The sequence below is a fragment of the Ectothiorhodospira sp. PHS-1 genome (genome assembly GCF_000225005.1).
GTDB lineage: Bacteria > Pseudomonadota > Gammaproteobacteria > Ectothiorhodospirales > Ectothiorhodospiraceae > Ectothiorhodospira.
Map to the genome: position 1 here is coordinate 1 of NZ_AGBG01000015.1, position 57,671 is coordinate 57,671.

The 57,671-nt window shown below is 63.3% G+C and carries 47 protein-coding genes, 1 tRNA gene and 2 pseudogenes (1 of these 50 running past the window's edge); 19 read left to right on the top strand and 31 right to left on the bottom strand.

Annotated elements, in window-relative coordinates; all coding sequences use genetic code 11:
• Positions 1-2: 2 nt before the first annotated feature.
• The 6 genes from ECTPHS_RS07845 to ECTPHS_RS07870 form a co-directional block, all read right to left on the bottom strand.
• Positions 3-878 carry a carbon-nitrogen hydrolase gene (locus ECTPHS_RS07845; protein WP_008932187.1) on the bottom strand — a complete coding sequence of 292 codons (876 nt, stop codon included), beginning with the start codon at positions 876-878 and terminating at the stop codon, positions 3-5.
• A 56-nt stretch (positions 879-934) separates the two neighbouring features.
• Entirely contained in the window at positions 935-1,345 is a 411-nt protein-coding gene (locus ECTPHS_RS07850) for a hypothetical protein (protein ID WP_008932188.1), read from the bottom strand.
• A gap of 298 nt (positions 1,346-1,643) precedes the next feature.
• Positions 1,644-2,711, bottom strand: coding sequence for a molybdenum ABC transporter ATP-binding protein (gene modC / locus ECTPHS_RS07855; RefSeq protein ID WP_008932190.1), 1,068 nt, complete (start codon positions 2,709-2,711; stop codon positions 1,644-1,646).
• Positions 2,708-3,400: a molybdate ABC transporter permease subunit gene (gene modB / locus ECTPHS_RS07860; RefSeq protein WP_008932191.1), complete on the bottom strand. Its 693-nt coding sequence runs from the start codon at positions 3,398-3,400 to the stop codon at positions 2,708-2,710. Before modB ends, modC begins: the two co-directional genes overlap by 4 nt.
• Positions 3,401-3,428: 28 nt before the next feature.
• Complete coding sequence (modA, locus tag ECTPHS_RS07865; protein WP_008932192.1) at positions 3,429-4,196, bottom strand: molybdate ABC transporter substrate-binding protein; 768 nt, start codon at positions 4,194-4,196, stop codon at positions 3,429-3,431.
• A 75-nt stretch (positions 4,197-4,271) separates the two neighbouring features.
• Positions 4,272-4,982, bottom strand: a complete 711-nt coding sequence (locus tag ECTPHS_RS07870) for a TOBE domain-containing protein (RefSeq protein WP_256364680.1) — start codon at positions 4,980-4,982, stop codon at positions 4,272-4,274.
• 504 nt (positions 4,983-5,486) lie between these two features.
• Here ECTPHS_RS07870 and ECTPHS_RS07875 point away from each other — a divergent pair.
• Together ECTPHS_RS07875 and ECTPHS_RS07880 are read left to right on the top strand one after the other, a co-directional pair.
• A complete protein-coding gene (locus ECTPHS_RS07875; RefSeq protein ID WP_371200086.1) occupies positions 5,487-6,623 on the top strand; it encodes an MFS transporter in 1,137 nt (378 codons plus the stop codon).
• A pseudogene (locus ECTPHS_RS07880) lies at positions 6,608-6,757 on the top strand (PIN domain-containing protein); the annotation flags it as partial. The gene ECTPHS_RS07875 and the pseudogene ECTPHS_RS07880, both read left to right, overlap by 16 nt.
• A 64-nt stretch (positions 6,758-6,821) precedes the next feature.
• Here ECTPHS_RS07880 and ECTPHS_RS07885 read toward each other — a convergent pair.
• The 10 genes from ECTPHS_RS07885 to glgB all read right to left on the bottom strand — a co-directional run bounded on the left by ECTPHS_RS07885 (position 6,822) and on the right by glgB (position 18,909).
• Positions 6,822-8,441 (bottom strand): Na/Pi cotransporter family protein, encoded by a 1,620-nt coding sequence (locus ECTPHS_RS07885; protein WP_008932196.1) that lies wholly within the window; start codon positions 8,439-8,441, stop codon positions 6,822-6,824.
• A gap of 79 nt (positions 8,442-8,520) precedes the next feature.
• Positions 8,521-9,186 (bottom strand): TorF family putative porin, encoded by a 666-nt coding sequence (locus ECTPHS_RS07890; protein ID WP_246828340.1) that lies wholly within the window; start codon positions 9,184-9,186, stop codon positions 8,521-8,523.
• 51 nt (positions 9,187-9,237) lie between these two features.
• A complete protein-coding gene (gene mgtE / locus ECTPHS_RS07895; RefSeq protein WP_008932198.1) occupies positions 9,238-10,629 on the bottom strand; it encodes a magnesium transporter in 1,392 nt (463 codons plus the stop codon).
• A gap of 684 nt (positions 10,630-11,313) precedes the next feature.
• On the bottom strand, positions 11,314-11,664 hold the full coding sequence (locus ECTPHS_RS07900) for a TraR/DksA family transcriptional regulator (RefSeq protein ID WP_008932199.1): 351 nt from the start codon (positions 11,662-11,664) through the stop codon (positions 11,314-11,316).
• Between the two features lie 69 nt (positions 11,665-11,733).
• Positions 11,734-12,585, bottom strand: coding sequence for a universal stress protein (locus tag ECTPHS_RS07905; RefSeq protein ID WP_008932200.1), 852 nt, complete (start codon positions 12,583-12,585; stop codon positions 11,734-11,736).
• A gap of 22 nt (positions 12,586-12,607) precedes the next feature.
• A complete protein-coding gene (locus ECTPHS_RS07910; protein WP_008932201.1) occupies positions 12,608-14,104 on the bottom strand; it encodes a SulP family inorganic anion transporter in 1,497 nt (498 codons plus the stop codon).
• Between the two features lie 445 nt (positions 14,105-14,549).
• Positions 14,550-15,497, bottom strand: coding sequence for a hypothetical protein (locus ECTPHS_RS14780; RefSeq protein ID WP_008932202.1), 948 nt, complete (start codon positions 15,495-15,497; stop codon positions 14,550-14,552).
• 117 nt (positions 15,498-15,614) lie between these two features.
• Positions 15,615-16,406: a hypothetical protein gene (locus tag ECTPHS_RS07920; RefSeq protein ID WP_008932203.1), complete on the bottom strand. Its 792-nt coding sequence runs from the start codon at positions 16,404-16,406 to the stop codon at positions 15,615-15,617.
• A gap of 192 nt (positions 16,407-16,598) precedes the next feature.
• Positions 16,599-16,674: transfer RNA gene (locus tag ECTPHS_RS07925), tRNA-Ala, on the bottom strand.
• Positions 16,675-16,731: 57 nt separating this feature from the next.
• Positions 16,732-18,909, bottom strand: coding sequence for a 1,4-alpha-glucan branching protein GlgB (gene glgB / locus ECTPHS_RS07930; RefSeq protein ID WP_008932204.1), 2,178 nt, complete (start codon positions 18,907-18,909; stop codon positions 16,732-16,734).
• 192 nt (positions 18,910-19,101) lie between these two features.
• On the opposite strand from glgB, the gene glgC reads away from it, so the two are divergent.
• The 3 genes from glgC (at position 19,102) to malQ (ending at position 23,689) form a co-directional block, all read left to right on the top strand.
• Positions 19,102-20,367 (top strand): glucose-1-phosphate adenylyltransferase, encoded by a 1,266-nt coding sequence (gene glgC / locus ECTPHS_RS07935; protein ID WP_008932205.1) that lies wholly within the window; start codon positions 19,102-19,104, stop codon positions 20,365-20,367.
• 13 nt (positions 20,368-20,380) lie between these two features.
• Complete coding sequence (locus tag ECTPHS_RS07940) at positions 20,381-22,105, top strand: glycoside hydrolase family 57 protein (RefSeq protein WP_008932206.1); 1,725 nt, start codon at positions 20,381-20,383, stop codon at positions 22,103-22,105.
• A gap of 87 nt (positions 22,106-22,192) precedes the next feature.
• Complete coding sequence (gene malQ / locus ECTPHS_RS07945) at positions 22,193-23,689, top strand: 4-alpha-glucanotransferase (RefSeq protein WP_040405540.1); 1,497 nt, start codon at positions 22,193-22,195, stop codon at positions 23,687-23,689.
• On the opposite strand, the gene ECTPHS_RS07950 is transcribed toward malQ, so the two are convergent.
• The 11 genes and pseudogenes from ECTPHS_RS07950 to bchF form a co-directional block, all read right to left on the bottom strand.
• Positions 23,674-27,285 (bottom strand): EAL domain-containing protein, encoded by a 3,612-nt coding sequence (locus ECTPHS_RS07950; protein WP_008932208.1) that lies wholly within the window; start codon positions 27,283-27,285, stop codon positions 23,674-23,676. The two genes, malQ and ECTPHS_RS07950, sit on opposite strands and share 16 nt — an antisense overlap.
• Before the next feature lie 20 nt (positions 27,286-27,305).
• The gene (gene bchJ, locus ECTPHS_RS07955; RefSeq protein WP_008932209.1) at positions 27,306-27,911 is read right to left on the bottom strand and encodes a bacteriochlorophyll 4-vinyl reductase; all 606 of its coding nucleotides are present in this window, start codon (positions 27,909-27,911) and stop codon (positions 27,306-27,308) included.
• A gap of 15 nt (positions 27,912-27,926) precedes the next feature.
• A complete protein-coding gene (gene puhE / locus ECTPHS_RS07960; RefSeq protein WP_008932210.1) occupies positions 27,927-28,796 on the bottom strand; it encodes a putative photosynthetic complex assembly protein PuhE in 870 nt (289 codons plus the stop codon).
• 49 nt (positions 28,797-28,845) lie between these two features.
• Positions 28,846-29,343 carry a photosynthetic complex assembly protein PuhC gene (puhC, locus tag ECTPHS_RS14000; protein WP_050814233.1) on the bottom strand — a complete coding sequence of 166 codons (498 nt, stop codon included), beginning with the start codon at positions 29,341-29,343 and terminating at the stop codon, positions 28,846-28,848.
• On the bottom strand, positions 29,340-30,023 hold the full coding sequence (gene puhB / locus ECTPHS_RS07970) for a photosynthetic complex putative assembly protein PuhB (RefSeq protein WP_008932212.1): 684 nt from the start codon (positions 30,021-30,023) through the stop codon (positions 29,340-29,342). The genes puhC and puhB overlap by 4 nt, the downstream gene beginning before the upstream one ends.
• Positions 30,020-30,850, bottom strand: a complete 831-nt coding sequence (gene puhA / locus ECTPHS_RS07975; protein ID WP_008932213.1) for a photosynthetic reaction center subunit H — start codon at positions 30,848-30,850, stop codon at positions 30,020-30,022. The genes puhB and puhA overlap by 4 nt, the downstream gene beginning before the upstream one ends.
• A gap of 26 nt (positions 30,851-30,876) precedes the next feature.
• A complete protein-coding gene (locus ECTPHS_RS07980) occupies positions 30,877-32,313 on the bottom strand; it encodes a BCD family MFS transporter (protein WP_008932214.1) in 1,437 nt (478 codons plus the stop codon).
• Positions 32,310-33,029 carry a magnesium protoporphyrin IX methyltransferase gene (bchM, locus tag ECTPHS_RS07985; RefSeq protein ID WP_008932215.1) on the bottom strand — a complete coding sequence of 240 codons (720 nt, stop codon included), beginning with the start codon at positions 33,027-33,029 and terminating at the stop codon, positions 32,310-32,312. The genes ECTPHS_RS07980 and bchM overlap by 4 nt, the downstream gene beginning before the upstream one ends.
• A gap of 132 nt (positions 33,030-33,161) precedes the next feature.
• Positions 33,162-34,768 (bottom strand): annotated as a pseudogene (gene bchB, locus ECTPHS_RS07990) (ferredoxin:protochlorophyllide reductase (ATP-dependent) subunit B).
• Positions 34,769-34,772: 4 nt separating this feature from the next.
• Positions 34,773-36,035 carry a ferredoxin:protochlorophyllide reductase (ATP-dependent) subunit N gene (locus ECTPHS_RS07995; protein WP_008932217.1) on the bottom strand — a complete coding sequence of 421 codons (1,263 nt, stop codon included), beginning with the start codon at positions 36,033-36,035 and terminating at the stop codon, positions 34,773-34,775.
• Positions 36,032-36,535, bottom strand: coding sequence for a 2-vinyl bacteriochlorophyllide hydratase (bchF, locus tag ECTPHS_RS08000; protein WP_008932218.1), 504 nt, complete (start codon positions 36,533-36,535; stop codon positions 36,032-36,034). The genes ECTPHS_RS07995 and bchF overlap by 4 nt, the downstream gene beginning before the upstream one ends.
• A 376-nt stretch (positions 36,536-36,911) precedes the next feature.
• On the opposite strand from bchF, the gene ECTPHS_RS08005 reads away from it, so the two are divergent.
• The 6 genes from ECTPHS_RS08005 to fni all read left to right on the top strand — a co-directional run bounded on the left by ECTPHS_RS08005 (position 36,912) and on the right by fni (position 42,958).
• Entirely contained in the window at positions 36,912-37,793 is an 882-nt protein-coding gene (locus tag ECTPHS_RS08005; RefSeq protein ID WP_168044654.1) for a B12-binding domain-containing protein, read from the top strand.
• Positions 37,794-37,827: 34 nt separating this feature from the next.
• Positions 37,828-39,261: a transcriptional regulator PpsR gene (gene ppsR / locus ECTPHS_RS08010; protein WP_246828343.1), complete on the top strand. Its 1,434-nt coding sequence runs from the start codon at positions 37,828-37,830 to the stop codon at positions 39,259-39,261.
• A gap of 149 nt (positions 39,262-39,410) precedes the next feature.
• The gene (chlG, locus tag ECTPHS_RS08015) at positions 39,411-40,310 is read left to right on the top strand and encodes a chlorophyll synthase ChlG (RefSeq protein ID WP_040405525.1); all 900 of its coding nucleotides are present in this window, start codon (positions 39,411-39,413) and stop codon (positions 40,308-40,310) included.
• Positions 40,311-40,434: 124 nt separating this feature from the next.
• Positions 40,435-41,622 (top strand): geranylgeranyl diphosphate reductase, encoded by a 1,188-nt coding sequence (locus ECTPHS_RS08020; RefSeq protein ID WP_008932222.1) that lies wholly within the window; start codon positions 40,435-40,437, stop codon positions 41,620-41,622.
• Between the two features lie 10 nt (positions 41,623-41,632).
• The gene (locus tag ECTPHS_RS08025) at positions 41,633-41,896 is read left to right on the top strand and encodes a hypothetical protein (protein WP_008932223.1); all 264 of its coding nucleotides are present in this window, start codon (positions 41,633-41,635) and stop codon (positions 41,894-41,896) included.
• 12 nt (positions 41,897-41,908) lie between these two features.
• The gene (gene fni, locus ECTPHS_RS08030) at positions 41,909-42,958 is read left to right on the top strand and encodes a type 2 isopentenyl-diphosphate Delta-isomerase (protein ID WP_008932224.1); all 1,050 of its coding nucleotides are present in this window, start codon (positions 41,909-41,911) and stop codon (positions 42,956-42,958) included.
• Between the two features lie 19 nt (positions 42,959-42,977).
• Here fni and ECTPHS_RS08035 read toward each other — a convergent pair whose 3' ends face one another.
• From ECTPHS_RS08035 to ECTPHS_RS08050, 4 genes are all read right to left on the bottom strand, one after another.
• The gene (locus ECTPHS_RS08035) at positions 42,978-44,465 is read right to left on the bottom strand and encodes a dienelactone hydrolase family protein (protein ID WP_008932225.1); all 1,488 of its coding nucleotides are present in this window, start codon (positions 44,463-44,465) and stop codon (positions 42,978-42,980) included.
• Complete coding sequence (locus ECTPHS_RS08040; protein WP_008932226.1) at positions 44,462-45,157, bottom strand: HAD-IA family hydrolase; 696 nt, start codon at positions 45,155-45,157, stop codon at positions 44,462-44,464. Before ECTPHS_RS08040 ends, ECTPHS_RS08035 begins: the two co-directional genes overlap by 4 nt.
• A 40-nt stretch (positions 45,158-45,197) precedes the next feature.
• Entirely contained in the window at positions 45,198-45,911 is a 714-nt protein-coding gene (gene ubiG, locus ECTPHS_RS08045) for a bifunctional 2-polyprenyl-6-hydroxyphenol methylase/3-demethylubiquinol 3-O-methyltransferase UbiG (protein WP_008932227.1), read from the bottom strand.
• Positions 45,912-46,032: 121 nt separating this feature from the next.
• Complete coding sequence (locus tag ECTPHS_RS08050; RefSeq protein ID WP_040405527.1) at positions 46,033-47,370, bottom strand: TRZ/ATZ family hydrolase; 1,338 nt, start codon at positions 47,368-47,370, stop codon at positions 46,033-46,035.
• 102 nt (positions 47,371-47,472) lie between these two features.
• Between ECTPHS_RS08050 and mtnA the strand changes: the two genes are divergently transcribed.
• The 8 genes from mtnA to aroA form a co-directional block, all read left to right on the top strand.
• Complete coding sequence (gene mtnA, locus ECTPHS_RS08055; RefSeq protein ID WP_008932229.1) at positions 47,473-48,528, top strand: S-methyl-5-thioribose-1-phosphate isomerase; 1,056 nt, start codon at positions 47,473-47,475, stop codon at positions 48,526-48,528.
• A gap of 152 nt (positions 48,529-48,680) precedes the next feature.
• Positions 48,681-51,257, top strand: a complete 2,577-nt coding sequence (gene gyrA / locus ECTPHS_RS08060) for a DNA gyrase subunit A (RefSeq protein WP_008932230.1) — start codon at positions 48,681-48,683, stop codon at positions 51,255-51,257.
• Between the two features lie 120 nt (positions 51,258-51,377).
• A complete protein-coding gene (gene serC, locus ECTPHS_RS08065; protein ID WP_008932231.1) occupies positions 51,378-52,460 on the top strand; it encodes a 3-phosphoserine/phosphohydroxythreonine transaminase in 1,083 nt (360 codons plus the stop codon).
• Between the two features lies 1 nt (position 52,461).
• A complete protein-coding gene (locus ECTPHS_RS08070; RefSeq protein WP_008932232.1) occupies positions 52,462-53,625 on the top strand; it encodes a phosphoglycerate dehydrogenase in 1,164 nt (387 codons plus the stop codon).
• Between the two features lie 29 nt (positions 53,626-53,654).
• Positions 53,655-54,746, top strand: a complete 1,092-nt coding sequence (gene pheA / locus ECTPHS_RS08075) for a prephenate dehydratase (RefSeq protein WP_008932233.1) — start codon at positions 53,655-53,657, stop codon at positions 54,744-54,746.
• Positions 54,747-54,821: 75 nt separating this feature from the next.
• Positions 54,822-55,946 carry a histidinol-phosphate transaminase gene (hisC, locus tag ECTPHS_RS08080; RefSeq protein WP_008932234.1) on the top strand — a complete coding sequence of 375 codons (1,125 nt, stop codon included), beginning with the start codon at positions 54,822-54,824 and terminating at the stop codon, positions 55,944-55,946.
• Positions 55,943-56,800, top strand: a complete 858-nt coding sequence (locus tag ECTPHS_RS08085) for a prephenate dehydrogenase/arogenate dehydrogenase family protein (protein WP_008932235.1) — start codon at positions 55,943-55,945, stop codon at positions 56,798-56,800. Before hisC ends, ECTPHS_RS08085 begins: the two co-directional genes overlap by 4 nt.
• 29 nt (positions 56,801-56,829) lie before the next feature.
• Positions 56,830-57,671, top strand: the 5' portion of a protein-coding gene (aroA, locus tag ECTPHS_RS08090; protein ID WP_040405550.1) for a 3-phosphoshikimate 1-carboxyvinyltransferase. 487 nt of this gene lie beyond the right edge of the window; only the first 842 of its 1,329 coding nucleotides appear in the window; its start codon is at positions 56,830-56,832; its stop codon lies beyond the right edge, outside the window.

Genomic DNA, 57,671 nt, shown 5'->3' on the forward strand with positions numbered 1-57,671 from the left:
GATTAGTCCCTGTAACGCTTCAGAAGATCCCCATAGGCATCGATCCGTCGGTCCCGCAGGTACGGCCAGATTCGCCGCACCGCCTCGCTGCGGGCCTTGTCGATATCCACCACCAGTACCTGTTCCTGGCTGTCCGAGGCCTGGGCCAGGAATTCTCCCTGGGGGCCGCAGACGAAGCTGGATCCCCAGAATTGACTGCCGGCGGTGACCCCGGACGGGTCCGCCTCAAACCCTACCCGGTTGCAGGCCGCCACCGGGATGCCGTTGGCCACCGCATGGGCGCGCTGCACGGTGATCCAGGCCTCCCGCTGACGGGCCTGTTCATCGGCCGTGTCGTTGGGGTCCCAGCCGATGGCAGTGGGGTAGATCAGCAGTTCCGCCCCGGCCAGAGCCATCAGCCGTGCCGCTTCCGGGAACCACTGATCCCAGCACACCAGCACGCCCAGGCGTCCCACTCGGGTGTCCACCGGCTCGAAACCCAGATCCCCCGGCGTGAAGTAGAACTTCTCGTAATAGCCGGGATCGTCCGGGATATGCATCTTGCGGTAGACCCCGGCCAGGCGCCCGTCGCTATCCAGTACTACCGCAGTGTTGTGGTACAGGCCGGGGGCACGCCGCTCGAACAGAGAGCCGACGATCACCACCCCCAGTTCCGCCGCCACCTCGGACAGGGCCTGGGTGCTGGGACCGGGAATCGGCTCGGCCAGGTTGAACAGCTCGGTATCCTCCGTCTGGCAGAAATACAGGCCGGTGTGCAGTTCCTGCAGGATGATGAGTTCGGCCCCTTGGGCGGCGGCCTCGCGGATGCCCCGCAGGCTTTTGTCCAGGTTGGACCGGGTATCTTCCGTGTTGGAATGCTGGATCAGTGCGATGCGCATGATGAGGTTCTGGGTCGGTTCAATGGTCGTGGAATGAAGGAAAGGTAAAACCCGTTTCAACTGGAACGCAGGGAGTGCCGGTCCGGTGCGGGCGGCCCCCTGCGGGTCGCCAGGTAAAAGTGGAAGCAGGCCAGGCAGAGCATGAGCAGACTCATCAGCATGGCGCCCCGGTAGGGACCGAAGAAGATCCATGCCCCCAGTACCAGAAAGGCGATGCCCGTACTGCCCTGGATGATGAGTTTCTTTACCCGTCCCGCATTCCAGGTGGACATGGTGATGAACCACCAGCCCATGGGCAGGCCGGGGGCGGAGAACAGCACCACCAGCTGTCGGAAGATCCCCTCCAGATGGCCCAGGGCCAGGTGAATGCCCAGGCTGCCGGCCATCAGCAGCAGCACACCGACGGCGGCGATCCGGTAGCTGGGCTGACGTGAGCGGTACCAGGGGCGTTTGACCGGGGTGTTCATCGGAGTGAAATACCTCAAGGATGTTCTGAGCAAACTATTTCGGCATGAAAATCGTCACTCCCGCCTCAAAACCGTCATTTCCGCGCAAGCGGGAATCCAGTCACGGGCCGATCCATACAGTGCCATACACACACATTGGATCAATCGGAGCAAAAAGCGTTCAGAGGCCGGATCTGGACACTTGATCAGAGATCAAATCTTTGCAAAACAGGCCTGCACCATAACCGAATCATGCCGGATTGCCCAGATGAAGACCTGATGACGCTCCAGGGTTTGGCGGTTCACGTGACGCCCCTCTTCAAGTCACTGCCACGCCCTTGACCATGGCCCATACGGTCTGCCCCTTCCCCAGTGCCAGTTGTCGGCAGGAGCGCAGACTGATGCGGGCCAGCAGGGTCTGGCCACCGGCATCCAGAGTCAGGATCACATGTCCGGGCTGGGGATCATCACTGATGTCACTGATCCGGACCTGAAGGGCGTTGAGTACGCTGCTGGCATCGGGCCGGGTCAGGGCCACGGATACATCCCGGGCGAGAATGCGTGCCCTCAGGGGAGTGCCGACGGCCCGCTCCTGGTGGGAGATCAGCAGACTGCCGCCGGCAAAGGCCAACTCCGTCAGGTGATCGGGTGCGTGGTGAACGGCCACGGTGCCTTCGATGACCGCCGAGGCCTGTTCGCTGTGGGCCAGGGGCAGGTCGGTGCGGGTGAGCAGATCCTGTATGGAACCCTGGGCCAGAGCCCGGCCCCGTTCCAGCAGGATCATGTGATCCGCCAGACGGGCCACTTCCTCGATGGAGTGGCTGACATAGACCACCGGGATGGACAGTTCATCATGCAGTCGCTCCAGATAGGGCAGGATCTCTCCCTTGCTGGTCACGTCCAGGGAGGCCATGGGCTCGTCCATCAGCAACAGTTGCGGGCTGGTGAGCAGGGCGCGGCCGATGGCCACCCGCTGGCGCTGGCCACCGGAAAGGGCGTCCGGATAGCGGTCCAGCAGGTCGGCCAGTCCCAGCAGGGCCGACACGTCGTCCAGGACCAGGCGGCGCCTGTCAGGGATCAGGCGCCTAAATCCGTAGAGCAGATTGTCACGCACCTTGAGATGAGGAAACAGGCTGGCCTCCTGAAAGACATAGCCCAGGGGGCGCTTGTGTACCGGCAGCCACCGGCGACCCTCCTGCCAGGTTGCGCCGTTGAACCTGAGTCGTCCTTCCCGAATGCGCTCCAGGCCCGCCAGGCAGCGCAGGATCGTGGTCTTGCCGGAGCCGGAGCGACCGAACAGGGCGGTGACCCCCTGGCCGGGGATGTCCAGATCCACATCCAGGGTGAAGTCGCCCCGGTCCAGAAAAAAACGTGCCTCGATGCTCATGACACCACCCCCACCACCTTGAAGCGGCGATTGAGGGCATACACGCTCATCAGCAGGATGAAGGCCAGGCAGACCAGCAGCAGGGACAGGGCATGGGCCGAGGCATAGTCCATGGCCTCCACGTGGTCGTAGATGGCGATGGAGGCCACCTGGGTCTGGCCGGGGATGTTGCCGCCGATCATCAGGATCACACCGAATTCTCCCAGGGTGTGGGCAAAGGACAGGACCGCCGCCGTCAGGATGCCCCGGCGAGCCAGGGGCAGTACCACGGTGAAAAAGCGGTCCAGGGGGCTTGCCCGCAAGGTGGCCGCTGCTTCAAGCACTCGACCACCGGTGGCGGCAAAGGCGTTTTGCAGGGGCTGTACCACGAAGGGCAGGGAATAGATCATGGAGCCGATCACCAGCCCGGTGAAGGTGAAGGCCAGATGACCCACGCCGATGTCTTCCAGAAAGCCTCCCACGGCGCCCCGGGGTCCCAGCAGGATCAGCAGGTAAAAACCCATCACCGTGGGCGGGAGTACCAGCGGCATGGCCACCAGCGCCTCGATCATGACCTTGCCCCGCCACCGGGTATGGGCCAGCCACCAAGCCAGGGGGGCGCAGAGCACCATGAGGATGCTGGTGCTGATGAAGGCCAGTTTGAGGGTGATCCACAACGCGGTGAGATCGTTGTCGCTGATGCCGAACATGCGGCCGGGCTCCCGTGAGTGAAGTGAGTTATTCCCCGGGCAGCACGAACCCGTAGGCCCGCATGATGGCCCGGGTCATGGGGGCGTTCATGTACTCGGCAAAGTGGTGTGCGTTGGCGTTGTCCGCAGCCCGCCGAGTGATGATGAAACCTTGCTCAAGAGGCTCGTGCAGGCCGTCATCCACCAGGTGATAGGGTCCCTGGTCCCGCACGTGGGGGTTCAGGGTCAGAGACAGGGCCACGATGCCCACCTGGGCCGCGCTGCTTTCCACCAACTGCAGGGTGTGGGCGATGTTTTCACCGAAGACAAAGCGGGGCATCAGTTCGTCCCACAGACCGACGGCTCGCAGGGCTTCCTCCGCCCGCTTCCCGTAGGGCGCGTGGCGGGGATTAGCGATGGCAATGCGCCGGAATTCAGGCCGGGACAGGTCGCTCAGGGTCAGGGTTGAGGCGTCCACCGTGTTGCTCCACAGCACGATGCGGCCGATGGCGTAAGGGATGACCTCGGAAGCCGCAAATCCCTTTTCCTGCAACATCCTTGGAAATTCAATGTCGGCGGAAAAGTAGAGGTCAAATGGGGCGCCGTTCTCGATCTGGGCGCGGAAGCGACCGGATGACCCGTAGATGACCTCGATGGGGCGGTCTGGGTGGTCTTCCCGGTAGGCCTCCAGGATTTCATCCATGGCAAAGCGCAGGTCCGCTGCCGCGGCGATGCGGGTGGGTTCCTGCGCCTGGAGTGTCCCGGTCAGGGCCAGCAGGATCAGACCTGCCAGTGCTTTGAACAAAAAGTGTTGCATGATCGTGTTCCTTTTCCGGTGAGGTTTGCATTGAATGATGGATATGGATGCCTGAAGACCGGATAAGCCCGGAGATCAGTCGTTGACGGCCAGCAGTACGTGGGGGGCCTTGATCAGGGCGCAGGCCCGAGCCCCCTGGGTGATCCAGCCTTCGTCCAGGGCCTCCCGGGTGACGACGGCGGTGAGGACCCGGCCATGGCCCAGGTCCAGCTTGACCTCTGCATTCACGGGACCTGCCTCGATGTGGCTGACGACGCCCTGGAGGCGGTTACGGGCAGAAAAGCGCAGTTCGTCGGCCACTTCGGAGAGAATCACGAAGGAGGACTTGATCAGCACATGGACTTCCCGCCCCACCTGCAGCCCCAGTTCCATACCGGCCTCATGGGTGACCACGGCGTGGACCTCCAGCCCATGGCCGATATCCACGGTGATCTCGTCGCTGACCGCGCCCTGAGTGACATGGGAGATCTTGCCCTGGTAGTGATTTCTTGCCGTTGTCCGCATGGATAGTTTCCTCATCAGTGTCCAGACGTCGCCCAGTTCGCCCGTGGACCGGGACATCTGCTGCAAGAACTGCTGGTACGCCTGCTCGGCGGCGCGATACTGCGCAATCACCTGTTCGCCGTGGGCGGTCAGTCGGGTGCCGCCGCCGTGCTTTCCCCCCGCCTGCCGCAGCAGCAGGGGTTTGTCCGCCAGATTGTTCATGGCGTCGATGGCGTCCCAGGCCGCCTTGTAGCTCATGCCGATGGCCCGGGCCGCGGCGGAGATGGAGCCGGTGGCGGCGATCTACTCCAGCAACTGGATGCGGGCGCCGCCAAGGAAGGTCTGGCCGTGCAGCTTGAACCAGAACTGGCCGTCGATTTCCGGTTGCATGGCGTTTTCCTGGTCGGAGGTTCGTTATGTGTTTCTGTATATAGCGGATGTCGAAACAAAAAATCACGGAGTCGCTGTGCTGTATCTAAGCATTTTTTAGGCCAGTCAGATTTATTCTTTTAAAAATATGTTTTTAAAGGGTTTATTATTAAATCTCCATGGTCTGAGGGTGGGGTTTGCGACAGGAAGAAGGGGATGGTGAGCCCGTTGTCTGAAATCCTACGTTTCCCGCGATCGGCCCGGCGGGCAGGGTGTCCGGGATGATGGCGTCATGAATGTGGATTGATTTATTTATATTCCTTGTCAGTATATGGGGTCCCGCCAATGGATGTGAGCACGTTATGGAGCCCGGAAAAGACCCATGATCCCCGCCTTCCTGCGCCGTCATCCCCTGACCGTCATCCCCTGACCGTCATCGTGCTGGCCCAGCTTTGCGGCACATCCTTATGGTTCAGCATCAATGGTGTGTGGTGGTCAATGGCCCCGGACCTGGGTCTGTCGAATGCGGACCTGGGGTATCTGACCCTGACCGTGCAGCTCGGATTCATCGTTGGCACGTTGACCATGGCGGCCACCGGCCTGGCGGATCGCTTTCACGCCAGTGTCATCTTCGCCGTGGCCTGTCTGTGCGGTGCGCTGGTCAATGGTGCCTTCCTGCTGGTGGCCGCCCAGCCGCCCTTTGATCTGTTGCTGCGGTTTCTGACCGGTCTTTGCCTGGCCGGGATTTATCCTCTGGGAATGAAACTGATCATCTCCTGGGTGCCCCTGCATGCGGGGGCGGCGCTGTCCTGGCTGGTGGGCATGCTGACTTTGGGCACGGCGCTGCCACACCTGATGCAGGGGATGACCCTGGACATGCCCTGGCAATGGCCCCTGCTGGGGGCCTCGGTGCTGGCACTGCTGGGAGGGGGGCTGGTGCTGCTGCTGGGCGATGGCCCCCACTTGCCCAAGGCCGGAGGTAAGATCCCGCTGCGCCAGGGACTTTCAGGGCTGAAGATCCCGCGTTTTCGTGCAGTGGCCGGGGGGTATTTCGGTCATTGCTGGGAGCTCTATGCCTTCTGGATGCTGGTGCCGTTGCTGGTGGGGCAGGAGATCGGCCGTCTGGGTGTTGCGGATGCCTGGATACCCTGGTTGGCGTTCGCCGTCATTGCCCTGGGATTTGCGGGGTGTGTGGGGGGCGGTGTGATCAGTCGTTACCGGGGGAGTGAGTGGGTGGCCCGTCGCGCCCTGGCGATGTCCGGTGCCCTGTGCCTGGCCTATCCGTTCCTGACCTGGGCACCGGCCGGTTTACTGCTGATCCTGCTGGCCCTGTGGGGGATGGCCGTGATTGCCGATTCGCCCCAGTTCTCCGCCCTCGCGGCAGCCAATGCCCCGCGGGAACTGGTGGGTTCATCGCTGGCGGTGATGAACGCCATCGGCTTTGCCCTGACGGTGCCCGCCATCTGGCTGACCAGTGTGTTGTGGGAATTGCAGGGTGCCTGGGTCATTCTGTGGCTGCTGCCGGGACCCTTGCTGGGCCTGTGGGCGATGCGGGGTTTGAAAGCTATGCGCTGAGCCACAACATGCAGATGGCTGATGCAATGATTGCCGCCACCGCCATGGAGTTGGGGCTACCGCTGCTCACGGCCAATGACCGTCACTACCGGCATATCGACGGCTTGCAGATCGAATTATTTCGCCCTCAATGATGACGAAAGGCCGGCAATGAAACGATTGCCAACTGCGCCATCCATGTGCCCTGACCCGCCGCCATCACCTCACCGCATCCGCCTCCGTCAGGGCCGGGTCTTCAGGGTCTTCCGGTTCTTCCTGGCAGTAGACATAGGTCACGCCGCTCAGGCGACGATTGAGCTGCTGAAAACCGTCCAGAATCTCCCAGGCTGGATAGGGCAGGCCGGGATGGGCGCGCTTGGCCTGGATCAGCCAGCGGCTGTTGTCCTGCTTGCGCTCCAGGATCTTGCGTCCCAGCTCCGGGCGTTCACGCATCAGCATCCGCGCCACGGTGTTCATCTGCTGGGTAAAGCGGGCCGCGGCATCCAGCACCAGCGGCCGTGCGGCCTCCAGGGCCCCGGGGGAGGCCTGTAGCAGGCGCCGGGCTTCGTCATGCAGTTCCGGCCCCAGGGTGCGAACGATCATGGGCAACTCCCGCATGAAGTCGTCCATGGTGTCCTTCAGGGCCTGATCCTCCCGATTGAGGGAATCATCGGGAATGGCATCCAGAAAGGCGGTCAGTTCGTGGCAGACCGTCTGCACCTCACGACTGCGGCGGGCGATGTCCACCGCCAGACCATCGTCCAGCGCGCCTTGCTTGAGTCCCTGCATCACGCCGTCACCCATCAGGTGGAGAGTATCGAAGATACGCAGGGTTTCCCGCAGGGCCGCGTTGATGGCCAGAGCGGGATTTTGCAGCAGCAGCGGATCCAGCCTTGGGGTACCGGCCTTGCCCGGGGCGGGGCTGTCCGGAATCAGTATTTTGACCCAGCGTTCCAGGGCCGGGGCAAGGAACAGGGCGGCGCAGGCCAGCAGGTTGAACAGGGTATGGGTCCAGGCCGCCTGCTGGGGCAGTTCGCCCGGCAGGACCTGAAGCGGCAGTTGCGGAATGCCCAGCAGAAGGCCAGCCGCGCCCAGGGCCAGGGGCAATTTGATCATGAGGATGGCCAGTCCCAGACGGCGTCCCTGGGTATCTCCCCAGCCGGCCAGCAACACGGTCAGGCACAGGCCGATATTGGCGCCCAGTACCCACAGCAGCAGCATGGGGAGGGTGATCTGGCCGCCGGCTACCAGGGCCAGGGCCACGGCGATAGACGCGGTGGCGCTTTGCACCATCAGGGTCAGCAGGACCGCGCCCACCAGAAACAGCAGGGGTAACTGGCCCAGGGCGGCGAACAGGGCCTCCACCGCCGGATCGGAACCCAGGCTGGTGGCGGCGTCGCTCAGTAGGCCCATGCCCATGAGCATGAAGGCGAAGGCCAGTAATGCCTGACCCACACCGCGAGGACGGCTGGATTCCACAAACAGAAATAGCCCGGCCCCCAAAGCAAGAAACAGACCGATATAGTGCTGCAGGTCAAAGGAGACCATCTGCACCAGCACCGTGGTGCCCAGTTGCGCCCCCAGCAGGACGGCCAGAACGTTCTTCCAGGGCACCTTGCCCCGGCGGGTCATCTGTACCGAGAGCATGGCCGTGGCCGTGGAGGAGGGCATCACCGCGCCGCTGGCCACGCCGCCGACAAAGGCGCGGGCGCGGGTGCGGGTGAAGCCCTGCAGCCAGTCCAGCAGGTCACCGCCCATGATGCGGGCAAAGCCCTTGCGCAGAAACCGCAGGCCGAACAGGATCAGCAGGATGCCGGCGATAAGATTGATCGGTTCCATGGCATTTTTCCTCCCGAGGGCCATTGTGAACAGGCCCGTGACCACCGGGGTGGATGGTCACGGGGAAATGGGCGATGGATCAGAAGCTGATGGTGTAGCCCGCCACGAACAAGGACTGGGCGCCGGCCTCATCCCTGGCGGCATAGGTCAGGGAGATTTCTCCCGGACCGCTTTCCCTGGCCAGTCCCAGCATCCAGAAGGTGACACCGGATTCCTTGTTGGGATCATCGTACCCCAGCCCGGCCAGTACACGGGTGTCCGGCATGAAGGCATAGTCTCCTTCGATCACATACACCGTACTGCCTTTGGCATCGGAATCATCGGCATGCACCACATGACTGATGCTTGCCGTCACGGGGCCCAGGCCGATGCCGAGAAAAAGTTCTCCTTCATCGGCATCGTCCTGCTCCGAGTAATGGAAATATTCATAACCGATTTCCAGCTCCAAAGGCCCCATGGGGAACGCCAGCCCAAAGAAGGGGGCCACCTCCTGCCCCATGCCGTCCCCCCCCAGGGTGGAGACCTGGGCGCCCAGGAACCAGCCGCCGGGATGGGCGTATTCCACTCCGCCCTGGACCACGGCGTGATTGTTGGATACGGATTCCCCATTGTCGATGTAGTCGGTGAATGCGCCGACGTTGAAGGTCAGTTCGGCCTGGGTATTGCCCGCGTACACGAGGCTGGTCATCAGGGCGCCGATGACGCCGGCACGGAGCTTGTCATTGTCATGCATGAGCTTTTTCATTTTGATGAACTCTTGTTGTGGAAGATGGTTGATGTGCATGGGCAGACAAGTTCAGGCACCGCCGGGAATATGGGCGCCCAGGAGCCAGGCGGCCATCAGGAAGTACACCGCCAGACCGGTGAAGTCCTTGATGGTGGTGATGAACGGGTCGGCGCCGGGGGCATGGTCCACACCAATCTTGACCATCACCCAGGGCAGCAGGAAACCCAGGATGGATGCGGTGAACACGGCGGTGAACAGGGCCACGCCCACCACCACGCCCAGCAGGGGAATCCCGTTGGGCGCACCCTGCCAGAAGTAGGCGATGGTGCCCGCCAGGACCGCGATCACCGACGCCATGGCCAGACCTACCATGGCTTCCCGCACCAGATGGGAGCGGAAGAAACGTTCCATGCTGATATGGCCCAGAGCCAGGCCACGGGCGAAAATGGTGGTGGACTGGGTACCCACATTGCCACCCATGTCCATGACCAGGGGGATGAAGATGGCCAGGGCCACCAGGGCGGCCAGGGTGTCCTCGAAGAAGTCGATGACGCCCCCCACCATCAGGCCCCCCGCCAGGGTGACCATCAGGAAGGCCAGCCGTATCCTGACCGAATATCCGATGGGGCCGGAGGTGAGCTTTTCCGACCGCACCACATCCTTGGCGTGCACCATACTCCCGATGCCGGCCTTCTTGTACACGTCTTCAGAGACGTCTTCTTCCAGCACGTCCATGGCATCGCTGAAGCACAGCACACCGGCCAGACGGCGTTGGTCATCCAGTATCGGCAGCACCGGCAGGTCGCTGCGTTGCAGCAGGCGGGCCGCATCCACCTTGTTGTCATGGGTACCGGCAGTGACACCCTCACCATTGACCAAGCTACGGATGGGGGTGTCGGATTCAGCCCGCAGCAGACGGGTCAGGGAGACATGCCCCAGATACTCCCCCTCGGCATTGGTCACAAAAACCACCGCGCCCATGTCTTCCGGGCTGTTCTCGATGCCGCGCAGACGTGCCATGGCCTCGGCGACGGTGGTGTCCGCGGTCACCGCCACATGATCCGAGCGCATGACGCGCACCACGTTGTCCGCATCGTGGCGGAGGATGGTCTGTACCGATTCCCGTTTTTTGGCAGGCAGCAGGGCCAGCAGTTCATCACCGTAGCGGCGAGAGAGCAGGGCAACCGCTCGGGCGATGGTGTAGCTGGGCAGGCGGGCGGCAAAGCGGGCGGCCTCCGCCTTGCCCATGTGCTCCAGCAGACCCGCCTGTTCCTCGTCGTCCATGTGCAGGAAGGTGGCCACGGCTTCCTTGGGCGGCAGTTCGGCAAAGAGGGCCAGCCGGTAGGAGGGTTCGATGGCGGCCAGACAGCGGGCCTTTTCGGTGGGGTCGGCGTCCAGGATGAGGGTTTTGGCCTCATGGAACTGGCCATTGCGAAGATGGTTGAGAACAATGTGGTTCATGGGATGAATTCCGTAATCAATGTTTTCGGCACGAAGCCGTCCACGGAATTCAGGCAAGGGGAGGCCGTGCCTCCCTGGATATGTGAAGATCAGCGGGGAGGGGCGGCCAGCCGCCTGATATCGGCGAACGGCATGTCAAAAATCCTCACCCGCCCTAATGAACGGGGCGAGGGCGGTGGTTCGGGTTCAGGGTCGTCTGGCAAGGACATCACCTCCTGGCATCGGGTTTTCAGTGGCGCACGCAGCACCACGCCACGGGCCGGTGGCCCATGTCGGGTGTTGGATGCAAGTCAAGGGGAGTGCCCGAAGGGGCAGCCGTCAGCGCGCCCCGGCCCTTTCAGGCAACGGAACGAGCAGGCACCTGTCCACGTGACAGGATGACGGGGATGCGCTTTCGGCTATCGGCTCCCTGGTTGTCGCGGCAGTGTGCGGCGCGCCAGGGTAGCCTCATGGGCGGTAAGGAATTACCGCGGGGGAGAGGAAACCCGAGGGACGCTGCAGACTGCCGTATCGTGGCCGTGATCGGCCCGGATCAAGCATCTACAACAAGAACTGTCCATGGGGTTATGGGTACCTCTATGGGTTGCAAAGGGCGGATTTGCCTCAACGGGCGGCATTCTACCCCCCGGAGGCGGTCGGGTAAACCCGCTGCTTGTTGCTGGGCGAGGTGAGATATTCGGCGCGTTAAAGATTCCGGCTTTCCGCGCAGGTGATGCACAGGGTGGCCGCTGGATCCAGATCCAGGCGACGGGGGTTGATGGGCTCGCCGCAGTCCAGGCAATCCCCGTAGCTGCCGTCATCGCAGCGGCGCAGGGCGGCCTCGATGCGCAGCAGGGATTGCCGGGCCCGTTGTTGGGTGTTTTGCGCCATGGCCTGTTGTTGCAGGGCATCCATGCGGGACAGCCTGCCCACACTGGTTTGGTCCAGCACCACGGTGGCGGTAGAGGCCTTGCGGGCATCCTCCAGGCCGAGGATGTCATCTCGCGCGGCCAGCAGTCTGGCGCGATAATGTGCGATATCCGGTGGCTCTGTCATTTATTTATGCCGGAGTCGGTGTGATGCATGGGGCCGGTAGCATCCCTGTTGCCGGCCCCATGCCCACCCTCAGCGCAGGATCAGCAGGGCGATGGGGGAGTTTATGATCATCTTGGTGGTGGTACTGCCGACGAAGAACTGACGCAAGCGGGAGTGTCCGTAGGCGCCCATGGCCAGCAGGTGGATGTCATGGGCCTGGCGGTAGGCGCAGACCTGCTCGCAGACTTCGCCGGACTGGAGCACGGCCTTGACCGTAAATCCTTGGCTTTCCAGGGTACGGCGGGCGTTGTCCAGCTTGGCCCGGTTGTCACCGCTGTCCTCGCCCACCATGAGCAGATGGGCCTCCAGCCCCTTGAGCATGGGGCTTTGGGCCACCCGTTCCACCACTGTGTGCGCGGTGCTGCTGCCGTCGTAGGCGATCATGAACCGCTGGGGTTCCTTGAATTCCGGCGGACAGACCAGCACCGCCCGCTTCACGGTGCGGATGATGCTTTCCAGGTGGGAGCCAATATGGCGGGCCACCTTGTCGCCGTCCTGGCCCTGCTTGCCCACCACCAGCAGGCGGGCCTCTTCCTGAAGCTCATCAAGCGCCTCGGTGACCCGGTCATTGCGCAGCAGGCTGCCGGGGTCGGTGATACCGGCCTGTTTCACCCGTTCCAGGCCATCTGCCAGGATGGCCCGACCCTGTTCGCGGATCAGCTTGCCGCGCTTTTCCTCCGTCTCAACCATCTGTTGCAGCAGGGCTTCCCGCCCTCCCAGGCTCAGATTGCCACTCAGGTCCTTCTGTGACTCCGCATGGGGGTTGTGGACCACATGCAGCAGGGTCAGGGGACTGTCCAGGCGCCGTGCGGCCCAGGCGGCGTGGTCGCACACCGACAGGGAGGAGCGGGAACCATCGATACAGGCAATCACCTTGTTCATTACAACGGCTTCCTTCTTCATATCAATGCCCCATCAGCCGGTCGGCGGCATCGGGCTTGTCATGGACGGCATGGCGGTCAACGATGGTGGCCGTGGCCTCGTTCATGCCGATGATTTCCACCTCGGTACCTTCACGGCGGAAGTTGATCACCACCCGGTCCAGCGCCGACACGGAGCTGATGTCCCAGAAATGGGCACGGGACAGATCAATGGTCACCTTATCCAGATCCTCGCGGAAATTGAAGGCAGCCATGAATTTTTCCGTGGAGGCGAAGAACACTTGACCATAAACCCGGTAGGTGCGGTGCAGGGTTTTGTCATCCGGATTGGTATCGGAGTCGGCGCCCACGAACATGAATTGACTCACCTTGTTGGCAAAGAACAAGGAAGCCAGCAGCACCCCGGTGAGCACGCCGATGGCCAGGTTGTGGGTGAACACCGTCACGCCTACGGTGGCGATCATGACGATGTTGGTGCTCAGCGGATGGGCCTTCATGTTCTTGATGGAGTTCCAGCTGAAGGTCCCGATGGCCACCATGATCATCACCGCCACCAGGGCCGCCATGGGGACGATGCTCAGGACCGGACTCAGGAAGACCACCATGATCAAGAGGAAGATACCGGCCGAAAAGGTGGACAAACGCCCGCGGCCGCCGGATTTGATGTTGATCACCGACTGGCCGATCATAGCGCAGCCCGCCATGCCGCCGAAACTGCCGGCGACGATGTTGGAGATACCCTGGCCCTTGCATTCCCGATCCCGGTCGGTCTTGGTGTCGGTCAGGTCATCGACGATGTTCTGGGTCATCATGGATTCCAGCAGGCCCACCACTGTGAGCGCCAGGGCGTAGGGCAGGATGATCCACAGGGTTTCCAGGTTCAAAGGGATGTCCGGCAGCAGAAAGACCGGCAGGGTGTCGGGCAGTTCACCCATGTCACCCACGGTGCGGATGTCCAGTTGCAGCACCCAGGCCAGCAGGGTCAGCACCACGATGGTGATCAGGGGGGAGGGGATGGACCTGGTCACGTAGGGGAACAGATAGATGATGCCCAGGCCCAGGGCGGTCATGGCATAGACGTGCCAGGTCACGCCGGTCAACTCCGGCAACTGGGCCAGGAAGATCAGGATGGCCAGGGCGTTGACGAAGCCGGTCATGACCGAGTTGGAGATGAACCGCATCACCCGTCCCAGCTTCAGATAGCCGGCCAGGATCTGCAGAAAGCCGGTAAGGATGGTGGCCGCCAGCAGATATTCCAGCCCGTGCTCCTTGACCAGGGTGATCATGAGCAGGGCCATGGCGGCAGTGGCGGCGGAGATCATGCCGGGCCGTCCCCCGGTGAAGGCGATCACCACGGCGATACAGAAAGAGGCATACAGACCCACCTTGGGGTCAACACCGGCGATGATGGAGAAGGCGATGGCCTCGGGGATCAGGGCCAGGGCCACCACCAGGCCGGCCAGCAGGTCTCCCCGAATGTTGGAAAACCATTCCCGTTTGATTCTTTGCCACTGTATCAAGGGTGAGTCCTTCTATTTGGTCCGGGCCGCGTGGCCGTGGATATCACGATGCAGCGCCCCCCCGGCGTTCGGTGGCCTGGGCCTTGACCCGCCGGGGTCGCACTGCATCATCCGATGTTTGCTGCATTCGGGGATTCGGGGCGGAAGCGCCCGGGAAACCTCTGATCAATCAGAGCGATGCCGGTCAAGAAGATGTCCGGCACGAACCGGCTATCAAGTGCCGGGTGAAATGCTAAATTCAGGGGGCATTATTCTATGGGTAACGGGTGCCTCCGTCAACGCCAGTGTGCTGGGCGATGGCCGGACGTACCAGCCCGCAGGCAGCCGGCGCGGTGCCAGTCGCCCCGCCTGGATGCGGCAGGGGCGACTGAGCCGGATATAGAGCTGGTAGGTCGTTGGTAGGGCCGAGGGGCACTGATCCGGGGCGGGCGACCTGTCCGATGCTTCAGGAGAACATGGATTTGAACGTGGCCCTGATCTCTTCCCGAATGATTTCCCGAATCCGTTCTTCGGAGATCGGGGGTTCCTGCTTGGGCAGGGCCTCCAGTTCGGCCTGGATCATGGCATGGATGGCGGCTTCGATGGCGCCGGGGGTGGACGCGGATGCCGCGACGGGCGCGGCGGTCGGTGCTTCATCGATCCGTGGCATTTCTTCCGGTTCGGACATGGGGGCCTCGGTTGCTTGTTCTGGCGTGGTATCGTCAGGCGTGAGTGTATCTTCTTCCGGTTCCGGTTCCGGTTCCGGTTCCTCCTGCTCCGGCTCTGCTTCCATCGTGGGAGTTTCCATGGTCGCTTCCGTTTCCGGCATGGCCTCATCCTCTTCCCGGACGGGCTGGGGTTCGGCTTCCATGATCATTTCTGCTTCCGCCATCGCCTCCTCGATCACCGGCGTGGATGGAGGGGGTTCGTCTTCAGGCTCCGGTGATTCTTCACCGGCCTGCTGCAGCAGCATGTCGAGGACCGGGTCGTGCTCTCCTGCAGTATCGGGGGGTGTCGGCTCTTCTCTTGCTTCCCGGGACCACATGGCATCACTGACCAACTCCAGTTTCTGGACGGAAGGCGCCTCTGCGGCCAGTATGTCCTCAATATCCGGTTCCGGTTCCGGTTCCGGTTCCGGTTCCGGTTCCGGTTCCGGTTCCGGTTCCGGTTCAATCTGCCGTGGTGGCGCCTCATCGACGATGAATCGGTCAAAGTCACCGTTTTCGATCCAGTCCGCCCATTCATCATAGAGGGCATTCTTGTCCGTGACACCCGGGATATCCCCGGAAATGAAGGCCGAGACATCCGAGACCTTGTATTTCTTCCGGACGTACTCCGCCAGAATGACACCGATATCCTTGTTTTCGCGGGTCAGCGCCACCAGGCGCATCAAGCTCTCGGATTTTGCATTCATGTCGGTTCCCTTCCGGCTATGCCGGCCGGCTGAGTGGATGGGTCGCCGTGGCCCTCGCCAGGCCCCTCATGAACACCTTATCGGCAAGTGGGCAGGGAAATTGAACATTTCCCCGCGCTACATCGTGCCGAGGATCCAGCCCTCGACCCGGGCGATGCGGGATTCGGCGTGTGTGAGCGAAGGGGTGAGATATGAAGCGAGGCTTCCGTCCAGGTCGAAACGGCGTAGCTGCAGGGCGACCACGTAGGCGTCATGCTGGTCGGGCGTGCGGCCGTCCCGTGGATGTGCCTTGCTCCACAGGGAAGGGTAGACCTCGACAAGGACGGCGCGACCCGGGGGGATGTTCCAGCCATCGAAGGGCCAGACATGCAGCCGCTGCCTCAGTGCCAGCCGCAGCAGGCGTAGCCAGGGAAGTCCGGCATGGGTTGATTTGGCCACCGAGCCGGGGACGTCGAAATGAAACACGGACTTCGCCCCCGCCCTTTCCTCGGTAAGGCGACGCCAGCGGGTGTTGCCGGAACGGTCCTGAGCATATCCGCACGAACCGTCGCGGACAAAATCCACATAGGTGTGTTGATCGTCGGTGGGCCAGTGTTGGTGAAAATCATCCAGGAAGGCGGTCCAATCCGGGGGCAGGTGATGGGCTTCGAAATACCGCAGGGGAAAGGAAAATCCGTGATCGATGCCGACGAGGGTGGGTACGTCTTCGGACAAGCGGGCGGTCAGCCACGCCGCAAGACCACGCCGGGTCCAGTATTTTCGTGGACTTGGTGGCGGAAGGACCTCCGTCGGCAGGGATTCCCGGTCGGCTTCGTAGACACGCAAGCCCTTGAGACTGTCATCCGGCGTTTGCGCGCCGGAGTAGTCGATGCCGATATAACGATGGAAAGCAGGATGTTTCACAAGCATCCCTCTGCTATTCGTCGGCATGGTGTTGCAGCCAACGATGGCCTTTACCGGTCAACCGATAGCGCTGCTGCTCCCGTTCTGGTGAGGTGAACAGGCAGGAAAAGCACTTTCAGGATTGTGGGAGGCAGTGTGGGAACGAAAAAAAAGCCCGCCCGTAACTTTTGCTGAAACGGACGGGCCTTTTTATTTTGGTGGTGGAGCGGATGGGAATCGAACCCACGACCTCAGCAGTGCGATTGCTGCGCTCTCCCAACTGAGCTACCGCCCCATGGGGTGAAAGTATACTCCAGGGTTCCGGCTTGTCACCAGTGCCGGGGGCAGTGCCTCAGCCGGTCGCCGGCTGGAGCAGGATGCCCGCCAGCGGCGGCAGGGTGAGCACCACGGAGTAGGGTTTCCCCATCCAGGGTATGTCTTCGGCTTCCACTTCCAGGTTGCCCAGGTTGCTGCCGCCGTAGTAGTGGGAGTCGGAGTTGAAGATCTCCCGATAGCGGCCGGGGCCCGGTACGCCGATGCGATAGCCTTCCCGGGGTACGGGGGTGAAGTTCAGGGCGCTGATGATGAACTGGTTGCCGTCTTCGGTCTTGCGCAGGTAACTCAGGACCGACTGGGCAGCGTCGTGACAGTCGATCCAGTCGAAGCCCTGCCATTCGAAGTCGAGGTGGTGTAGCGCGGGCTGTTCCCGGTAGAGACGGTTGAGGTCCGCGACCAGGCGTTGGACGCCTTCGTGGAAGGGGTATTGGAGCAGGTGCCATTCCATTTCCCGGGATGCGTCCCATTCGTTGCCCTGACCGATCTCGCAGCCCATGAACAGCAGTTTCTTGCCCGGGTAGCTCCACATGAGGGTGTAGAGCAGGCGCAGGTTGGCAAACCGCTGCCACTCATCGCCGGGCATGCGGTAGAGCAGGGAGCGCTTGCCGTGGACCACTTCGTCGTGGGAGAAGGGCAGCACGAAATTTTCGGTGAAGGCATAGAGCAGGCCGAATGTGAGCCGGTCGTGATGGTAGTGGCGGTGGATGGGGTCCTTGCTGAAATAATCCAGGGTGTCGTTCATCCAGCCCATGTTCCATTTCATGGCAAAGCCCAGGCCTCCCAGCCAGGTGGGACGGGTGACCTGGGGCCAGGACGTGGATTCCTCCGCGATGATCAGGGCCCCGGGATGGCGGCCCTGGACGGTACTGTTCAGCTCCCGCAGGAACTCGATGGCATCCAGGTTTTCGTTGCCGCCGAACTTGTTGGGTACCCAGTCACCGGGTTCCCGGGAATAGTCCAGGTAGAGCATGGAGGCCACGGCGTCCACCCGCAGACCGTCGATATGGAATTCCTCCACCCAGTACATGGCGCTGGAGACGAGGAAGTTCCTCACCTCGTTGCGGCCGTAATTGAAGATCAGGGTGCCCCAGTCACGGTGTTCGCCCAGGCGAGGGTCTTCATGCTCGTACAGGGCGCTGCCGTCGAAGCGGGCCAGCCCGTGGGCGTCCTTGGGAAAATGTCCCGGCGCCCAGTCCAGCAACACGCCGATGCCGTGTTCGTGACAGAGATTGACGAAATAGCGGAAGTCATCCGGTTCGCCGAAGCGGCGGGTGGGGGCGTAATAGCCGGTGGTCTGGTAGCCCCAGGAGCCGTCATAGGGGTGTTCGGTGATCGGCAGCAGTTCCACATGGGTGAAGCCCATGCGGGTGACATAGTCCACCAGTTCCCGGGCCAGTTCCCGGTAATTGAGAAACTGGCCGTCTGCGTCCCGCCGCCAGGAACCCAGGTGCACCTCATAGACGGACATGGGGCGGTGCGGCCAGGCCTCGTTGCAGCGATCCGCCAGCCAGGCCTGGTCGGACCACTGGAAACGGCTGGGAGGGCTGACCACCGCCGCGGTGCGGGGGCGCAGTTCAAAGCACTGGCCGTAAGGGTCGGCCTTGAGCAGGATGGCGTCGGTGTCGCGGTTGCGGATCTCGTACTTGTAGAGGGCGCCGGGCGCCATGCCGGGGATGAACAGCTCCCACACCCCGCTGCCGCCGCGTACCCGCATGGGATGGCAGCGGCCGTCCCAGCGGTTGAAGTCGCCGACCACGGACACCCGTTCCGCGGCGGGTGCCCAGACCGCGAACCGGACGCCCTGAATGCCGTCTACTACATGAAGATGGGCGCCCAGGAATCGGTAGGCGTGCCAGTGGCGTCCTTCGTTGAACAGGTGGATGTCGAAGTCCGGCACCTGGGGGGCGAAACAGTAGGGATCGTAGGCAATCTGCTCGTGGCCATGACCATCACTCCATCGTATGCGATAGTGTGAGGGCAGGGCGTCGCGGGGGCCGCGCCACTCGAACAGCCCCTGTTTGCCGACGGGCTTCATGGGGGCGTTGAGTTCCATGATGCCGGCCTCGCGGGCGAAGGGTAGCAGGGCGCGCACCACGCACTGCCCCGCCTCCATGTGACGACCCAGAAAGGCAAAGGGGTCGTGATGCCGTGAGTCAAGGATACGTTGGAGATGTTCGTTGTACGATGTAGGCATGAGAGGTTCCGTGGCTGGCGCGGCGGTGTGGCGGCACTTTCCGTGGCTGCAGAAATGATGTAATAGATTCGAAACAGGGACATCGCACTATGATAAGCGGGCCATGCCGGGGGCTGAAGTACCCGATTGAGTCAACCCTATCATGAGCAGCGTGACCGAGTCCCCCATTGACCCGGGTCCGGGAAAGTCAGCATGAAATCACAATCTCAACGCTTCGTCAGTCGTATCACCCGAGACACCCTGGCATTGATCCTTGCCGGGGGGCGGGGGTCCCGTCTCAAGCAGCTCACCCTGTGGCGCGCCAAGCCGGCGGTACCCTTCGGCGGCAAGTTCCGGATCATCGACTTTCCGCTGTCCAACTGCATCAACTCGGGTATCCGTCAGGTGGGAGTGCTCACCCAGTACAAGTCCCATTCCCTGATCCAGCACATCCAGCGCGGCTGGGGGTTCCTGCGCGGGGAGTTCGGCGAGTTCGTGGAACTGCTGCCGGCCCAGCAGCGCATCGAGACTTCCTGGTATGAAGGGACGGCGGACGCAGTCTATCAGAACCTGGACATCATCCGTGACCATGACCCGGGGTACGTTCTCATCCTGGCCGGAGACCATATCTACAAGATGGACTATGGCGACATGATCGCCTACCACGTGGAGTCCGGCGCCGACATGACCGTCGGATGCCTGGAGGTGGATCTGGAAACCGCCAGGGGGTTTGGCGTCATGGCGGTGGACGGAGACGGCCGGGTGCGTCAGTTCACGGAAAAACCGGCGCAGCCCCAGAGCATTCCCGACAAGCCGGACAAGGCGCTCGCCTCCATGGGGATCTATGTCTTCAATACCCGCTTCCTGTTCGAACAGCTGATCAAGGATGCGGATACCCCGGGCTCCAGCCATGATTTCGGCAAGGACATCATCCCCAACGTGATCAAGTCCTATCGGGTGATGGCGTATCCCTTCCGGGACGTGCAGACCGGTTCCCAGGCCTACTGGCGTGACGTGGGGACTATCGACTCCTACTGGCAGGCCAATCTGGAGCTGATCGGCGTGACGCCGGAACTGAATCTTTACGACATGGACTGGCCCATCTGGACCTATCAGGAACAGTTGCCGCCGGCCAAGTTCGTGTTCGACGACGATGACCGGCGCGGCATGGCCGTGGATTCCATGGTCTCCGGGGGCTGTATCATCTCCGGTGCGCTGGTGCGGCACTCCCTGCTGTTCTCCAATGTGATCGTCAACTCCTTCAGCCAGGTCACCGATTCCGTGGTCCTGCCCGATGTGGAGATCGGTCGTCATTGCCGGATTCACAAGGCCGTGATCGACAAGGGGTGCCGAATTCCCGAAGGCATGGTGATCGGTGAGGATCCGGTGGAGGATGCCAAGCGCTTCCATGTCTCCGAAGGCGGCGTGACCGTGGTGACGCCTGAAATGCTCGGCAGCATGCCCCGCTATGCTCGCTGAGGCCTCTACACGGATGAATTCCCCGGCGATCAGGTTGGTGCTGTGCTGGCACATGCACCAGCCCGAATATCGCGAGGCGGGCACGGGACGCTACGCCTTGCCCTGGACCTATCTGCATGCCATTAAGGATTATGTGGACATGGCCGCTCACCTGGAGGCGACTCCCGGCGCCCGGGCCGTGGTCAACTTCGCCCCGGTGCTGCTGGAGCAGATCAAGGACTACGCCGATCAGGTGGCCGCCTTCCTGTCCCGGGGGGAAGCCGTTTCCGATCCGGTACTGGCCTTGCTGGGGGCGCAGTCGCCGCCCGCCGGTGCCACTGAGCGCATGCAGCTGGCCGAGGCCTGCGCGAGGGCCAATCGCAAGCGTTTGATTGAGCCCCATGCGGAGTATCGGGTGCTCGTCGACATGCTGCCCTGGCTGCGCCAGCAACCGGATGCGGTGGCTTATCTGGCGGATCAGTATTTCTTCGATCTCGTGACCTGGTACCACCTGGTATGGCTGGGCGAGACGGTTCGGCGCAAGGACCCCCGCATCGATTTGCTGATGAAGCAGGGACGTGATTTCACGCCGGGACAGCGCAGGCTGTTGCTGGAAATCATTGCGGAACTGCTGGGGAATCTGATCGGACGCTATCGGCGCCTAGCCCGGTCGGGGCAGGTGGAGCTATCCTTCACCCCTTATGCTCACCCCATCATGCCCCTGTTGCTGGATCTGAAATCCGCACGGGAGGCGGTTCCGGAGATGAAGCTGCCCGAGGCCCCCTCCTATCCCGGAGGCGATGCCCGGGTCCGCTGGCATGTGGCACACGGCATGCGGGTATTCGAGTCCCATTTCGGCCTGCGCCCGGCGGGTTGCTGGCCCTCCGAGGGCAGCGTCAGCGATGCCACCCTGCGGTTACTGGCCCAGGAGGGGGTCCGGTGGGCGGCTTCCGGTGAGGGGGTGCTGCTGAATTCTTTACGTACATCGTCCGCGGAGCCGCCGGCCGCAGACCGTACCTGGCTCTATCGTCCCTATCGTTACGATGCCGAATCCCTGGCCGTCTTTTTCCGGGATGATGCCCTGTCCGACTCCATCGGCTTTCGTTATGCCGACTGGCATGGGGATGATGCGGTGGCCGATTTCATTCACCAGTTGGAGCAGATCGCCGTTCAGCTGGCCGGCTCACGCAGGCCGCAGGATCCGCCGCCGGTGGTGTCCGTCATCCTCGATGGGGAAAATGCCTGGGAATACTATCCCAACAATGGTTTCTACTTTCTCTCCGCCCTGTATCCCAAACTGGTGGCGCATCCGGACATCGAGCTCACGACCTTCAGTGACGTCCTGGATGACGGGCCGCCCCCGTCGGCATTGTCCCGCGTGGTGGCGGGGAGTTGGGTCTATGGTAACTTCGAAACCTGGATCGGGTCCGCGGACAAGAATCGGGGCTGGGACATGCTGGTCGACGCCAAGATCCATGTGGACCGGGTTCTGGCACAAGGCCGGTTGACGCCGGTCGAGGAAGCCGCGGTACTGGATCAGCTGGCGGTCTGCGAGGGTTCCGACTGGTGCTGGTGGTTCGGTGACTACAACCCTTCCTCGGCGGTGAGCCTGTTTGAGCGCCTCTATCGTCAGCACCTGAGCCACCTGTACCGTCTCATGGGGGAAACACCTCCGGCTTATCTGGCGCAGTCCGTGAGCCGGGGCAGTGGCGAGCCGGTGGCGGGCGGTGTCATGCGAACCGGTCAGAAATCCGAATGATGAAGGTGGTGGTTCAAGGTTCTCCCGTGTCCGGTCCATGCAGTTCGGTATCATCGGCGGGAGTCACTCACATTGGACGGAGGCAACGTGTCCGTAACCGTTCCTGAAGCCCGGTCATTTCTGGACCGGCGCCGTGCCGGTATTCTGCTCCATCCCACCTCGCTCCCGGGGCGTGCCGCCCAAGGTGCCCTGGGACATGAGGCCCACCGCTTCATCGAGTTTCTTGAGGCCTGCGGCGTGACCGTCTGGCAGGTGCTGCCGCTGAATCAGCCCCACGCCGGCGGATCCCCGTATCAATGCATGTCGGTGCATGCCGGTCATACCGGACTGATCTGCCTGGAAGCACTGCGTCGACGGGGCTGGCTGGCGGAGGAAAAACCCGCCCATCGGGAACTGGGGTTGAGAAACCCCTTCGGCTGTATTGCGTTGCAGGAGGCCAGGCTGGGTTTTGAGGCCCATGCGGGTGATGATGAGCGGGCCGCCTTTGCCGCCTTCAAGTCACATCATGGGTACTGGCTGGAAGACTACGCGCTGTATCTGGGACTCAAAGCCGAACAGGGCCAGGCCCCCTGGTGGGAATGGCCCGCACCCTTGCGTGATCGGGAGGAGGGGGCACTGGCGGCGGCCAGGCTGCGGCTTGAGTCCGTGCTGGAACAATACCGTTTTGAGCAATTCCTGTTCTACGATCAGCTGCAGGCGGTGAAGCAGCATGCCAACCGCAGGGGGATACTCCTGTTTGGCGACATGCCCATCTTCGTGGCCAGTGACAGTGCCGATGTCTGGACCCATCGTCGTCTGTTCGATCTGGATGCCCGAGGTCTGCCCAATACCGTGGCCGGGGTGCCTCCTGATTATTTCTCGGCCACGGGCCAGCGTTGGGGGAATCCTCACTATCACTGGCGGAACATGGAGGCCGACGGATTCCAGTGGTGGATCGAACGCATCAGTGCGGCCCTGGAGATGGTGGACCTGATCCGCATCGACCACTTCCGCGGCTTTGAGGCCTATTGGTCGATCCCCGCGGACGAGGAAACCGCCATCAACGGTCACTGGGTGCCGGCACCGGGCAAGGCCCTGTTCGATACCTTGCGGGAACGGTTTGGCACCTTGCCGCTGGTGGCGGAGGATCTTGGCGTGATCACCCCCGATGTGGAGGCCCTGAGGGAACAGAACGGCCTGCCGGGAATGAAAATCCTGCAGTTTGCCTTTGAAGGCGGGTCCGCCAATCCCTATCTGCCCCATCATCACCAGGAAAACTCGGTGGTGTATACGGGCACCCATGACAACGACACCACCCTGGGCTGGTATGCCGCCTGTGACGAGACGCTCCAGAGCCGGGTGAAGGAATATCTGGGTTTCCCCGATGAGTCCATGCCCTGGCCCCTGATACGCAGCGCACTGGCCTCGGTGTCACGCCTGGCGGTCCTGCCGATGCAGGATGTGCTGGAACTGGATGGGCATCATCGCATGAACACGCCGGGCACCCAGGAGGGTAACTGGTGCTGGCGTTTTTCCTGGGAACAGGTGCCCGACAGCCTGGCTGGACACCTTCGGCATCTCATGAGTCTCTACGGCCGGGTCTGATCCGGGGCGACGGGGAGCGGGGAACCGTCCTGGAGCAGGCCGCCGATGACATCTGCCGGCTGCGGATGGCTGAACAGGAAGCCTTGTCCCCGCGTGCAGCGATGCGCCATCAGGAAATCCCGCTGGGTCGGGGTTTCCACCCCTTCCGCCACCACCTCCAGACCCAGATTCAGGCCCAGTCCGATCATGGCATCGACGATAGCCATGGTCTGTCTGCAACGTGCGGGATCCCGTTCCAGCTCCGCAATGAAGGACTGGTCGATCTTCAGGCCGTGGACTGGCAGGTTGCTCAGGTAGCTCATGGAGGCATAGCCCGTTCCGAAATCATCCAGGGACAGGGTGAATCCGGCCGTTTTCAGCTCCGACAGGATGGCCCTGGCGTCGTCGATGGAGCGCATGGCCGTGCTTTCGGTGATTTCGAATTCCAGCAGCGCGGGGTCGATGTCGTGTTGTGACACCGTGGCCAGGACCTCGGTCACAAGGCCTTGTTTGTAGAGTTCCTGCGTGGTCAGGTTGATGGCAACCGGTACCACGGGGATACCGGCCGCTCGCCAGCGCTGGATCTGTTCGCAGGTCTTGCGCAACACCAGTGGGCCGAGACTGAGAATGAGGCCGCTGCTTTCCGCCACCGGTATGAAACGGTGAGGGGGCAGGAGCCCCTGTTCCGGGTGAAGCCAGCGCACCAGGGCTTCAAGACTCTGGATCTGCCCGGTGGCCATGTCGACGCGCGGTTGGAAATGGAGCAGCAGTTCATCCCGCTCCAGGCCCCGGCGCAAGGCCTGCTCCAGCTGAAACTGATCCTTGAGCTGCTTGTCCATGGTGGAGGTGAAGAAACAGTAGGCGCGCCCCTCGCCGTCGCTCTTGCTGCGATGCAGGGCGGCATCACCTCGACGCATCAGTTCGTCCACGGTATCGGCATCTCCCGGGAAAAGGGCGATGCCGGTGCTGGCGGTGACCACCAGAGACTGGTCCTGGATGGTCAGGGGTTGTTCCACCAGCTGCTGGATGCGTTCCGCCAGATGCAGCGCGTCCTGGGTCTGTGCCATGTGCGCCTTGAGCAACAGGAAGTGGTCCCCACCCAGTCTTGCCAGGGTGTCTTCCTTGCCAAGCAGGCCCTGGAGCCGATCGGACAGGATGCGCAACAGTTCATCCCCCGCGGCATGTCCCAGGGAATCATTGACCCGCTTGAGGTCATCGACATCGATGGAAAAGATCGCCAGGTGATCACCGTTATGTCGGACCCTGACCATGGCCTGCTGGAGGCATTCCCGCATGACCGCCCGCTTGGGCAGGCCGGTGAGAGGATCATAATGGGCCAGGTAACTCAGCTGTTCCGACAGGGCCTTGCGGTCACTCAGGTCCTCGGACATCTTGACGAAATGAGTGATGTCTCCCTGGGTATTTTTCAGCGGGGTCAATGTCGCTTGTTCCCAGAAATGCTCCCCGGATTTCTTGCGTACGGCCAGTTCTCCGCTCCATATCCTGCCCGCGGACAGGTCATGCAGAATGCCGTCAAGATCCGGACTCATGGCCGCGTCATGGGGATGGATCAGTGCCAGGGGTTGGCCCTGAATCTCTTCTCGACTGAAACCGGTCAGCTGGCTGAAACGGGCATTGATGTATTCGATACGGGCTTCCCGGTCGGTAACCAGCACGATACTGGGACTTTGCTCCACCACCAGCGCCAGTCGCTGGATGCGGCTTTGTTGCCGCTTCTGTTCGGTGATGTCAATCAGTCCGCCGTAGAGCCGGACCGGCCCCGTGGGGTGTGATGAGGGGATGCATTCGGAGGTGGCCCTGACCCAGCGGGGCGGGCCAAGCTTGCTGCGCAGGCGCAATTCACAGCAGGAGGCCCGGCCGGGTTCAAGCTCGAGGATTTCCCGTTTGAAGATTGCCTGATCCTCGTCCAGGACCAGGAATTCCCAGGAGCCCCGGTCACGGATATCGGCCACACTGTAACCGGTCATGGCCTGGATCGAGTCGGTCATCCAGTCGATCTGCAGTGTGCCCCGGTCATCCCTGAGGCAGGCATAGGCGATATCGCTGGTCACGGCGCAGATATGCCGATAGCGCGCTTCGCTTTCCTGAAGTTCCTTCTGGGCACGACAACGGATGATCATGCCGGCCAGATTTTCCGCGACCATGCGCATCTGGTCGGGCTGTTCCTGCCAGTGGTGAGCCGGCAGCTGCCCGAAGCTTTCCAGCAGCAGCAGGCCCAGGATTTCACCGTCGCTGATCATGGGGACCAGACGGACCGAGCGGGCGTTGTCAGGGCTGAGCAGCTGATGTTCCCGGGCAAATTCCGGGGGTTGTCCCGGCCCCTTTTCCAGCATCAACACCTCACGGGCTCGCATCCGGTGGGTGGTCCAGGGCAGTTGCGTGACATGCCATTGCCGGCGCAGGTCGGGTCCCGTCCCATCGCCTTCCAGGCCGGACCAGTGATGGGTAAGTTCCAGCGCGTTGCGAGCCGGGGAATATTCCAGGATACGGCAGCGCTCTGCCTGGAAAAACCGTCCGATCTGTTGCAGTGCCTGCACCATGGCCGGGTCCATGTGCTCGATGCGGGTATTGACGAACAAGGACGAGATATTGGCCAGCATGGCCTGGAAGCGCAGCTGGTGTTCCAGGGAGTCCTGGGCATTCTGCCGTTCGGTGATGTCCCGGTTGATCCCCCGATAGCCTATGAATTCACCGTGGGCGTCCATCACCGGGTTGCAGACATGTTCGACCCAGCGGGTTTCGCCGTTCTTGGTCAGGATCCGGAACTGCACCGGGGCACTGTCAAGTGTCCTGTCCGTGGCGGTCTTGTGTGATTGGTACCGGGGCAGGTCATCCGGATGGATGATCCGTTCCATGAGTTCGGGATCGTCCATGAAGTCTTCCGCGCTATACCCGGTGATACGCGCACAGGCGGGGGAGATGTAACGAAATTCCCCGTCATGGCCGAGCCAGAAATCCCAGTCGGGGGAGAAGGTCGCCAGGATGCGGTAGTTGTCCTCACTCTCCTGCAGACGGGCATAGGATTCCATCAATGCGTCACGCTGCTGTATGAGCGGGGTCTGGTCCACGATGCTGCAGATGAACCCCGGCTTGGCGCCATCCGGTTCCGGCAGACGGATCAGGGCAATGTCGGCGATCAATGGGCGGCCGTCGGCCCGCCGCAGTCGAACGGCCTGGCAGTCCGAGCGTCCATCATGGCGTGCCCGCTCCAGTGCGTTTTCCAGGAAATTGCGGTGTTTTGCCTCGGATAGCTGGGTGAACAACCTGCGATTGAGGGCGAGGGTCCGGTGTGCGGCGCTGTTGGCGTCCTGCAGAAAGCCGCTCCAGTCAATCCGCAGGACCGGTAGCGGCAGTTCCTGATACAGGCGGCTGAACCGGCTCAGCGCCAGTTCGGTTGCCGTCTGGCTCTCCAGCAATGCCTCCTGCTGGATGCGCAGTTCGGCATGGTAGATGTGCAACTCCTCCAGGAGTGTCTCGACGTCCAGCTCACCCCGTTGCAGGGAGAACAGGGTGCTGTCGAAACTGTGATCCCGCAGGATCTGCTTGGCTCTTTCACGCAGGGTGGCGGCGTTGAGCAGTGGCATCTTGGAGGCCATGAGTTATCCGAAGACGACGTTCAAACGTCCCAGGATACGGCAAACAGACAACTCGATGCACCCGTGGCCCCGCAGGCGGTCTCCCGAACGGTAGTGTTCTTGTGGACCAGCGATCGGAACAGATGCTCAAAGGTTGCCGCATAGTAATCACAGACCGGCTCGTGGGCCTGGATTTCCTTGCAGATGGGGCCGCCGGTAATGCTCAGTTCCAGGCCTTGGTTCCGATGGACCTGGAAGCGTCCGCTTCCGGTGAAGGTCCAGGCATTGCGTGAAATGGCGGTCAGGAGAATGCGGCTGGCGGGTCCTGCCGGCAGCAGCCGGAGCAGTGTCTGGACCGGTTTGGGAATACGATTGGCCAGCAGGTATTCGGCGGTCAGGCGGCCTGCCTCGCGGGAGACTGACCGCGCCTCTTCGGGGGTGAGGGTTTCCCGGACCACCCGGTGCAGGGCGGTCACGCCTTTTTCATCCACCATCTGGGTGGGCGGCTCGGACAGATAGTGCATCAGCCCGGCGGCTTCGAAGATCCGTGCGGTCACGGCCTCTCCCTGCTGGTGGGTCAATGCTTGAGCCATGCGGGTGATGGAGTTGGGGCCGATGGTGCCGGGAGTATGTGCGTGCGCAGTCATGATGGGTGTGCAGGTTCAGGAGCGAAGACGGCCGGGACCGGCGGCAAGCCCAGTCCCTGGAGACTCCTTGTCAGGGTCATTGGCCACCGGGATGTTGGGTCTGATGGGTCGGAAACAGGGTTCGGGCTGACGGGAGCGAAGCGCCCAGTTCCACAGTGCCTGCGAGGGCAGGGGCAGTACCAGGAACCAGTGTTCGAGGATTGCCAGGATCATCAAAATGGCCAGGAAGGTTGCCATGATGGCCTGGTGGGCGGAGACCTCCGGACTCAAGGCCATTTGTACCAGGAATACCGCCACCACCGTGGACGCGGTGACCGTCAGGGGGAACAGCAGATTCATGGGGCGCTTGCGGAAGTAGCTCTCCAGGTAGCGCAGATGATCCGGTAGCCATTCTTCATTGAGATTGCGCACGCCGAGGAAGACGTTGAGCTTGGTGCTGGTGCGCATGATCCAGAGAATGAGGAAGGTGTACAGGCCCATCTGATTGGCGCCCCCCCAGGTTACCCACAAAATGGCGACCGCACTGATCAGTAGTGCCAGTTCATGGTAGATGATGGCCTGGGTGGCGTAGAGGAATCGCCGCCAGCCACGGGCATTGTCCGGGCAACGGGTACGCCGGGAGCCCGTGATCAGTCCCATGAGGAAGCTCATTTCCACCCAGCCCCAGATCAGGATGGCACAGGTGAAGGCAATATAGGCGCCGGCGACGGAGACATCCTGACTGGTGATGGCCAGACCGTAGAGGGCCGCGGCACCAAGCAGGGTGGCGCCAAGCATGCTCCAGCGATAGGTATGCCGGGGGAGTCCGTCCAGATAGATGATCGCTCCGGTGCTGAACCACCAGAGGAAGACCACATAGAGGATTGGCAGGCCGAACTGTGTCACGGATTCAGTTTACCCGGTTTCGCGGCCTAGCGCGCAAGGAGTGCCGCGGTCAGGAGTCCCTGGCCGCGTCCAGAAGCCGGCCGAAGGCGGCGGCGTTGGTGGAGCCGAAGGCATTGAGCTCGTAACGCAGGCCGGTGGCGGGATCTTCCAGCGTCAGACTGCCGTTGGACCAGCGTGTCAGGCGCAGGGGCGAAGGATCGTTTTTTTCCGCCTCGGTACGACGATCAAGGGCGATGATACGGATGACGGTGCGCATGAACCCGCCTTCGGAAGGGCTGAGCACCTGGAGGACCTGACCATTGGCGCCATTGAGTACCGCCAGATAGCCACCGGGGCGATCTTCGGTACGCAGGTCCAGAGTCTGTACTGCTGTGACCTGGGCCGCTTCGGACTGGGTCGCGGCGTCGATCTGGGCAGGGGCGGATCTGGTGGCCGTGGCGCTGGCGCCGAGGTAATACACCCCTGCACCCAGCGCCACGACCAGCACACCCAGCCCGGAGAGCAACAGTGTGGTTCTGGATCGCTGGCTCGCCGGCTTTTCGGTCATGATGCGGTCTGGCTCGAAGTCTGGTTATTACGATCGCTGTGCGAGGATCCGGACAGCATGCCGGTCAGCTCGGGTCTGGCGTTCGGGTCCGGTGGTACATATTCACCGTGGATGGCCTTGCCCAGCAGTTCCGCAACACGCTTGGCATCGGGGATGCAACGCAACATGGGCTGAGGGGTCAGCAGACGCCAGGGACGAACATGGGGCCACATGATCAGGTAGGACACCCGTTCCGGCGGCTCAAGCACCAGGGCAATGTCACCCGTACCATCGGCGTAGGCCTTGAGCGAGGCAGACTGAATCACTCGGTAGGGGAGGTTCACCGACATCTGAATGGCAACCCCGAAACGGATGACGATACGACGATTCGTGATGGTATAGACCGTGGCACGCGCCATCAGCCACGCCAACAGGTAGAGCAGGGCTACCGCGGTCACGGACAGGGTCAGGACAAGGGCGATGTCGGCCAGTGCTCCGGGGATGGAGGCACCTTGCATCAGGCTGTAGCTGCCCCGGGCCGCAAGGAAGATACCCAGATAGACCATGACCTTTCTGACGTGAAAGGCCCGCCGGGCGAGGGCGCCCCACAGGGGGGCGCCTTGCCACAGGATGTGCTCCCCCTCGGGGGGGAGCTCGGGCAGACCACGGATCGGTTCAGGAGCGTGGTCGTCGTGACTCACAGGAGAGGTTCCCTACGTTCCTGGGTGGCGTAGAAGTGACCGCCGCCGAAGTAGGCCATGATGCGGTCTTCTTCCAGTCTGGTGATGGACTCAGCGCTGCGAGTCAGGGGGGCATCGGCGAAGTGATGGGACATCACGGACACCACGCGAACCTCGAACGGACGGCCGTCGATCATGCGCTCACCCAGGCTGGCGCCTGCCTTGGCCTTGGCGGCGCGAGCCACCTTGGCGAGGAACATCGGCACCAGGACGGTGCGGTTGGCGATCTCGGAATTGACTTCCACCTCCAGGTAGCGGGGCATGGCTTCGGAGCGGTCAACCCAGATGTCACGCACAGTACCGGCCACCTTGCCGTCGGCGGCGTAGACGGGCATGCCGCGCGGATCGGGGTCACGGGAAGGCACGCCGAAGCCGTGGCTGGTGACGCGCATGGGTACGATACGGGGGATGCCGTCCATGGTGACGTCGGGCTCGTCGGCACGCTGTGCCCAGGAAGCCGGACCCACGCCGTCAATCATGGGATTGCCGGTGGGCTCCAGCGGCGAACCGGGGAACGGGTTGCAGGGCTTGGCATGGACTTCACGGGTGTCGGGGTTGCCGTTGGCGATGATGATGGCACCACCGTCGGCGGTCAGGAACTGCTTGGGACCGGGCGCGGGCGGAAAACCCTGAACCGTGATGTAAGGGGAACGATCAGACTCCAGTGGATACCCCTCCCGCTTGTTTTCGCGGTGGAGGTAATAGACTAGACCTGCAAAGAAGAACCAGAAGACGTACAGCGTGACTTGCGCGACATCTATATATTCAGTAATGGCACCGGTTGGCATTGCATTTCCTCCAGGTTTCGAGTGGCCTAGCCGGGGAAGTCGGCCATGCCGAACCTCGATGAAGATTGCTCTCGGGAAACGCTCTTGCTGCGCACGAGCGGTCCGATCGCGACGAGTGTGGCTAACAACAACACTATTTCAATATGGTAGACCACCGCATAGCCAATTTCCGGACCGGTCAGGGACGGACCCAGCAGTTCCCTGCTGGTCATGGCATTGACGATGTCGCGAATCACACCCCCCAGGATGATCCCAAGACCCAGGGCGGTTGCCTGAACGGCGCCCCAGGCACCCAGTGCGATGCCGCTTTGTCCACCATTCTCCCGGCTCATGGCCGCAATCAATGTGCCCACGGCGAAAAAGCCTGTACCGAAACCGATGCATGTGGCACCGATACGGAACAGCAACGCCGAATCCATGGGTGCTGCAAGGATCACCGCCGTGAACGCACCAATGCCGATCAGTGCGCCCAGGGCCGAGAGCCGATAGGGGTTCCCGCCACGGTTCAACCACCAGGCCGCCAAGGCCAGGGAGGCCAGAGTACCGCCCGCAAGCAAGGCCGTCAGTGTCGTTGTGGCACTGACGGACAACCCCAGAATTTCTCCGCCGTAAGGCTCCAATAATATGTCCTGCATCTGGAAACCGGCCGTTCCCAGCCCCACCACCACGAGAAAGCGCGCCGCATGGCTCTGACTCATGTAATTGCGCCAGGCTTCCTTGAAAGGTTGCCGCGGTGCGTTCTTCGAGGTGCGTGCAGGGTTACGTGCCTCTTGTTTCCATAATGCCAGACAATTTACAAGGAAAGTCACGACAGCCGCGCCTTGTATGACCTGGATCAGTTTCATTTCGCTGAAATCGATCAGCAGGACGCCCAGGGTGAGGGCGCTGACCAGCATGCCCACCAGGAGCATGGTGTAGAGCAGGGCAACCACCCGTGGCCGCTTGTCTTCCGGGGCCAGATCGGTGGCCAGGGCCAGTCCCGCGGTCTGGGTGGTATGCAGGCCTGCACCGGTCAGGAAAAAGGCCAGCGCGGCCGCCGCGGGACCCGCCCATTCCGGTCCCATCTCGCCGCCGGTGGACATGAGCAGCAGGGCAAAGGGCATGAAGGCCAGACCGCCGAACTGCATCAGCGTGCCGATCCAGATGTAGGGCACGCGACGCCAGCCCAGGGCGGAACGATGGGTGTCGGAACGGTGTCCGATGAGGACGCGGAAGGGCGCGAACAGGACAGGCAGGGCGACCATCAGGGCCACCAGGGCCGCCGACAGGCCCAGCTCCACGATCATGACGCGATTGAGGGTGCCCGTCAGTAGGACGATGGCCATGCCCACGGAGAGCTGGAACAGGGACAGGCGCAACAGCCGCCCCAGGGGCAGATCCCGGGTAGCGGCATCGGCGAAGGGCAGAAAGCGCGGTCCTACCTGGGACAGCGCTCTGGCGATCTGTCGGCTGACGGCCTTCACGTCACATCATTCCTGCCTGTGCTCAATTCCAGTGCCTGGGAGGTGTAGAACCCCTTGGAAATGCGATGAGTCCGCATGGGTTTCCAGCCATCGAGGGCGGGTTCGGCGGCAATCAGTCGCAGCAGTGTCTTTTCGCCCACCGGTTCGATGGCGGGGGAGCGGTCGCTCTTGGGGAATACCTTGCCCACCGTGTGCATGATGGCCAGGGCCGGGGTGCGCGGGGCAAAGGTGAACAACAGTCCTGCATGGGTGCGGGAAGCCAGCACCGAGAGGGCCTGCACGATGTCCTGTGACTGGTAGTGGATCAGGGAGTCCATGGCCACCACGTAGTCGAATTCACCCAGGGTCGGGTCCAGGTAGTCGCCCACATGGAATTTGATCTCGCCGGTACCCAGATCCTCGGATTCGGCCCGTTCGCGGGCCATATCCACCAGGTTCTGGGACAGGTCGATGGCGATCACGTGGGCCCCGCGACGGGCGGCTTCCACCGAGAGCATGCCCGTGCCGCATCCGGCATCCAGCACCCACTTGCCCGTGAGATCCTGCGGCAGCCAGTCCAGCAAGGTGTTGCGCATCTGTTCCCGACCGGCACGCACCGTGGCGCGAATATGGCCCAGGGGCGTATCGGAAGTCAGCTTTTTCCAGGCATCGACGGCGGTCCGGTCGAAGTAGGTTTCCAACTGACCGCGTCGCTTCTGATAAGAGGGAGAAGGCATCAGGAAAATCCGTGTGAGTCAAAATGGGGCGACATGGACCCTGATTATAGTTGGCCGCGAGGAAGTCCTCATCCCCGCGGGCCGTCCATTCTGATCAGGGCAGGACATGCATGGGGCCGCGGCCGGCATGTGTCACCGACCGAAGTGTGCCTTGGCATCGTACAGGGTGTCGATTTCGATACGACTGATCCCCGTTCCTTGGCAAAGCGCTCGGTATTGCGTCGTGCCTTGCCGCGGACGAAGAACGGGATCTTGCGCAGTTCCTTTTCCGCGTCCGGAGACCAGACGGGTTCGCCGTCCGTCGGCGTCGCCTCCGGCTCCAGCTCTACCGTGGCGGCAGCGGGGCTTGTGGCCGCCTGGGCGGCCCCCACGGGGCGGGTTTCCGCCGGCGCGCTGGCGCCTAGATGTGAAGGGCCTGCCTCGGCGTGGAACTCGAAGTCTTCCCGGAACATGCCCAGCAGGTGTTCTTCCAGGCCCATCATCAGGGGGTGTACCCAGGTATCGAACAGGACGTTGGCGCCGCCAAAGCCCATCTGGGGGGCGTAACGGGCAGGGAAGTCCTGCACATGGACCGGCGCGGAGATGACGGCGCAGGCCACACCCAGACGCTTGGCGATATGCCGCTCCATCTGGGTGCCCAGCACCAGTTCCGGATGCAGTTCCGCCACCTGGGCTTCCACTTCCAGATAATCGTCGGTGATCAGGGGTTCGATGCCGTACTGCTTGGCAGCCTCGCGCACCTCCCGGGCGAATTCCCGGCTGTAGGTGCCCAGCCCCACCACGGTAAAGCCGAATTCCTCGGTGGCGACCCGGGCCGCCGCGACGGCATGGGTGGCATCACCGAAGATGAACACCCGCTTGCCGGTAAGGTAGTTGGAGTCCACCGACCGCGAATACCAGGGCAGACGAGAATCGCCGTCCTCCAGGGCGGGCGCCGGGTCGACACCGGCCAGGGCGGCCACTTCGGCGATGAATTCCCGGGTGGCGCCGACCCCGATGGGCACCACCTTGGTGAAGGGTTGCTTGAACATCCGCTCCAGCCACTTGGCGGCGGTGGCGGCGATCTCGGGATACAGAACCACGTTGAAATCGGCCTCGCCCAGGCGGGCGATGTCCATCGGCGTGGCGCCCATGGGGGCGGTCACGTGGACGTCGATGCCGAGGCTGTTCAGCAATCGGGTGATTTCCTGAATGTCATCCCGATGACGGAACCCCAGGGCCGTGGGGCCGAGGATATTGCAGCGTGGCCGTTGTCCTTCGGGGCGGGAAGGGCGCTCTGTGCCCGGTGCCGGGGCATGGGGGCCGGCCAGACCGCGAACGACCTGGTAGAAGGTTTCCGACGCGCCCCAGTTTTCCTTGCGCTGATAGGACGACAGTTCCAGGGGAATGGCGGGAACCGGCAGACCCAAGCCCTTGGCCAGACCGCCCGGGTCGTCCTGAATCAGCTCCGCGGTGCAGGAGGAACTGACCAGCATCGCCTGGGGTTTGAAGCGCTCGCAGGCCTCCCGGGCGGCTTCCATGAACAGTTCAGCCGTGTCCTGACCCAGGTCACGCCCCTTGAAGGTGGTGTAAGTCACCGGCGGACGCTTGTTGCGCCGCTCGATCATGGTGAACAGCAGATCCGCATAGGTGTCACCCTGCGGTGCGTGAATCACGTAGTGGAGGCCTTCCATCCCGGTGGCCACGCGCATGGCGCCCACATGGGGTGGGCCTTCATAAGTCCAGACCGTCAGTTGCACGACATCAGACTCTCAGTTTGGCCTTCCGCAGCAGCGGACGGGCGAAAAGTTCAGCAAGATCAGCCGCCTGGTCATAGCCCTGAATGGGAGTGAAGACCAGTTCGATGGACCATTTGGTGGTGATCCCCTCGGCTTCCAGCGGATTGGCCAGTCCCAGTCCGCAGACCACGACGTCGGGCCGGGCGGCGCGGCAGCGGTCAAGTTGCTTGTCCAGGTGCTGGCCTTCGCTCAGGGTGGTGCCTTCCGGCAGCAGTGCCAGTTCCTCCGCCAGATGCTGGCGGTGCAGATGGGGAGTGCCGATCTCCAGCAGTTCCATGCCGGCTTCCCGGTGCAGGAAGCGGGCCAGCGGAATCTCCAGCTGGGAATCGGGCAGCATGAACAGGCGCTTGCCTGCCAGTTGTTCGCGCATACGGACCATGCCGCGCCGGGCGCGCTCGATACCCGGGGCGGTGACCCGGTCGAACAGGTCGCCGGCGACGCCGAAGGTATCCGCTACCGCCTTGAGCCAGCGGGTGGTGCCTTCCTCGCCCAGGGGGAAAGGTGCAGCAATGCGGGTGGCGCCCCGCTTTTCCAGGCAGCGGGCGGTGTCCGCCAGGAAGGGCTGGGCCAGGATGTAGCGGGTGTTGGGGCCAACGGCCGGCATCTCGCGGGAATTGCGTGCCGGCAGGAACTGTACCCGGGTGATGCCCATGTCATTGAACAGGCGCATGAACTGATCTTCCACCACGTCCGCCAGGGTGCCCACGACCAGCAGGTCGGGCGCGCTGTCGGCGGGGGCCTGGGGCAGTTCCGGGACCAGCGCCGCCAGGCAGGTGTCCTCTCCCTGGGTGAAGGAAGTTTCCAGACCACTGCCTGAATAGCTCAGAACCCGCACCTGGGGCTGGTGCTGCTGGGACAGCCGGGAGGCGGCCCTCTCCAGGTCCAGCTTGATGACCTCGGAGGGACAGGAGCCCACCAGGAACAGCATGCGGATATCGGGGCGGCGTTCCAGCAGGCGGGCCACCACCCGATCCAGTTCCTCATTGGCATCGGCCAGGCCGGCCAGATCCCGTTCCTCGATGATGGCGGTGCCGAACCGGGGTTCGGCGAAGATCATGACGCCGGCCGCCGACTGCATGAGGTGCGCGCAGGTCCGGGAACCGACGATAAGGAAGAACGCATCCTGGATCTTGCGGTGCAGCCAGATGATGCCGGTGAGGCCGCAGAACATGGAGTTCTGTCCCCGCTCGCGAATGACGGGGATGTCCGTCAGCTTGTCACCACTCATTTGGCCGACCCTTCGGTCAAGGCATTGTCTTGCAGGCGTGCGGCGCGCAGCTTGATGAGAAATTGGGCGGCGTTGATCACGTAGACGGCATAGGCCACCAATGCCAGATACAGTTGTTGTTCCGTGCTCAGGAAGTTCCAGAACAGGGACACCATGTAGACGGTGTGCAATGCGATCACCAGCATGCTCACCATGTCCTCCCAGAAGAAGGCCTTGGCGAACAGGTAATGACCGAAAACGACCTTCTCCCAGATGGCGCCGGTGACCATGATGGTATAGAGGATGAGTGTCTTGAGGACGATGGAGGCATGGGCTAGCCAGAGTCCTTCGCCTGTCATCAGATACCGCACAACCAGCCAGGTACTGACGATGAAGACAAAGAACTGCAATGGCGCCAGGATACCCTGAACCACCGTCCACGGCGTCTCGTCGCGACGCCGGCGTTCCTCGGGAGTATAGAGTGGACGGGGCTTGCGCTCACCGGCTCCAGCATGCTGCATTGCGCCTTTCTCCAGACAGCTCAACGTGGTGGCGTGAGTTTGTACAAGGCCCCCTGGTTTGTCAATCAAAGTGGACGTAAGCATTGGTTGACAATCCTTTGTCGGCCAACCATGATTTTTGTGGGTAAAAAAGCGTCTTCGTCCTGCTAGACTGCCTGTTTCGAATGCCCGGAGAATGGCTGTGCTTGCCAGGCATTGACAGACTGTCGCCGCCATGGTGGCTTTCCGACGTCCTTGGGAGGGGTTGATGGTGACTGCGAGACGACCGGCTAGTCGCGACGAGCGGGTACCGAGCCGAAGTCCTGGTGGGGAAATGGTGGACGTGCACATGCTCGGCCGCCCCTCCCCCGATGTAGATGGAGAAGGGCGATCCCGCGTGGCGGAAGGTGATATCGCGGGTACGCAGCCGGACCGGGATACCGAGCGCTTGAGAAGCGAGCTTTCCAGGGTCATCGAGGGCGAGATCATCCCTCGCTTGATGCTGGCGCACCGCACTCGTACCAATGGTGATGGCCGTCGGCCGACGAGATGGAAAGGGGGGCGTTCCGTCACGATCGGCCCAGACACCGCGCCCATCAATGGGCAGTCGGTGGAAGAGTTTGCCCGCCTGGTCATGGAGCATGATGCCGCTGCTGCCTCGTCCTATGTGGACATGCTGCGTGCGCGGGGTGCCACTCTGGAGATGATCTTCGTGCAGTTGCTGGCCCCCACGGCAAAGCGCCTGGGAGAATTGTGGGAGATCGATCAGGCCGATTTTACCGAGGTGACCGTGGGGCTTTGCCGGCTTCAGCATGTATTGCGGGAGCTGGGGGGCATTTTCGAGGGAGAACTCGGTCATGGGTTGCCCAGTCAGAAGAGGGTGCTGATGGCCCCGGTACCCGGGGAGCACCACACCTTTGGCCTTCTGATGGTCTCTGAATTCTTTCGCCGCGCGGGTTGGGAAGTGACCTGTGACCCGGCGATCAGCACCGCAGAGCTGAATCATCTGGTGCATCGGGAATGGTTCGATGTAGTGGCCCTGTCCGTCAGTTGTGAACCGTTGCTGGACCGGGTTGCCGGCACGATCAAGGGGGTTCGCCGCGCATCCCGCAATCCTGCGGTCGGAATACTCATGGGTGGGCGCCTGTTTACGGAAAACCCTCACCTGGTGTCCGTGGTGGGAGGAGACGTGATGGCGGCGGATGGCAATGAAGCGGTTCGGCGGGCCGAGGAAATGCTGGTCCGGCGGGTGGGTTGCGTGAGTCAACAGATTGACTGATGTGGTCCGGACACAGAGTTTGATATCGATAAGCGTGGAGCGAGTGAAGCAGTTCAAGGCCCCAAAGCAGTCGCTCGGGGAACTGAGGCCCGACCAGGTGGCGTCCCTGATCGCCGCGGCGGCGGATGTTTCCCTTGTCCTGGATGACGCAGGCGTCATCCAGGATCTCGCCTTTGGCAGCGATGAACTGTCCATGGAGGGGTATGGTCAGTGGTTGGGCAAGCCTTGGGTCGATACCGTCACCCTGGATAGCCGCAACAAGATCGAGGCCCTGTTGCGGGATGCCGGCGCCGATGGCAATACGCGCTGGCGTCAGGTGAATCATCCCTCGGGCCGGGGTGTGGATGTGCCGGTCATGTATTCCGCGGTCAGGGTGGGGGAGGATGGTCGCGTGGTCGCCATGGGCAGGGATTTGCGCGGTATCGCCACCTTGCAGCGTCGTCTGGTGGAATCCCAGCAGATGATGGAGCGTGAATATTCACGCCTGCGGCATGCCGAGACCCGTTATCGCCTGTTGTTCCAGGTGGCTTCCGAGGCCGTGCTCATCATGGATGCCGCCACCCATAAGGTGGTGGAGGCCAATCCATCCGCCGGTGAACTGCTGGGGGATAGCGTGGGCAGGATGGTCGGCAAGGTGTTTCCGGAAGGTTTCGATCTGGAAAATACCCAGTCCATTCAGGACATGCTGGCCACGGTGCGTGCTACCGGGCATGCGGAAGAGGTCAGTGTGCGTTCCCTTGGGCGCGAGCGTGAGTTCATCGTCGCCGCTTCCCTGTTCCGTCAGGACAACGCCTCCCATTTTCTGGTCCGGCTACGTTGCCCGGTGCTGGATGCCCTGTCATCGGTGGGCCCGCAGATGCACTCCCGGGTACTGGCCATGGTGGAACGGGCCCCCGACGGCTTCGTGGTCACCGATCTTAGCGGTCGCATCCTGACCGCCAATCCGGCCTTTCTGGAACTGGCGCAGATGCCGACTGAAGATCAGGTTCGTGGCCAGTCACTGGGGCGTTGGCTGGGTCGACCCGGCGTCGACCTCAACGTCCTCATCGGTAATCTGCGTGAACACGGTTCTCTACGCCTTTTCAGCACAGCCATGCGCGGTGAATACGGCTCGTCCGCGGAGGTGGAGATTTCCGCCGTGGCGGTGCTTGACGCCGACAGCCCTTGCTTGAGTTTTACCATTCGCAGCGTGGGACCGCGGCTGTCCCGCGATAGTGGGATCGCCCGGGATGGTCCACGCTCGGTCGAACAGCTCACGGAACTGGTTGGACGGGTGCCGCTCAAGGATCTGGTGCGGGAAAGTACCGACATGATCGAGCGCCTTTGCATCGAGGCCGCACTGGAACTGACCAATGACAACCGGGCTTCCGCCGCCGAGATGCTGGGCCTGAGCCGACAGAGCTTCTACGTGAAACTCAGGCGCTACGGCCTGGGTGACCTGGCCCCGGAAAACGAAGACAAGCTATGACCGGTAGAGCTTGCGAACATGATTCACCCTTGATTTTCATGCCCCCGATGGCCGTGTGATGGTGGTGTCCATCACTCATTACTTATGGCGCCCGTGGGCAGTGTAAATGAAGCTTGACGATCCTGTTAGCCGCGTATAATTTACCCGCCATGTCGATTCCAGCACCCCGTGCAGTCCTTGAACTGCTCAAGCCCGTCACCTGGTTCCCGCCCATGTGGGCCTTTGCCTGTGGCGTCGTCTCATCCGGTGTCGCCCTGCAGGAGCGATGGTGGCTCATCATCGTCGGCGTGGTTCTGGCGGGTCCGCTGATCTGCGGCACCAGTCAGGCGGTCAATGACTGGTTTGACCGCCATGTGGACAAGATCAACGAACCCCATCGCCCCATTCCCTCGGGGCGGATTCCCGGCCGCTGGGGGCTTTACATCGCCATCATCTGGACCATCTTGTCCTTGCTGGTTGCTACCTTGCTGGGCGTTTGGGGCTTTCTGGCGGCGCTCTTCGGCATGATCCTGGCCTGGGCCTACAGTGCTCCACCCACCCGCCTCAAGCGCAACGGCTGGTACGGCAATTCCGCCGTGGCCATCTGTTATGAAGGGGTGCCCTGGTTCACCGGTGCCGTGGTGATGACCGTGGGCACGGCGGCCGCCGGCTTCCCCGACTGGCGTATCGTGGTGGTGGCCCTGCTGTACAGCGTCGGCGCCCACGGCATCATGACCCTCAACGATTTCAAGTCCGTGGAAGGGGATACCCGCATGGGGCTGGGTTCCCTGCCGGTACAACTGGGCGTGGAACGTGCTGCCCGCCTGGCCTGCTGGGTCATGGCCCTGCCGCAGGTGGTGGTGATCGCGCTGCTGTTCTCCTGGGGTGCCCTGTGGCATGCATTGGCCATCGCCGTGCTGCTGGCGGTTCAGGGTGGGCTGATGCTGCGCTTGCTCAAGCAACCCAAGGAACTGGCGCCCTGGTATAACGCCACCGGCGTCACCCTTTACGTGAGCGGTATGATGATCACGGCTTTCGCCCTGGGCAGCATGAATCTGATGGCGTCGTGATCAGCACCTTGCCAGGGTAGTTTTCGGGGGGGAGTCGAGGCGACGGTTTCGCCGGACTCCCCTTTTTTGTGACTTTTTTCCGTGGTGTGGTACCGAGCCGCGGAGCCGGACAAAGGTGAATCAAATGGCTGAAATGGAAACCTATGATGTGGTCGTGATCGGCGGCGGTCCCGCTGGGGCGACAGCTGCCACCGATCTGGCCAAGGCCGGACGCAAGGTCCTGTTGCTGGATCGGGAAGGGCGCATCAAGCCTTGCGGCGGCGCCATCCCCCCCATCCTCATGACCGAGTTCGACGTGCCGGAAGAGGTGCTGGTAGCCAAGATTCGCTGCGCCCGCATGTTCTCTCCCTCCGACCGCAAGGTGGACATGCCCATCGACGGCGGTTACGTGGGCATGGTGGACCGCAAGACCTTTGACCCCTGGCTGCGTGACCGGGCCGAGCAGGCCGGTGCCGAGCGCCGCGTGGGCACCTATGAGAAGATCGACCGTGACGCCGACGGCACCGCCGTGGTGCGTTACAAAAATGCCGACGACGAAGTGGTGGGCGTCCGTGCGCGGGCCGTGATCGGCGCCGACGGCGCCCGTTCTTCCGTGGCCCGCCAGGAAGTCCCCGGTGCCGACAAGATTCCCCATGTGGCCGCTTATCACGAGATCATCAGCCGCCCCACCAACCCGGAGGCGGAATATGATCCCGAGCGCTGCGACGTCTATTATCGCGGTTCCCTGTCTCCCGATTTCTATGCCTGGGTGTTCCCCCACGGCGACACCGTCAGTGTGGGGGTCGGTTCCGCCCATCGCGGCTTCTCCCTGAAGGGTGCGGTGGATGAGTTGAGAAAGGCCGCCGGCATGGAAGACTGTGAGGTTCTGCGCCGTGAGGGTGCTCCCATCCCCCTGTACCCGATGAAGTGCTGGGACAACGGCCGTGACGTCCTGCTGGCCGGGGATGCCGCCGGTGTGGTGGCGCCCGCCTCCGGCGAGGGCATCTACTATGCCATGCTGGGCGGGCGTCTGGCGGCGGAGGCCGTGCACAGCTTCCTCACCTCCGGCAAGCCGGCGGACCTGAAACTGGCCCGCAAGCGCTTCATGAAACTGCACGGCCAGGTTTTCTGGGTGCTGGGCATCATGCAGCGCTTCTGGTACATCAACGACAAGCGCCGGGAGCGATTCGTGGCCATCTGCCGCGACAAGGACGTCCAGGACCTGACCTGGCAGTCCTACATGTACAAGAAGCTGGTACGGACCCGTCCCCTGGCCCAGATCCGCATCTTCTTCAAGGACATGGGACACTTGCTGGGTTTGTCCAAGGTCTGAGGAGCGAGCCGTGGCCCAGTGGTTTGCCTCCGGTCTGGTCGTCGATCTGATCATCCTGGCCATGGTCCTGGAGGCGGCCCTGCTGGGCCTTTGGCACCGTCGTACCGGGCGGGGGATTGCCTTTGTCCGGCTCTGGCCATTCCTTCTGGCCGGCGTATCCCTCATGCTGGCCCTGCGGGCGTCGCTGACCGGCGCGGAGTGGTACTGGATCTCCTTCTGGCTGCTGGGAGGGTTGGTTGCCCATGTGGCGGATCTGTGGCAACGCATGCGCTGAACCGTGGATGCCATGACCTTCGATACTGCTTCCCTGCGCGACCCCCGTTCCAAGGGGCGTCATATCAAGGCGTGTCTTACCCAGCAGGTGCTTTACCAAAAGAGCACCGGCCTGGAACGCTTTGATTTCGTCAGTCAGGCCCTGCCTGAAATCGCCCTATCACAGATCGATCTTTCCGTGAGTCTGGCGGGGCGTGCCCTGTCCGCGCCGCTGATGATCGCCCCCATGACCGGTGGGGACCGGCGAGCGCTGGTGATCAATCATCGTTTGGCCCGGGCGGCGCAGCGCTGGGGCCTGGCCATGGGTGTGGGGAGCCAGCGGGTGGGCATCGAGGACGGCAGTCGGGCGCGTTATTTCGAGCTGCGCAGTCAGGCGCCTACCGCCCTGCTGTTTGCCAACCTGGGGGCGGCCCAGCTGGTGAAGGGATGGGGCAGGGATGAGGCCCTACGGGCGGTGGAAATGATCCGTGCCGACGCCCTGTTCATCCATCTCAACCCCATCCAGGAAGCCGTTCAAGGTGGAGATCTGGATTTTCGCGGTGTCGCGGACCGTTTGAGCCGACTCTGTGAAGCACTCGAGGCCGAGGGTGTGCCGGTATTTGCCCGGGAAGTAGGTTTTGGCATCAGTAAGCAGGCCGCCCGGCAGTTGCTGGCCTGTGGCGTGTCCGGTATCGATTGCGCCGGTGCCGGCGGGACGTCCTGGGCACGGGTGGAGTCAGTCTGCGCGGATTCCGAGCGGGAGCGTCTGATGGGGGAGCGTTTCGGTGAATGGGGGATTCCCACCAGTGACAGCATCCTCAATGTGCGGCGGGTTTCCCGTAGCCTGCCCCTGATTGCCTGCGGCGGCCTGACCAACGGCATCGAGTTGGCCAAGGCCTTGGCCCTGGGGGCGGATGTGGGGGGCATGGCCAGGAGCTTGCTGATAAAGGCCTGTCAGGGAGAGGACGCCCTGAACCGTTTCATTGCCGACACCCTGGACGAACTGCGGATCTGCATGTTCGGTACGGGCGCAGCCACCGTGGCGGCGCTACGGGGCACTCTGACGCCCACGGCGCCCGTTTGAAAAGACCGCGCCGGGCGGCTCAAATCAGCGGAAACATCATGGTCAGTGTCCAGCCCAGGAAGGCGGCCATGGCCAGCCCCCCGGCCCAGGGCCGTTGCGCCGGCAGGCTCACCAGCAGGGGCAGGGCCAGCATGACCGGCAGCAGGGGCAGGATGATGAGCAGGAACATCATGCCGTCCACCACGGCGGCGGCAATGCCGACGGTGACCATGGTCATCAGGGTGATGCCCAGGCCAAGGCCGAAGCCCCGGATGCCCTCCCGTCCCAGCAGGGCGGTAGACAGGGCCACGGCCCAGGGCAGGATCAGCAAAGTCAGCACCGGCAGATAGGGCAGGCGGTGCAGCGGGGGCCACCAGGCCAGCCAGACCTTGGCGCCGAGTACACCGAAGGCCAGCATCAGCACACCGAACATGACCGTTCCCCAGCCCAGGTCCGCCCATTCCGGGCGGGGCGGCCGGGTGCCCAGAGCCAGCCAGAGCAGGCCGGCCAGGGCCAGCCAGAGGGCGAACTGGGGACTCACCAGGATGCCCCCCAGTCCATCCAGATAGATCACCTCGCCGATACCGATCAGGGCCAGGGTGGCTCCAATACCGCTCAGGGCGGCGCGCAGCAGGGGGCGGCGGGTGTGATCCAGCCAGTCCGGATGCATGCCGAGCAGGGAAGGGGATTCCCTGTGCGCGAACAGGGGGACCAAGGCACGCCACAGGATCAGGACTGCCAGCAGGTGCAGTAGCCACCAGGCCAGGGTGGGATTGGGCGAAACGTCCGGGATCGAAAGATCCCAGGCGCGGGCAAACCAGGCCAGGGAGGCGGCATGGGCCTCGTGGCGGAACAGGATGCCGATGTGTTCGGCATGGGGAATGACGGTGAGGGCGCGCGCGGTGCCCTGCAGGGGATCTCCCCCCTCGCCACCGGCCTGTTCCAGCAGGGTTTTCGCCGCTGCCAGGAAGGGGCCTTCCCAGGCGCCGGCCATGAGCATCAGGTTGCGGGGGCTGTCCGGGCCGACCTCGCTCTGGCCGGGGGAGATGGCCACCACGGCGCTGACATCGTCCAGGCGCAGCCTGCCGGCGTCGATAGCGGCCCCGGCTCCCAGGGAATGCCCCAGCAGCCCCAGGCGCTGGTGGTCTACCTCGGGACGACTCAGCAGCAGATCCAGGGCGGTCTGCACGTCTCGCTGAAACTGTTCTGGATCATTCCACCAGTCCAGGGGGGCCTGATTGCGACCGTGACCACTCAGGTCCGGCAGGGCCACCACCACGCCGGCGCGGGCCAGGGTCAGCGCCCAATGGCGCATCAGTCGTTCGGAACCGGCAAAGCCGTGAGCGATGACCACGCCCGGGGCCGGTTCGCTCACGGCGGGCAGCAGCAGGGTGACGGGGACGCCGTCCCGAGTGAGGGACAGACTCTGCACGCCCCGTTCGGCGGCCAGCACCATCCACCAGGCCAGGGCCATGAGCAGCACCGCGATCAGGGCGGCGCCCAGGCGCAGGGGCAGATATCTGTTCATTGTGAGGCGATCCCCACCCGGGACTCGGCGGGGAGCCAGGGAAGGATCTGTTCCGGGTGATCGATGGCGGCATCCGCGCCCCAGGTGGCGGCCGCCTGGGCGTCGTCGATATAACCGTAGAGGGCGACCAGGGTATGGGTCCCGGCGGCGCGCCCGGCCTGGATGTCCCGCTCGGCATCACCCACGTACAGACATTCGGCCGGTTGGCAGGCCGCCTGTTCACAGGCCAGCAGCATGGGCATGGGATGGGGCTTGCGCTGGGGCGTGGTGTCGCCACTGATGACGGTGACGGCCCGTTGGTGCAGATCCATGGCGCGCACCAGTGGATCGGTGAGCCAGGCCGGCTTGTTGGTGACGATGCCCCAGTTCAGTCCCTGGTTCTCGATGGTCTGGAGCAGGGTCTCCATGCCCGGAAACAGGCGTGTTTCCAGACACAGATAATGTTCTGCGTAAAGATTCAGGAAACGCAGCCTGAGGGTTTCGAAGCGATCGCCCTCGGCGTCGGGAAAGGCCAGTCTGACCAGGGCCGCGCCGCCGTTGGAGACCTGGTTACGTACGGTTTCGAAGGGCAGTGCCGGCACGCCCTGTTCCCGTTGCAGGGCAACCAGGGCGGCATGCATGTCCGGGGCGGTGTCCGCCAGGGTGCCGTCCAGGTCGAACAGCACGGTTCGCAAGGGCTCGCGGCTGGGCATGGACTGGTTTCCCCGGCTGAGTCTGAGTGGCTGCTTCGGCTTACGCCTCGCGGATGGCGTGGGCCAGATAGTTGACATCGACACCGGGACCCAGGCGATAGGTGCCGGAGAGGAACTGGTAGTGCATGCCCATCAGTTCCTTCAGGGTCAGATTGGCCTCGCGCATCCATTGCTCCATCTCCGATGGGCGGACGAAGCGGGCATACTCATGGGTGCCCTTGGGCAGCATGCGCATGAGATATTCCGCACCCACGATGGCCATGGCGAAGGCCTGGGGCGTGCGGTTGAGGGTGGCGAAGAAGACATGGCCGCCGGGCTTCACCAGGCGGGCGCAGGCATGGATGACGGAACCCGGGTCGGGGACATGCTCCAGCATTTCCATGCAGGTGACCACATCGAAGGCGCCGGGCATGGCTTCCGCCAGCACCTCGGCGGAAGTCTGCCGGTAATCCACTTCCAGGCCGGACTCCAGCAGGTGCATGCGGGCCACGCCCAGACCGTCCTCGCTCATGTCGATGCCGGTGACCTGAGCGCCACGCTGGGCCATGGCTTCGGAGAGCAGGCCGCCGCCGCAGCCCACGTCCAGGACCTTGAGGCCCTTGAGTCCGCCGCAGCCTTCATCGATGTAGTCCAGGCGCAGGGGGTTGATTTCGTGCAGGGGGCGGCATTCACCGCTGGGGTCCCACCAGCGGTGGGCCATGTCACCAAACTTGGCGATCTCGGCGGGGTCGACGTTGTGATGGGTCTCGGACATGGGGATCGGTCTGCTGGAATGATGGGGCATTGTACTCACCGGGGCGACATTTTATCCACCTGGAGCCGGAAGCCTCCAGGTGTCCATCCCGGTGGGAGCGGGTCTGCCCGCGAACAGTGGCTCATCCGGAGCCGGTCTGATGATCCGCCCGGGCGATCTTCTCCTGCCAGATCCCGATGCGCCGGTGCAGATCGGCCTCGTCAATGGTGGTGAGCTGCCGGTCCCGCAGCAGCGGGCGGCCGTCCACCCAGACATCACTGACCTGGTGGCGGCCGCAGGCATAGATCAGATGGGATACCGGGTCATAGACCGGACGGCATTCCAGGTCATCCATGAAGACTGCGGTGATGTCCGCGCGCTTGCCGGGGACCAGGGAACCGATCTCATCAGCCAGGCCGAGGGCGCGGGCGCCGTTGAGGGTGGCCATGCGCAGGGCGGTATGGGCGGGCAGGGCCGCCGCGTTGCCGCTGACTCCCTTGGCCAGCAGGGCGGCGGTGCGCATCTCGCCGAACATGTCCAGATCGTTGTTGCTGGCGGTGCCGTCGGTACCCAGGGCCACGTTGACGCCCGCCTCCAGCAGGGCCTGAACCGGGCAGAAACCGGAGGCCAGTTTGAGGTTGGATTCGGGGCAGTGGACCACGTGGGTGCCGGCCTGGGCCAGGTGGGTGATCTCCGCCGGCTGCAGCTGGGTCATGTGAATGGCCATGAGATTGGTGCCGCTCAGGCCCAGTCCCGCCAGCCGCTCCAGGGGGCGGACACCGAAGCGAGCGGTCGCCTCGTTGACCTCGTGGGCGGTTTCATGGACGTGCATGTGAATGGGCAGGTCCAGTTCATCGGCCAGGGTGACCAGCCGCTTCAGGGGCTCGTCGGACACCGTGTAGGGGGCATGGGGGGCAAAGCAGAAGGAGAGCAGGGCGTTGCCCTTGTGGCGATCGTAGATTTCCAGTCCCTTGGCGATGTATTCGTCGCCGTTGGCGGCCCAGCTGCTGGGAAAATCGATGACGATGAGGCCGATGGCCGCTCGCAGGCCCACTTGTGAGGCCACCAGGGCGGTGGTTTCCGGGAAGAAGTACATGTCATTGAAACAAGTGGTGCCGCCGCGCAGCATTTCGGCGGCGGCCAGCAGGCTGCCGTCGTGGACGAAATCCTCGCCGACGAAGCGGCCTTCGGCGGGCCAGATATGGTTCTGCAGCCAGTCCATCAGGGGCAGGTCGTCGGCCAGCCCCCGCAGCAGGGTCATCGGCGAGTGGGTGTGGGCATTGATCAGGCCCGGGATGAGGGCGTGCTGGTCCAGGCGGCGGTGGGTATCGGCCTGGTAGCGCCGTTCCGCCTCGGGGGTTGGCAGCAGATCGAGGATGCGGCCCTCGTGGATGACCAGGGTGTGATGGTCCAGGACCTGATTGTCCGGTTCCACCGGGATGATCCAGCGGGCGGAGATCATTTTTTCGACGTTTTTCATGGCGGAAAAGATAACTTCACCCCGTGACGGCGGGCAAGCGGTACATCGGTCTTGATCCAGCGCACTGGCGGCGGAATCATGGCGGACATACAATCCTGCCCCATGAACACACACGCCCATGACTCCATTCGTGCCGTGCAGTGGACCGGCACCCACCTGCGCCTGCTGGATCAGCGGCGCCTTCCCCACGAATCCGTCTACCTGGACATGGATACGGCCCCGGAGGCGGCCGTGGCCATTCGCGACATGGTGGTGCGCGGCGCCCCGGCCATCGGGGTGACGGCCGCCTATGCGGTGGTCCTGTCCGCCCGTCAGGCCTGGTCCCGTGATCCGTCCCACTGGCGGGACGCCATGCAGGCGGACCTGGACACCCTGGCGGCCTCTCGTCCCACCGCCGTGAACCTGTTCTGGGCCCTGGCCCATATGCGTCGGCTCATGGATCGCCTGCCCGACGGTGTCGACCCCACCGGCGAACTGCTGCTTGAGGCCGAGCGCATCCATCACGACGACATCGAAGGCAACCGCCGCATGGGCGAACTGGGCGCCGCCCTGATCGACCCCGGCAGGGCCGTGCTGACTCACTGCAATACCGGCTCGCTGGCCACCGGCGGCTACGGCACCGCCCTGGGCGTCATCCGCAGTGCCTATGCCAAGGGCCTGATTCCCCATGTCTTTGCCGATGAAACCCGACCCTGGTTGCAGGGGGCGCGCCTGACCGCCTGGGAACTGGTGCAGGACGGCATTCCGGTCAGCCTGCTGTGCGAGGGCGCGGCCGCCAGCCTGATGCGGGAAGACCGGGTGAGTTGGGTGATCGTGGGCGCGGACCGCATTGCCGCCAATGGCGATGCCGCCAACAAGATCGGCACCTATGGTCTGGCCGTGCTGGCCCGCCATCATGGGGTGCGTTTCATGGTGGTGGCCCCCACCACCACTATCGACATGGAGGCGGCCGACGGCAGCGCCATTCCGATCGAGCAGCGCGGGGCCGAGGAAGTGCTGGAACTGGCCGGAAAGCGGGTGGCCGCCGATGGGGCAGGGGCCTGGAACCCGGCCTTTGACGTCACCCCGGCCGGACTGATCGACGCCATCGTCACCGAGCGGGGCGTGGTGGAACAGCCGGATCGGGAAAAAATGCTGGCCCTGATGTCGGGACGCTGAACCGGCCTTGCGGTTGCCGGACCCTGTCCGGCAGCCGCTGCCGAAACCCTGCGTCAGACGGGTCGGTGGCCCCCTGGCCGTTCCGACGTTGTGGTATGATTGCCCGCTTGTTCTGATCCCTTTTTCCGCCCATCATCACGCCCTGAGACTGAATGGCCGAATTCGCCAAAGAAATCCTCCCCGTCAATCTCGAAGACGAGATGCGCCAGTCCTATCTGGACTATGCGATGAGTGTCATCATCGGGCGCGCCCTGCCCGACGTGCGGGACGGACTCAAGCCGGTACACCGCCGCGTCCTCTTCGCCATGCGCGAACTGGGTAATGACTGGAACAAACCCTACAAGAAATCCGCCCGCGTGGTCGGTGACGTGATCGGTAAGTATCACCCTCATGGTGATTCCGCCGTCTACGACACCATCGTGCGCATGGCCCAGCCCTTTTCCATGCGCTATATGCTGGTGGACGGGCAGGGCAACTTCGGTTCCGTGGACGGCGACGCCCCTGCGGCGATGCGATATACCGAAGTCCGCATGGCCAAGATCGCCCATGAAATGCTGTCGGACATCGACAAGGAAACCGTCGATTTCGTCGACAACTACGACGGCTCCGAGTCCGAACCCTCCGTCTTCCCCGCCCAGTTGCCCAACCTGCTGATCAACGGCTCGGCCGGCATCGCGGTGGGCATGGCCACCAACATTCCGCCCCATAACCTTACCGAGGTGGTGAATGCCTGCATTGCCCTGATCGATGATCCGGAGTTGGGCATCGACGGGCTGATGGAGCATCTGCCGGGGCCGGATTTCCCCACCGCCGGCACCATCAACGGCGATCGCGGCATCCACGAGGCCTACCGCACCGGCCGTGGCCGCATTTATGTGCGCGCCCGCACCGAGATCGAGACCGACGAGCGGACCGGGCGTCAGTCCATCATCGTCACCGAGCTGCCCTACCAGGTGAACAAGGCCCGGTTGCTGGAGCGCATTGCCGAACTGGTCAAGGAGAAGAAGCTTGAGGGCATCAGCGAGCTGCGGGACGAGTCTGACAAGGACGGCATGCGCATGGTGGTGGAACTCAAGCGCGGCGAAGTCCCCGAGGTGATCATCAACAATCTCTACCAGCACACCCAGATGCAGAACGTGTTCGGCATCAACATGGTGGCGCTGGTGGATGGTCAGCCCCGTCTGCTGGACCTCAAGCAGATCCTGGAGGCCTTCCTGCGTCATCGCCGGGAAGTGGTGACCCGGCGGACCATCTATGAGCTGCGCAAGGCCCGTGAGCGGGCCCATGTACTGGAAGGCCTGGCGGTGGCGCTGGCCAATATCGACGAAGTCATCGCGCTGATCAAGGCCTCCGGCAGCCCGGCCGAGGCCAAGCAAGGACTGCTGGCCCGGGCCTGGAATCCGGGCGTGGTGACCGGCATGCTGGAGCGCGCCGGGGCCCTGGCTTCCCGCCCTGAGGACCTGGCACCGGAACTCGGCCTGAAGGAGGACGGTTATCATCTCTCCGAGGCCCAGGCCCAGGCCATCCTGGACCTGCGTCTGCATCGTCTGACCGGTCTGGAGCAGGACAAGATCGTCGCCGAATATCGGGAACTGCTGGAGCGCATCCATTATCTGCTGGAGATCCTCGGCAGCCCGGACCGATTGATGACGGTGATTCGCGAGGAACTGGAGGCGATCCGGGAACAGTATGGCGATGAACGCCGGACCGAAATCCTGAGTACCCAGCTCGACCTGACCCTGGAGGACCTGATCACCGAGGAAGATGTGGTGGTCACCCTGTCCCATGCCGGTTATGCCAAGTATCAGCCCCTGAGCACCTACCGTGCCCAGCGCCGTGGCGGCCGGGGCAAGACCGCCACCACTTTCCGCGACGAGGACTTCGTGGATCGTCTGGTGGTCGCCAACACCCACGACACCATCCTGTGCTTCTCCAGTCGCGGCAAGGCCTACTGGCTCAAGGTCTATGAGCTTCCCCTGGGCAGCCGTACCGCCAGGGGCCGTCCCATGGTCAACCTGTTGCCCCTGGAAGAGGGGGAGCGGATCAACGCCATCCTGCCGGTACGCGAGTACCGCGAGGATGTCTATGTCTTCATGGCCACCAGTGAAGGGGTGGTGAAGAAGACCTCGCTGGTGGATTTCTCCCGACCCCGTTCCAACGGCATCATCGCCGTGGGTCTGCGGGAGGGAGACTGGCTGGTGGATGTGAAGATCACCGACGGCCAAAAGGACGTCATGCTGCTCACGTCCGCCGGCAAGGCCATTCGTTTCAACGAGGATTCCGTCCGTCCCATGGGGCGTACCGCCAGCGGCGTGCGCGGCGTGAAGCTGGGCGAAGGGCAGCAGGTGATTTCCCTGATTATCGTCGATCAGGGCACCATCCTGGTGGCCACCGAGAACGGTTACGGCAAGCGCACCCCACCGGAGGATTTCCCGCTCCATGGTCGTGGTGGTCAGGGAGTCATCGCCATCCAGACCGGCGGCCGCAACGGCAACGTGGTCGGCGCGACCCTGGTAGGCGACGAGGATGAGGTCATGCTCATCACCAACGGCGGCACGCTGGTGCGGACTCCGGTGGCCGATATCTCGGTGCTGGGTCGCAACACCCAGGGCGTGAGGCTGATCCGTCTGGCCGACGACGAGAACCTGGTGGAACTGGCCCGGGTGGAAGGTCTCAATGGGGAAGGTGATGGTGAGGATGAGGCCGCCCCCGAGTACGCCGATGTCTGAGTCTGGTAAAACTCAAAAAACCTGATACGGGGGCGGCTCTTGGCCGCTCCCGTGGTGAGTGTCGCCCCATCCGGGCGCCGGCACCCTGCATTCCGTTGTGATCCAACCCTGGAGCAAACCATGACACGAGTCTACAACTTCAGCGCCGGCCCCGCCGTGCTGCCCGAGCCGGTGCTGGAACGCGCCCGCGAAGAAATGCTCGACTGGAACGGGACCGGTATGTCGGTGATGGAAATGAGTCACCGTGGCAAGGCCTTTGTGTCCATCGCCGCCCAGGCGGAGCAGGATCTGCGGGATCTGTTGCAGATCCCCGCCAACTACAAGGTGCTGTTCCTGCAGGGCGGTGCCACCGGTCAGTTCGCCGCCATCCCCATGAACCTGTTGCGGGGCAAGACCCGGGTGGACTATGTCAATACCGGTGCCTGGTCCAAGAAGGCCATCTCCGAAGCCAGGAAATATGCGGATGTGAACGTGGTGGCCACCGCCGCCGACAGCCACTTCACCACCATCCCGGCCTTTGATAGCTGGCAGCGCGGCAGCGATGCCGCCTACCTGCACTACACCCCCAACGAGACCATCGGCGGGGTGGAATTCCACTGGATCCCCGAATCCGGTGACGTACCCCTGGTGGCGGACATGTCCTCCAACATCCTGTCCGGTCCCCTGGATGTCTCCCGCTTCGGCCTCATCTACGCCGGCGCCCAGAAGAACATCGGTCCCGCCGGCCTCACCCTGGTGATCGTGCGTGACGACCTGCTGGGCGGCGCCATGGCATCCACCCCCAGCATCTTCGACTACCAGGTGCAGGCGGAAGCCGAGTCCATGTCCAACACCCCGCCCACCTATGCCTGGTACCTGGCCGGCCTGGTGTTCCAGTGGCTCAAGGAGATCGGCGGCCTGAAGGTGATGGAGGAGATCAATCGCCGCAAGGCCGAGAAACTCTACAAGGCCATCGACAACTCCGCCTTCTACACCAACCCGGTGGATGTGGTTGCCCGCTCCCGCATGAACGTGCCCTTCACCCTGGCAGATCCCGAACTGGACGGCCTGTTCCTCAAGGAAGCCGAGCAGGCGGGACTGACCACCCTCAAGGGCCACCGCTCCGTGGGTGGCATGCGTGCCAGCATCTACAACGCCATGCCCGAGGCCGGCGTCGATGCCCTGGTGGAATTCATGGTGGACTTCGAACAGCGCAAGGCCTGACATGTACAAGATCCTTACCCTGAACAACATCTCTCCCAGGGGCCTGGACCGGTTCGGCCACGAGCATTACGAAGTGGCCTCCGAAATCAGCCAGCCCGATGCCGTCATGGTGCGTTCGTTCAACATGCATCAGATGGAGATTCCCGCCAGCCTCAAGGCCGTGGGCCGCGCCGGTGCCGGCGTGAACAACATTCCCCTGGATGCCATGACCGAGCGGGGCGTGGCGGTTTTCAATGCACCCGGCGCCAATGCCAACGCGGTGAAGGAACTGGTGCTGGCGGGGATGCTGCTGGCGGCCCGCAACATCTGCCAGGCCTGGGACTACACCCGCCATCTGGAAGGGGATGACGCCACCCTGCACAAGCAGGTGGAAGCCGGCAAGAAACAGTTCAGTGGTTTTGAACTGCCCGGCCGTACCCTGGGCGTGGTGGGTCTGGGGGCCATCGGTGTCCTGGTGGCCAATGCCGCGCGCGCCCTGGGCATGAACGTCATCGGTTTCGATCCGCACATCACCGTGCGTGCCGCCTGGCAGCTGGATGCCGGTGTGCAGCAGGCCCTGAGCGTGGACGATCTGATCGCCCGATGCGACATGGTCACCTTCCATGTCCCCCTGAACGACCATACCCGTCATCTGCTCAACCGGGAGCGGCTTCACTCCATGCGGGACGGTGCCGTGGTGCTGAATTTTGCCCGCGAGGGCATCGTGGACGAGGCCGCCGTGCTCGAGGCCCTGGAAGCAGGCAAGCTGCGCAGTTATGTGTGTGATTTCCCCAGCAACAACCTGATGGGCAAGGCCGGGGTGATCACCCTGCCGCACCTGGGTGCCTCGACCCAGGAAGCGGAGGAGAACTGCGCCGTCATGGTGGCGGATCAGCTGCGCGAGTACCTGGAGCACGGCAATGTGCGCAATTCCGTGAACCTGCCGGAGGTGGTGCTGCCTCGGGCGGGCAAGACCCGTCTGGCGGTCATCAACCGCAATTTGCCGGACATGGTGGGGCAGATCTCCCATGTGCTGGGGCAGAACAGCATCAATATCGTCCACATGGTGAATGAATCCCGCGCCGGAGTTGCCTACAATCTCATCGACGTGGAAGACGAGATCGGTGAAGAAGCGGCCCGCGCCATCGCGGGCATTGACGGCGTGTTGCGGGTCCGCGTCCTGTAACAGGTCCCACGGCTAGAGCAGATCGAGATATGAGTGGTCAGGACGGGGAGACGCTGGACGGCATTCGCCGGCGCATTGATGCGCTGGACGATGAGATCATGCGTCTGATCAGCGAACGGGCCGACTGTGCCCAGGAAGTGGCCCGCATCAAGCGGGCCGCCGATGCCCGGGCGGAATTCTACCGCCCGGAACGGGAGGCCCAGGTATTGCGCCGGATTCAGGCGGCCAATCCCGGCCCCCTGAACAGCGAGGAGATGGCCCGGTTGTTCCGGGAGATCATGTCCGCCTGTCTGGCCCTGGAGCAGCAGTTGTCCATTGCCTTTCTGGGGCCGGAGGGGACCTTCACCCAGGCCGCCGCCCTCAAGCATTTCGGGCATTCGGTCAATACGGTCCCCATGAATGCCATCGACGAGGTATTCCGTGAAGTGGAGTCCGGCAGTGCCCATTACGGGGTGGTGCCGGTGGAGAACTCCACGGAAGGGGTGGTGACCCATACCCTGGACCGCTTCATGCAGTCTCCCCTGAGCATCTGCGGTGAGGTGGAGCTGAGAATTCATCACCACCTGCTGTCCACGGCCGACGCGCTGTCCCGGGTGGAGCGGATCTATTCCCACCAGCAGTCCCTGGCCCAATGCCGGGAGTGGCTGGATGCCCGTCTGCCCCATGCCGAGCGCCTGTCGGTGAGCAGCAATGCCGATGCGGCCCGGCGTGCGTCCCGGGAGCCGGGGGCAGCGGCCATTGCCAGCGAGGCGGCGGCGGAGCTTTACGGCCTCAACGTGCTGGCGGCCAATATCGAGGACTCACCGGACAACACCACCCGCTTCCTGGTGATCGGACCCCGTTCCAGCGGGCCTTCCGGCAACGACAAGACCTCGCTGCTGGTATCGGCCCGCAATCGCCCCGGTTCCCTCCATGGTCTGCTCTCGCCCTTTGCCGATAATGACGTGAGCCTGACCCGGATCGAATCCCGGCCTTCCCACTGCGTGAACTGGGAATATGTGTTCTTCATGGACATCGAGGGTCATGCCCAGGATACCCACGTGGCCAAGGCCCTGGTGGAATTGAAGCAGGAAGCGGAACTGGTCAAGGTGCTGGGCTCCTACCCCAAGGCGGTTCTGTAGGCCCTTGCATCGGAGGTGACCATCCGCGCTCGGGCAGTTTTGTGACGGCTTCCAAGAATCAACCCCGGAGACAACATGAGCTGTGATTACCGTGCCCTGGCCAATGCCGGGGTTCAGAGCCTGATGCCTTACCAGCCCGGGAAGCCGGTGGAGGAACTGGAGCGGGAACTGGGCATCCGCGAGAGCATCAAGCTGGCCTCCAACGAAAACCCCCTGGGCCCCAGTCCCCGTGCCATTCAGTCCCTGGGCGGATTGCTGGAGGGGCTGGCCCTGTATCCCGATGGCGGCGGTTTCGCCCTGCGCCGCCGTCTGGGGGAGGTGCTGGGGGTGGAACCGGCCTGCATCACCCTGGGCAACGGCTCCAACGACGTGCTGGAACTCATTGCCCGGGCCTATCTCTCCCCCGGCCGCAACGCGGTCTTCTCCGCCCATGCCTTTGCCGTCTATCCGCTGGTGGTGCAGGCGGTGGATGCCGAGGCCCGTGTCGCCCCGGCCAATCCCGTGGATCATGCCATGCCCTACGGCCACGACCTGGCCGCCATGGCGGAGCGGGTGGATGCCCATACCCGGGTGATCTTCGTCGCCAACCCCAACAATCCCACAGGCACCTGGCTGGATGGCGCTTCCCTCAAGGCCTTCATCGCCGCTCAGCCCCGGGAGACCCTGGTGGTGGTGGACGAGGCCTATTTCGAATACGTGGAAGAAGCCGAATACCCGGATACCACCCGCTGGCTGGCGGAATTCCCCAACCTGGTGGTGACCCGGACCTTTTCCAAGATCCACGGCCTGGCGGGTCTGCGCATCGGCTACGCGGTGTCCAGTCCGGAGGTGTCGGACATCCTCAATCGGGTGCGTCAGCCTTTCAATACCAACACCCTGGCCCAGGCCGGTGCCCTGGCCGCCCTGGAAGACGACGCCCACGTGCGTGAGTCCGTCAGGGTGAACCGGGAAGGTCTGGCCTTTCTCACCGCCGCCTGCCGCGAGCGGGGTCTGGATTTCATTCCTTCGGTGGGCAACTTCCTGTGCATCGACATGGGCCGGGAAGCCGGGCCGGTGTATCAGGCCCTGCTGCACCAGGGGGTGATCGTGCGTCCCGTGGGCGGCGGTTACGGTCTGCCCCGTCATCTGCGGGTGACGGTGGGGCGTGCCCATGAAAACCGGCGTTTCATCGACGCCCTGGATCAGGTGCTGGGCCGGTGATTCGTCGTCTGACCATTTTCGGTGTCGGCCTCATCGGCGGTTCCCTGGCCCTGGCCCTGCGCCGGGCCGGTACCTGTGAGGAAGTGGTAGGCTGCTCCCGTTCCGAGGACCATCTGCGCCAGGCGGTGGAACTGGGCGTGATCGACCGCTACAGCCTGGACCCCGCAGAGGCAGTGGCCGGTGCCGACATGGTGGTGCTGGCGGTGCCCCTGGGCGCGATGGGCGGCGTCTGCGCCGCCATCCGTGACCATCTGGCACCGGATGCGGCCCTCACCGATGTGGGCAGCGCCAAGGGCAGCGTGGTGGACGCGGTGCGGGAAGGGTTCGGTGAACTGCCCCATGGCTTCGTGCCCGGTCATCCCATTGCCGGGACCGAGCGCAGCGGCGTGGCAGCGGCCTTCCCGACCCTGTTTCAAGGTCGGCGGGTGATTCTTACTCCGCTGGATACCACGGATATCGGCGCCCTGGCCAAGGTACGTACCATGTGGGAGGAGACCGGGGCGGTGGTGGAAAGCATGTCCGTGGCTCATCATGACGAAATCCTGGCCGCCACCAGTCATCTGCCTCACCTGCTGGCCTTCGGCCTGGTGGACAGCCTGGCCCGCATGGGTGAGCGGGACGAGATCTTCCGTTATGCGGCCGGCGGTTTTCGCGACTTTACCCGCATCGCTTCCAGCGATCCGGTGATGTGGCGGGATATCTGCCTGTCCAACCGGGAGGCCATCCTGTCGGTGATGGCTCATTACCAGGAAGATTTGACCATGATCACCGAGGCGGTGTCCCGAGGTGACGGTGAGCGGCTGCTGGAGATCTTTCAGCGCGCCAAGGCGGCCCGGGATCGGTTCTGTGAGTGAATGTTCTTTTTGTGGATGCAGGTGATCAGATGACACACGGCAGTACACTGGAATTCCTGGTGGAACCGGGCGGTCGGCTTGAAGGCCGCTGCCGGGTTCCCGGTGACAAATCCATCTCTCATCGCTCCATCATGCTGGGCGCGCTGGCGGAAGGCACCACCGAGGTGAGTGGTTTTCTGGAGGGAGAGGACTGCCTGGCCACCCTCAAGGCCTTTCGCGCCATGGGGGTACGGATCGACGGTCCCGAAGCCGGGCGGGTGACCATCCATGGCGTGGGCTTGCAGGGTCTGAAGGCCCCCGACGCCCCCCTGGACCTGGGTAACTCCGGGACATCCATGCGCCTGATGGCCGGCCTGCTGGCCGGACAGCCGTTTGATACCGTGTTGACCGGCGATGCCTCCCTGAGCCGTCGACCCATGCGTCGTGTCACCGAACCACTGTCACGCATGGGTGCCCGCATCGACACCGGCCCCGAGGGCCGCCCCCCCCTGACCATCCGGGGTGGACGGGCGCTGGAGGGCGTTGACTATGACATGCCCGTGGCCAGTGCCCAGGTCAAGTCCAGTCTACTCCTGGCCGGCCTCTATGCCCGGGGCAGGACCTGTGTGACCGAACCGGCACCAACCCGGGACCACACCGAGCGCATGCTCACCGGGTTCGGCTATGACGTGGCGTGCGACCAGGGGCGGGTCTGCCTACAGGGTGGGGGGCGTCTGCACGCCGCTGCCATCGACGTGCCGGCGGATATCTCGTCCGCGGCCTTCTTCCTGGTGGGGGCCTCCATCGCCCCCGGTTCCGAGCTGACCCTGGAGCATGTGGGTGTCAATCCCACCCGCACCGGCATCATCGACATCCTGCAACTGATGGGGGC

What these genes read in the sequence shown, in the direction of transcription:
- puhA (WP_008932213.1), bottom strand. Translation starts at nt 30,850, where the DNA reads ATGCCAACCGGTGCCATTACTGAATATATAGATGTCGCGCAAGTCACG.
- mtnA (WP_008932229.1), top strand. Translation starts at nt 47,473, where the DNA reads ATGAACACACACGCCCATGACTCCATTCGTGCCGTGCAGTGGACCGGC.
- ECTPHS_RS07940 (WP_008932206.1), top strand. Translation starts at nt 20,381, where the DNA reads ATGAATTCCCCGGCGATCAGGTTGGTGCTGTGCTGGCACATGCACCAG.
- ECTPHS_RS07885 (WP_008932196.1), bottom strand. Translation starts at nt 8,441, where the DNA reads ATGGAACCGATCAATCTTATCGCCGGCATCCTGCTGATCCTGTTCGGC.
- ECTPHS_RS07950 (WP_008932208.1), bottom strand. Translation starts at nt 27,285, where the DNA reads ATGGCCTCCAAGATGCCACTGCTCAACGCCGCCACCCTGCGTGAAAGA.
- ECTPHS_RS08070 (WP_008932232.1), top strand. Translation starts at nt 52,462, where the DNA reads ATGTACAAGATCCTTACCCTGAACAACATCTCTCCCAGGGGCCTGGAC.
- mgtE (WP_008932198.1), bottom strand. Translation starts at nt 10,629, where the DNA reads ATGAACCACATTGTTCTCAACCATCTTCGCAATGGCCAGTTCCATGAG.
- ECTPHS_RS07905 (WP_008932200.1), bottom strand. Translation starts at nt 12,585, where the DNA reads ATGAACAAGGTGATTGCCTGTATCGATGGTTCCCGCTCCTCCCTGTCG.
- ECTPHS_RS08040 (WP_008932226.1), bottom strand. Translation starts at nt 45,157, where the DNA reads ATGCCCAGCCGCGAGCCCTTGCGAACCGTGCTGTTCGACCTGGACGGC.
- ubiG (WP_008932227.1), bottom strand. Translation starts at nt 45,911, where the DNA reads ATGTCCGAGACCCATCACAACGTCGACCCCGCCGAGATCGCCAAGTTT.
- ECTPHS_RS14780 (WP_008932202.1), bottom strand. Translation starts at nt 15,497, where the DNA reads ATGAATGCAAAATCCGAGAGCTTGATGCGCCTGGTGGCGCTGACCCGC.
- glgC (WP_008932205.1), top strand. Translation starts at nt 19,102, where the DNA reads ATGAAATCACAATCTCAACGCTTCGTCAGTCGTATCACCCGAGACACC.
- ECTPHS_RS08050 (WP_040405527.1), bottom strand. Translation starts at nt 47,370, where the DNA reads ATGAAAAACGTCGAAAAAATGATCTCCGCCCGCTGGATCATCCCGGTG.
- ECTPHS_RS07850 (WP_008932188.1), bottom strand. Translation starts at nt 1,345, where the DNA reads ATGAACACCCCGGTCAAACGCCCCTGGTACCGCTCACGTCAGCCCAGC.
- glgB (WP_008932204.1), bottom strand. Translation starts at nt 18,909, where the DNA reads ATGCCTACATCGTACAACGAACATCTCCAACGTATCCTTGACTCACGG.
- ECTPHS_RS07845 (WP_008932187.1), bottom strand. Translation starts at nt 878, where the DNA reads ATGCGCATCGCACTGATCCAGCATTCCAACACGGAAGATACCCGGTCC.
- modB (WP_008932191.1), bottom strand. Translation starts at nt 3,400, where the DNA reads ATGTTCGGCATCAGCGACAACGATCTCACCGCGTTGTGGATCACCCTC.
- modA (WP_008932192.1), bottom strand. Translation starts at nt 4,196, where the DNA reads ATGCAACACTTTTTGTTCAAAGCACTGGCAGGTCTGATCCTGCTGGCC.
- ECTPHS_RS07995 (WP_008932217.1), bottom strand. Translation starts at nt 36,035, where the DNA reads ATGAGTGGTGACAAGCTGACGGACATCCCCGTCATTCGCGAGCGGGGA.
- ECTPHS_RS08020 (WP_008932222.1), top strand. Translation starts at nt 40,435, where the DNA reads ATGGCTGAAATGGAAACCTATGATGTGGTCGTGATCGGCGGCGGTCCC.
- bchM (WP_008932215.1), bottom strand. Translation starts at nt 33,029, where the DNA reads ATGCCTTCTCCCTCTTATCAGAAGCGACGCGGTCAGTTGGAAACCTAC.
- puhC (WP_050814233.1), bottom strand. Translation starts at nt 29,343, where the DNA reads ATGACCGAAAAGCCGGCGAGCCAGCGATCCAGAACCACACTGTTGCTC.
- serC (WP_008932231.1), top strand. Translation starts at nt 51,378, where the DNA reads ATGACACGAGTCTACAACTTCAGCGCCGGCCCCGCCGTGCTGCCCGAG.
- bchJ (WP_008932209.1), bottom strand. Translation starts at nt 27,911, where the DNA reads ATGACTGCGCACGCACATACTCCCGGCACCATCGGCCCCAACTCCATC.
- fni (WP_008932224.1), top strand. Translation starts at nt 41,909, where the DNA reads ATGACCTTCGATACTGCTTCCCTGCGCGACCCCCGTTCCAAGGGGCGT.
- bchF (WP_008932218.1), bottom strand. Translation starts at nt 36,535, where the DNA reads ATGCAGCATGCTGGAGCCGGTGAGCGCAAGCCCCGTCCACTCTATACT.
- hisC (WP_008932234.1), top strand. Translation starts at nt 54,822, where the DNA reads ATGAGCTGTGATTACCGTGCCCTGGCCAATGCCGGGGTTCAGAGCCTG.
- ECTPHS_RS07900 (WP_008932199.1), bottom strand. Translation starts at nt 11,664, where the DNA reads ATGACAGAGCCACCGGATATCGCACATTATCGCGCCAGACTGCTGGCC.
- chlG (WP_040405525.1), top strand. Translation starts at nt 39,411, where the DNA reads ATGTCGATTCCAGCACCCCGTGCAGTCCTTGAACTGCTCAAGCCCGTC.
- gyrA (WP_008932230.1), top strand. Translation starts at nt 48,681, where the DNA reads ATGGCCGAATTCGCCAAAGAAATCCTCCCCGTCAATCTCGAAGACGAG.
- pheA (WP_008932233.1), top strand. Translation starts at nt 53,655, where the DNA reads ATGAGTGGTCAGGACGGGGAGACGCTGGACGGCATTCGCCGGCGCATT.
- ECTPHS_RS07920 (WP_008932203.1), bottom strand. Translation starts at nt 16,406, where the DNA reads ATGCTTGTGAAACATCCTGCTTTCCATCGTTATATCGGCATCGACTAC.
- ECTPHS_RS07890 (WP_246828340.1), bottom strand. Translation starts at nt 9,186, where the DNA reads ATGAAAAAGCTCATGCATGACAATGACAAGCTCCGTGCCGGCGTCATC.
- ECTPHS_RS08035 (WP_008932225.1), bottom strand. Translation starts at nt 44,465, where the DNA reads ATGAACAGATATCTGCCCCTGCGCCTGGGCGCCGCCCTGATCGCGGTG.
- modC (WP_008932190.1), bottom strand. Translation starts at nt 2,711, where the DNA reads ATGAGCATCGAGGCACGTTTTTTTCTGGACCGGGGCGACTTCACCCTG.